Annotated in this window: 51 protein-coding genes and 2 pseudogenes (1 of these 53 cut by a window edge); 12 read left to right on the top strand and 41 right to left on the bottom strand. The window is 68.3% G+C overall.

Annotated features, from left to right (window positions below):
* Positions 1-679: the 3' portion of a haloacid dehalogenase type II gene (locus RT97_RS22630; protein ID WP_042581077.1), read on the top strand. Its footprint begins 50 nt before the window's first position; 679 of the gene's 729 nt are visible here — the last part of the coding sequence; its start codon lies beyond the left edge, outside the window; its stop codon occupies positions 677-679.
* Between the two features lie 21 nt (positions 680-700).
* Here RT97_RS22630 and RT97_RS22635 read toward each other — a convergent pair whose 3' ends face one another.
* The 8 genes from RT97_RS22635 to RT97_RS22670 form a co-directional block, all read right to left on the bottom strand.
* Complete coding sequence (locus tag RT97_RS22635) at positions 701-2,893, bottom strand: gamma-glutamyltransferase family protein (protein WP_080898388.1); 2,193 nt, start codon at positions 2,891-2,893, stop codon at positions 701-703.
* Between the two features lie 114 nt (positions 2,894-3,007).
* Positions 3,008-3,565 carry a DUF1697 domain-containing protein gene (locus RT97_RS22640; protein ID WP_042581079.1) on the bottom strand — a complete coding sequence of 186 codons (558 nt, stop codon included), beginning with the start codon at positions 3,563-3,565 and terminating at the stop codon, positions 3,008-3,010.
* A gap of 18 nt (positions 3,566-3,583) precedes the next feature.
* On the bottom strand, positions 3,584-3,997 hold the full coding sequence (gene gloA, locus RT97_RS22645; RefSeq protein ID WP_042581080.1) for a lactoylglutathione lyase: 414 nt from the start codon (positions 3,995-3,997) through the stop codon (positions 3,584-3,586).
* Between the two features lie 64 nt (positions 3,998-4,061).
* Entirely contained in the window at positions 4,062-4,742 is a 681-nt protein-coding gene (locus tag RT97_RS22650; RefSeq protein WP_042581081.1) for a glutathione S-transferase family protein, read from the bottom strand.
* A 100-nt stretch (positions 4,743-4,842) separates the two neighbouring features.
* Positions 4,843-5,526, bottom strand: a complete 684-nt coding sequence (locus tag RT97_RS22655; RefSeq protein WP_042581082.1) for an ABC transporter ATP-binding protein — start codon at positions 5,524-5,526, stop codon at positions 4,843-4,845.
* Positions 5,523-7,205, bottom strand: coding sequence for an ABC transporter permease (locus RT97_RS22660; RefSeq protein ID WP_042581083.1), 1,683 nt, complete (start codon positions 7,203-7,205; stop codon positions 5,523-5,525). The genes RT97_RS22655 and RT97_RS22660 overlap by 4 nt, the downstream gene beginning before the upstream one ends.
* A 37-nt stretch (positions 7,206-7,242) precedes the next feature.
* Positions 7,243-8,301, bottom strand: a complete 1,059-nt coding sequence (locus tag RT97_RS22665) for a Fe(3+) ABC transporter substrate-binding protein (protein ID WP_042581084.1) — start codon at positions 8,299-8,301, stop codon at positions 7,243-7,245.
* A gap of 131 nt (positions 8,302-8,432) precedes the next feature.
* On the bottom strand, positions 8,433-8,981 hold the full coding sequence (locus tag RT97_RS22670) for a PaaI family thioesterase (RefSeq protein WP_042581085.1): 549 nt from the start codon (positions 8,979-8,981) through the stop codon (positions 8,433-8,435).
* Between the two features lie 75 nt (positions 8,982-9,056).
* On the opposite strand from RT97_RS22670, the gene RT97_RS22675 reads away from it, so the two are divergent.
* The 4 genes from RT97_RS22675 to RT97_RS22690 all read left to right on the top strand — a co-directional run bounded on the left by RT97_RS22675 (position 9,057) and on the right by RT97_RS22690 (position 13,118).
* The gene (locus RT97_RS22675) at positions 9,057-9,512 is read left to right on the top strand and encodes a MarR family winged helix-turn-helix transcriptional regulator (RefSeq protein WP_042581086.1); all 456 of its coding nucleotides are present in this window, start codon (positions 9,057-9,059) and stop codon (positions 9,510-9,512) included.
* 105 nt (positions 9,513-9,617) lie between these two features.
* Positions 9,618-10,934 carry an MFS transporter gene (locus tag RT97_RS22680; RefSeq protein WP_042581087.1) on the top strand — a complete coding sequence of 439 codons (1,317 nt, stop codon included), beginning with the start codon at positions 9,618-9,620 and terminating at the stop codon, positions 10,932-10,934.
* Positions 10,935-10,953: 19 nt separating this feature from the next.
* Positions 10,954-12,372, top strand: a complete 1,419-nt coding sequence (locus RT97_RS22685; protein WP_042581088.1) for an MATE family efflux transporter — start codon at positions 10,954-10,956, stop codon at positions 12,370-12,372.
* A 29-nt stretch (positions 12,373-12,401) separates the two neighbouring features.
* Positions 12,402-13,118: an SDR family oxidoreductase gene (locus RT97_RS22690; protein ID WP_042581089.1), complete on the top strand. Its 717-nt coding sequence runs from the start codon at positions 12,402-12,404 to the stop codon at positions 13,116-13,118.
* 57 nt (positions 13,119-13,175) lie between these two features.
* Here the strand turns inward: RT97_RS22690 and RT97_RS22695 are convergent, their stop codons facing one another.
* The 5 genes and pseudogenes from RT97_RS22695 to RT97_RS22715 all read right to left on the bottom strand — a co-directional run bounded on the left by RT97_RS22695 (position 13,176) and on the right by RT97_RS22715 (position 17,791).
* Positions 13,176-13,496 carry a hypothetical protein gene (locus RT97_RS22695; RefSeq protein WP_042581090.1) on the bottom strand — a complete coding sequence of 107 codons (321 nt, stop codon included), beginning with the start codon at positions 13,494-13,496 and terminating at the stop codon, positions 13,176-13,178.
* 212 nt (positions 13,497-13,708) lie between these two features.
* A pseudogene (locus tag RT97_RS22700) lies at positions 13,709-14,458 on the bottom strand (aldolase); the annotation flags it as partial.
* Positions 14,459-14,494: 36 nt separating this feature from the next.
* A complete protein-coding gene (locus tag RT97_RS22705; RefSeq protein WP_042581092.1) occupies positions 14,495-15,136 on the bottom strand; it encodes a 2-dehydro-3-deoxy-6-phosphogalactonate aldolase in 642 nt (213 codons plus the stop codon).
* Positions 15,133-16,053, bottom strand: coding sequence for a 2-dehydro-3-deoxygalactonokinase (locus RT97_RS22710; RefSeq protein ID WP_042581093.1), 921 nt, complete (start codon positions 16,051-16,053; stop codon positions 15,133-15,135). Before RT97_RS22710 ends, RT97_RS22705 begins: the two co-directional genes overlap by 4 nt.
* 1 nt (position 16,054) lies before the next feature.
* Positions 16,055-17,791 carry an IlvD/Edd family dehydratase gene (locus tag RT97_RS22715; RefSeq protein WP_042581094.1) on the bottom strand — a complete coding sequence of 579 codons (1,737 nt, stop codon included), beginning with the start codon at positions 17,789-17,791 and terminating at the stop codon, positions 16,055-16,057.
* Positions 17,792-17,940: 149 nt separating this feature from the next.
* Here RT97_RS22715 and RT97_RS22720 point away from each other — a divergent pair, with 149 nt between their 5' ends.
* Positions 17,941-18,684 (top strand): FadR/GntR family transcriptional regulator, encoded by a 744-nt coding sequence (locus tag RT97_RS22720; RefSeq protein WP_042581095.1) that lies wholly within the window; start codon positions 17,941-17,943, stop codon positions 18,682-18,684.
* An 18-nt stretch (positions 18,685-18,702) separates the two neighbouring features.
* Here the strand turns inward: RT97_RS22720 and RT97_RS22725 are convergent, their stop codons facing one another.
* Both RT97_RS22725 and RT97_RS22730 read right to left on the bottom strand, forming a co-directional pair.
* The gene (locus tag RT97_RS22725) at positions 18,703-19,743 is read right to left on the bottom strand and encodes an endonuclease/exonuclease/phosphatase family protein (protein WP_042581096.1); all 1,041 of its coding nucleotides are present in this window, start codon (positions 19,741-19,743) and stop codon (positions 18,703-18,705) included.
* 111 nt (positions 19,744-19,854) lie between these two features.
* Complete coding sequence (locus RT97_RS22730; protein ID WP_042581097.1) at positions 19,855-21,675, bottom strand: DEAD/DEAH box helicase; 1,821 nt, start codon at positions 21,673-21,675, stop codon at positions 19,855-19,857.
* Between the two features lie 289 nt (positions 21,676-21,964).
* Between RT97_RS22730 and ettA the strand changes: the two genes are divergently transcribed.
* Positions 21,965-23,626 carry an energy-dependent translational throttle protein EttA gene (gene ettA, locus RT97_RS22735; RefSeq protein WP_042581098.1) on the top strand — a complete coding sequence of 554 codons (1,662 nt, stop codon included), beginning with the start codon at positions 21,965-21,967 and terminating at the stop codon, positions 23,624-23,626.
* Positions 23,627-23,731: 105 nt separating this feature from the next.
* On the opposite strand, the gene RT97_RS22740 is transcribed toward ettA, so the two are convergent.
* The 5 genes and pseudogenes from RT97_RS22740 to RT97_RS22760 all read right to left on the bottom strand — a co-directional run bounded on the left by RT97_RS22740 (position 23,732) and on the right by RT97_RS22760 (position 28,879).
* Positions 23,732-24,184: a carboxymuconolactone decarboxylase family protein gene (locus RT97_RS22740; RefSeq protein ID WP_042581099.1), complete on the bottom strand. Its 453-nt coding sequence runs from the start codon at positions 24,182-24,184 to the stop codon at positions 23,732-23,734.
* Positions 24,102-24,599 (bottom strand): MerR family transcriptional regulator, encoded by a 498-nt coding sequence (locus tag RT97_RS32625; RefSeq protein ID WP_080898389.1) that lies wholly within the window; start codon positions 24,597-24,599, stop codon positions 24,102-24,104. Before RT97_RS32625 ends, RT97_RS22740 begins: the two co-directional genes overlap by 83 nt.
* A 29-nt stretch (positions 24,600-24,628) precedes the next feature.
* Positions 24,629-26,418 (bottom strand): annotated as a pseudogene (pabB, locus tag RT97_RS22750) (aminodeoxychorismate synthase component I).
* A gap of 4 nt (positions 26,419-26,422) precedes the next feature.
* Positions 26,423-27,817 (bottom strand): TAXI family TRAP transporter solute-binding subunit, encoded by a 1,395-nt coding sequence (locus tag RT97_RS22755; RefSeq protein WP_042581101.1) that lies wholly within the window; start codon positions 27,815-27,817, stop codon positions 26,423-26,425.
* A 24-nt stretch (positions 27,818-27,841) separates the two neighbouring features.
* Entirely contained in the window at positions 27,842-28,879 is a 1,038-nt protein-coding gene (locus tag RT97_RS22760; protein WP_042581102.1) for a P1 family peptidase, read from the bottom strand.
* A gap of 48 nt (positions 28,880-28,927) precedes the next feature.
* Between RT97_RS22760 and RT97_RS22765 the strand changes: the two genes are divergently transcribed.
* Positions 28,928-30,259 (top strand): NAD(P)/FAD-dependent oxidoreductase, encoded by a 1,332-nt coding sequence (locus RT97_RS22765; RefSeq protein WP_042581131.1) that lies wholly within the window; start codon positions 28,928-28,930, stop codon positions 30,257-30,259.
* Here the strand turns inward: RT97_RS22765 and RT97_RS22770 are convergent.
* The 19 genes from RT97_RS22770 to RT97_RS22860 form a co-directional block, all read right to left on the bottom strand.
* Positions 30,222-30,518 carry a copper-binding protein gene (locus tag RT97_RS22770; RefSeq protein WP_042581103.1) on the bottom strand — a complete coding sequence of 99 codons (297 nt, stop codon included), beginning with the start codon at positions 30,516-30,518 and terminating at the stop codon, positions 30,222-30,224. The genes RT97_RS22765 and RT97_RS22770 overlap by 38 nt on opposite strands.
* Before the next feature lie 12 nt (positions 30,519-30,530).
* Positions 30,531-30,992: a DUF411 domain-containing protein gene (locus RT97_RS22775; protein WP_042581132.1), complete on the bottom strand. Its 462-nt coding sequence runs from the start codon at positions 30,990-30,992 to the stop codon at positions 30,531-30,533.
* Positions 30,993-31,019: 27 nt separating this feature from the next.
* The gene (locus RT97_RS22780; protein WP_042581104.1) at positions 31,020-31,535 is read right to left on the bottom strand and encodes a cupredoxin domain-containing protein; all 516 of its coding nucleotides are present in this window, start codon (positions 31,533-31,535) and stop codon (positions 31,020-31,022) included.
* Between the two features lie 33 nt (positions 31,536-31,568).
* Positions 31,569-32,942: a multicopper oxidase family protein gene (locus tag RT97_RS22785; protein WP_042581105.1), complete on the bottom strand. Its 1,374-nt coding sequence runs from the start codon at positions 32,940-32,942 to the stop codon at positions 31,569-31,571.
* A gap of 1 nt (position 32,943) precedes the next feature.
* Positions 32,944-34,419 carry a TolC family protein gene (locus RT97_RS22790; protein ID WP_052810724.1) on the bottom strand — a complete coding sequence of 492 codons (1,476 nt, stop codon included), beginning with the start codon at positions 34,417-34,419 and terminating at the stop codon, positions 32,944-32,946.
* Between the two features lie 77 nt (positions 34,420-34,496).
* Entirely contained in the window at positions 34,497-34,919 is a 423-nt protein-coding gene (locus RT97_RS22795; RefSeq protein ID WP_042581106.1) for a hypothetical protein, read from the bottom strand.
* Positions 34,920-34,943: 24 nt separating this feature from the next.
* Entirely contained in the window at positions 34,944-35,222 is a 279-nt protein-coding gene (locus RT97_RS22800) for a hypothetical protein (protein ID WP_042581107.1), read from the bottom strand.
* Positions 35,219-36,211, bottom strand: a complete 993-nt coding sequence (locus RT97_RS22805; protein WP_042581108.1) for a glycerophosphodiester phosphodiesterase — start codon at positions 36,209-36,211, stop codon at positions 35,219-35,221. The genes RT97_RS22800 and RT97_RS22805 overlap by 4 nt, the downstream gene beginning before the upstream one ends.
* Positions 36,208-36,789 (bottom strand): DUF1439 domain-containing protein, encoded by a 582-nt coding sequence (locus RT97_RS22810; protein ID WP_042581109.1) that lies wholly within the window; start codon positions 36,787-36,789, stop codon positions 36,208-36,210. Before RT97_RS22810 ends, RT97_RS22805 begins: the two co-directional genes overlap by 4 nt.
* 72 nt (positions 36,790-36,861) lie before the next feature.
* A complete protein-coding gene (locus tag RT97_RS22815) occupies positions 36,862-37,350 on the bottom strand; it encodes a GNAT family N-acetyltransferase (protein ID WP_042581110.1) in 489 nt (162 codons plus the stop codon).
* 15 nt (positions 37,351-37,365) lie between these two features.
* A complete protein-coding gene (locus RT97_RS22820; protein WP_042581111.1) occupies positions 37,366-37,851 on the bottom strand; it encodes an AAA family ATPase in 486 nt (161 codons plus the stop codon).
* 195 nt (positions 37,852-38,046) lie between these two features.
* Entirely contained in the window at positions 38,047-38,832 is a 786-nt protein-coding gene (locus RT97_RS22825; protein ID WP_042581112.1) for an amino acid ABC transporter ATP-binding protein, read from the bottom strand.
* Positions 38,816-39,469: an amino acid ABC transporter permease gene (locus tag RT97_RS22830; protein ID WP_042581113.1), complete on the bottom strand. Its 654-nt coding sequence runs from the start codon at positions 39,467-39,469 to the stop codon at positions 38,816-38,818. Before RT97_RS22830 ends, RT97_RS22825 begins: the two co-directional genes overlap by 17 nt.
* Positions 39,470-39,487: 18 nt before the next feature.
* Positions 39,488-40,150, bottom strand: coding sequence for an amino acid ABC transporter permease (locus RT97_RS22835; RefSeq protein WP_042581114.1), 663 nt, complete (start codon positions 40,148-40,150; stop codon positions 39,488-39,490).
* Between the two features lie 15 nt (positions 40,151-40,165).
* Complete coding sequence (locus RT97_RS22840; RefSeq protein ID WP_042581115.1) at positions 40,166-40,966, bottom strand: transporter substrate-binding domain-containing protein; 801 nt, start codon at positions 40,964-40,966, stop codon at positions 40,166-40,168.
* Positions 40,963-41,736 (bottom strand): GntR family transcriptional regulator, encoded by a 774-nt coding sequence (locus tag RT97_RS22845; protein ID WP_042581116.1) that lies wholly within the window; start codon positions 41,734-41,736, stop codon positions 40,963-40,965. The genes RT97_RS22840 and RT97_RS22845 overlap by 4 nt, the downstream gene beginning before the upstream one ends.
* 171 nt (positions 41,737-41,907) lie before the next feature.
* Positions 41,908-42,885 (bottom strand): Bug family tripartite tricarboxylate transporter substrate binding protein, encoded by a 978-nt coding sequence (locus tag RT97_RS22850; RefSeq protein ID WP_042581117.1) that lies wholly within the window; start codon positions 42,883-42,885, stop codon positions 41,908-41,910.
* Between the two features lie 41 nt (positions 42,886-42,926).
* Positions 42,927-43,367, bottom strand: coding sequence for an OsmC family protein (locus RT97_RS22855; RefSeq protein ID WP_013542608.1), 441 nt, complete (start codon positions 43,365-43,367; stop codon positions 42,927-42,929).
* Positions 43,368-43,499: 132 nt separating this feature from the next.
* Positions 43,500-44,048: a CHRD domain-containing protein gene (locus RT97_RS22860; protein ID WP_080898390.1), complete on the bottom strand. Its 549-nt coding sequence runs from the start codon at positions 44,046-44,048 to the stop codon at positions 43,500-43,502.
* A 201-nt stretch (positions 44,049-44,249) separates the two neighbouring features.
* On the opposite strand from RT97_RS22860, the gene RT97_RS22865 reads away from it, so the two are divergent.
* Both RT97_RS22865 and RT97_RS22870 read left to right on the top strand, forming a co-directional pair.
* On the top strand, positions 44,250-45,941 hold the full coding sequence (locus RT97_RS22865) for a long-chain fatty acid--CoA ligase (RefSeq protein ID WP_042581118.1): 1,692 nt from the start codon (positions 44,250-44,252) through the stop codon (positions 45,939-45,941).
* 84 nt (positions 45,942-46,025) lie between these two features.
* The gene (locus RT97_RS22870; protein WP_042581119.1) at positions 46,026-46,553 is read left to right on the top strand and encodes a thermonuclease family protein; all 528 of its coding nucleotides are present in this window, start codon (positions 46,026-46,028) and stop codon (positions 46,551-46,553) included.
* A 36-nt stretch (positions 46,554-46,589) separates the two neighbouring features.
* Here the strand turns inward: RT97_RS22870 and RT97_RS22875 are convergent, their stop codons facing one another.
* Positions 46,590-46,838, bottom strand: a complete 249-nt coding sequence (locus tag RT97_RS22875) for a hypothetical protein (protein ID WP_042581120.1) — start codon at positions 46,836-46,838, stop codon at positions 46,590-46,592.
* 16 nt (positions 46,839-46,854) lie between these two features.
* Positions 46,855-48,201, bottom strand: coding sequence for an NAD(P)/FAD-dependent oxidoreductase (locus RT97_RS22880; protein WP_042581121.1), 1,347 nt, complete (start codon positions 48,199-48,201; stop codon positions 46,855-46,857).
* A 155-nt stretch (positions 48,202-48,356) separates the two neighbouring features.
* Between RT97_RS22880 and egtB the strand changes: the two genes are divergently transcribed.
* Positions 48,357-49,625, top strand: a complete 1,269-nt coding sequence (gene egtB / locus RT97_RS22885) for an ergothioneine biosynthesis protein EgtB (RefSeq protein ID WP_042581122.1) — start codon at positions 48,357-48,359, stop codon at positions 49,623-49,625.
* 2 nt (positions 49,626-49,627) lie between these two features.
* Positions 49,628-50,635: an L-histidine N(alpha)-methyltransferase gene (gene egtD, locus RT97_RS22890; RefSeq protein WP_042581123.1), complete on the top strand. Its 1,008-nt coding sequence runs from the start codon at positions 49,628-49,630 to the stop codon at positions 50,633-50,635.
* Positions 50,636-51,078: the final 443 nt, after the last annotated feature.

Raw genomic sequence — 51,078 nt, forward strand, 5'->3', positions numbered from 1 at the left:
CTTCGGCACGGTGGTCGACTGGCACAGCGGCATCGCCGCCGAAGTCGAGCGCGCGCTGCCGGGCGTGGAAGGCGCGACCTTCGCGCTCGCCTGGCGCGCCGGCTACCAGCCCGCGATGAAGGCGGTGATGGAGCGCATCGCGGCCGGCGAGGGCGGCTTCACGCTGCTCGACGAGCTTCACTTGAGCATGCTCGAGCGGGTGCTGCGCGACTTCGACCTGGCCGACCGGCTCGACTCGGCCGCCAAGCGCGACCTGAGCCGCGCATGGCACCGGCTGCCGGCGTGGCCCGATTCGGTGGCGGGGCTCACGCGGCTCAAGAAGAAGTTCACCATCTGCACGCTCTCGAACGGCAACATCGGCCTCCTGACCGAGATGGCCAAGCGCGCGGGCCTGCCCTGGGACTGCGTGCTGTCGGCCGAGGTGTTCAAGGCGTACAAGCCTGATCCGCGCACCTACCTGGGCGTGGCCGGGGTGTTCGATGCGACGCCGGGGCAGGTGATGCTCGCCGCCGCGCACCACGACGACCTCGCGGCAGCGCGCGTGTGCGGCCTGAAGACCGCCTACATCGAGCGCCCCCACGAGTTCGGCCGCGCGCAGCCGAAGGATGTTTCGCCGCAGGCCGAGAACAGCCTGCATGCGCGCGACATCGACCAGTTGGCCGACCTGCTGGGCTGCTGAGCGGCAGCCCGGCCTTCGCGGTCAATATCCATTCGCGGCGCCCGAGCGGCGGTTGTCCGCAGCGCCGCTGTAGGTGGCGCTGCCATTCGGGTTCTGCGTCACCGCGATTCCGCTGATGCCGCTCAGGAGGCCCGTCACCAGCAGGTTGTCCGTCGTGTAGCCGAAGCGCGTGCGCATGTCGGCCGCGAGCGGCGCCAGCGCCGAGCCGGCCTCCAGTTCCGCATTGCCGTTCTGACCCGTGAAGTTGGGCGCGTTGACGGCCGCCTGCAGGTCCAGCCCGTAGACGACGTTGCCCATGAAGGTCTTCACGATGTAGTCGGGAATCGGCCCGCCGCCCGCCGAGCCCCACACCAGCCGCGGATTGCCGTTGCCGTCGAAGGCGATGGCTGGTGCGATCGAGGTGCGGGGCCGCTTGGTGCCCGCGTAGCCGTTCACGTCCGAGCCGCTGAGCGGCGTGCCGGCCGAGAAGTTCGACATCACGTTGTTCAGCATGATCCCGGCCGCCTCGATGTGCGCACCCCAGTGCGTGTTGATGGTGGTGGTCATCGAGAGCGCGTTGCCGTAGCCGTCGACGATGGCGACGTTGCTCGTGGTGTTCCAGTCTTCGTCGTGCGCGGCGCCGCTCGACGCCTTGGCGAGCATCGTCCTGCGGGGCTTGGCGAGCGCGGCCATCGTGTCGTAGCCGGCCGGGTCCGTCGCCACGAAGCTGCCGATGTTGCCCGCGGGCGCGGTGGCGAACGCGGTCTCGCCGATCTGCGCGGCGCGCTTGTCGAGTTCGATGTCGCTCAGGAGCACCGAGGCGCGTGCGTTGCTGTTCGAATAGGCCGGATCGCCAATGACGGCGCGCCGGTCGACGTTCGCGAGCCGGCTCGCCTCGGCCGCGAGGTAGACGAAGCGCGGCGTGTCGAGCGCCTTCTCGTCCTGCACGTGCTTGCGCTCCAGGATGCCGAGCGAATACAGCGTGACGAAGCCGCCGAACGACGGCGCGGGCTGCGTGTAGATGGTCGTGCCGAAGCGCGTGCCGGCCAGCGGCTTGCGCTCCACCGCCTTGTAGGCCGGGAAGTCGGCGTGCACCATCAGGCTCGGAATCGACGCGATGGTCGTCGCGGTGCTCGGGTTGCCCGCCGGTCCCGAGTTCGGGAGGATCGACCTGCACGGCAGGCTGCCGAGCGTGGTGCGCTGCACGATGGCTTTCACCGTGTCCCGCGCCGGGTCGTAGAAGGCGCTGGCGCCGCCGTCGCGCACGAGCTTCATGGTCTGCGCGAGCTCGGGATTCTTGATGAGCGTGCCGATGGCCAGCGGCTTCTGCCCCGAGGCATCGGCCGGGTCGCAGTAGCGCTTGGCGATGTCGGGGTACTTGCAGCGGGGTGCGCCCCTGACTGTGTTGGCCGAGTTCACCCAGGCGGCCACGCCGGTGCCTGCGGAGACCGGGTTGCCGTCGTCGTCGAACTCGGCGCTGTCGGCGTAGAGCGTGGCGTACATGTACTTCGTCATCGGGAAGCCGTTTTCGGCCAGGCCGATGGCGTCGTCCCAGAGCGTGTTCCAGGCCTTCCTGCCGTAGCTGCGGTGCACCAGGTCGAGCACCGCCACCGTGCCCGGAATGCCCACGGCGCGAGCGGAGATGTTGGTGTTGCCCTGCTGCGAGGAGACGCTTGCGCCCACCGTGAGGCCCGACTTGCAGAGGTTGTACGGCGGCGTGGTGGACACGTCCTGTGCGACGGCCTGGTAGACCGTTGTCGCTCCCCCGGTGCTCGATGGGGCGGCGGAGAGGCCGTCGAAGGTGCGCACCTTCTTGCTCGCCGCGTCGTAGTAGGTGATGAGCGTGCCGCCGCCCAGACCCGAGGCGAACGGCTCGGCCGTGCCCAGCACGGCCTGCACGGCAACCGCTGCATCGATGGCGCTGCCGCCAGTCGCCAGGATCTTGCAGCCGGCCTTCGACGCTTCGTAGTGCGCGGAGGTCACCATCAGGTTGGTGCCGGTGATGCCGGCCGTCTGGCCGTGGGGCGCCCCCGCCTGCTGCATGCACACGGCGGGATCGAAGCGCACGACCGGTGGCGCGTCGGTGCCGGGCGGGCCGGCCGGAGGCTGTGGCGGAGGCGGTGCGTTGGTGATCGGCAGCGGGCTGAAGCTGAACGAGCCGCCGGAGCCACCGCCGCAGGCGGTGAGCATGGCCGCAGCGAGGGCCGCGACAGGAAGGAATCGGGAGGTGTGCATCGTGGAAGAAATGAAAATGCCGACGCTGTACCGGTCGGTCGGCTTTTCAATTTATTGCAACTCGCGTGCCACCAGGTTCACGCTTTCCCGGTGTGCGGGCCACTTTACAGAAGCTCAGTCAGCGAGCAGCTTCTCCACGGTGCGCAGGTTGCGCGCGGTCGTGCTCGACTTGTAGCGCGTCTTCGCCAGCAGCTTGGCCACCGGCGTGTCGGTGCTCTGGCCGCGCGGGCATTGCCAATAGAGCACGCCCTTGCCTTGCTTCAGGCGCTCGACCTCGGGATCGACGGTGCCGGCTTTCTCCATCACCTCGTCGAGCATCGCAGGGTCGGAGCCGAACACGAGGTACGGGTGGCGCTCTTCGTCGATGCGCTCGAAGGGGTACGCCTCGGCCATGCCGGCCACCTGCTTCTGCGTGAGCAGCACGATCCACGCGTCGTAGCCGAAGCGCTCGCGCAGGGCGTGCTCGATGCGCTTGCGCAGCGCGCCGGCATCGCTCGCGTCGGTGTCGAAGAGCACGTTGCCGCTCGCGAGCACCGTGCGCACATCATCGAAGCCGAGCTCGACGAAGAGCGCCTTCAGGTCCGCGCTCTTGATCGTGATGCCGTTGACGTTCACGCCACGCAGCAGCGCGACGTGGCGTGTCGTCTTCTTCTCTTTTTTCGGGCTTGCCATGGCGTTACCCGAAGCGCTTCAGCGAAGGCCTGCGCCCTCGGCGGATTCAGCGCGCTGGATGAGTTCGATCTTGTAGCCGTCCGGATCGGTCACGAAGGCGATCACTGTCGTGCCGCCCTTGACCGGACCTGCCTCGCGCGTCACGTTGCCGCCCGCGGCCTTGATCTTTTCGCAGGCCGCATACGCATCGGGCACGCCGAGCGCGATGTGGCCGTAGGCGGTGCCCAGCTCGTAGCTCTCGGTACCCCAGTTGTAGGTGAGCTCGATCTCGGCCTGGTCGGGGTTGCCCTTGTCGAAGCCGATGAACGCGAGGCTGTACTTGTACTCGGGGTTCTCGGACGTGCGCAGCAGGTTCATGCCGAGCACCTTGGTATAGAAATCGATGGAGCGCTGGAGGTTGCCAACGCGCAGCATGGTGTGAAGAAGTCGCATCTCGTGGTGCCGTGTGGTTTTATGGAAGGGGGAAGCCGCTATTGTCGGCCTCCCGCCGCGGCGATCAAGCTGCCGCCGTCAGCAGATGGGACTCGTGGCGCTTGAGGAATTCCATCAGGTGCTGCGGGTACTCGGGCACCACCGCATCGCGAACGCTCGGGCGGGCGGCCAGCGCCGTGCGCCAGGCATCGACCTTGGGGAGCGCCGCGAAGATGCGCGAATCGATGAGCGTGTCGAACACCTCGAAGTAGCGGAACACCGGTGCGAACACCGCATCGACCAGGCTGAAGCTCTTGCCCGCGAAGTAGGGGCCGGCGCCGAGCGCTGCCTCGACGCGCTCGAACTTGCCGACCAGCGCGAGGCGCTTCTGCTCGAAGATGGCCGCGTCCTGCGTGGTCTCGTAACCCCAGAGGTCGGCCAGGATGGCCGAGCCGAACTCCATCCATGCGCGGTGCTCGGCGCGGGCGAGCGGTTCTTCGGGGTGCAGGCGCGCGCCGGGCTGCGTTTCTTCGAGGTACTCGCAGATCACGTTGCTCTCGAACAGCACGGCCTCGGTGCCGTCCGCGCGATGCACCTTCAGGAGCGGCACCTTGCCCAGCGGCGAGATGTCGAGAAACCATTGCGGCTTGTTCGCCAGGTCGATCACGACGCGCTCGAAGGGCACGCCTTTTTCACCGAGCGCAATGGCGGCGCGCTGCACGTAGGGGCACAGCAGGTGGCTGACGAGGGTGAGGGGTTGGGACATGGGGCTCTCCGTCTTCGGTTGTTTGCTTGGATCGCCGCGATTCTTGCGATCCCGAACAACCTTTTCCCGAAAAGCCCATTCGCTGTCGAGGCGCCTTGTGCTAGGCCGCGGTGTCGAGCCAGTGCGTGATGCGGCCGTTGTGCATCACGCCGATGCGGTCGGCCATCGCCTGCGCCTCGGCCTCGTTATGCGTGACCAGGATGGCGGTCTGGCCGGCCTGCTTCAGGATGCCGCGCACCTCGGCGGTCAGGCGTTCGCGCGTGGCGCCGTCGAGGTTGGAGAAGGGCTCGTCGAGCAGCAGCAGCGCAGGCGAGGGCGCGAGCGCGCGGGCCAGCGCGATGCGTTGCTGCTGGCCGCCCGAGAGCTCGTGCGGATAGCGTTCGCCCGCATCGGCCAGGCCCACCAGCGCAAGCATCTCGGCCACACGCGATTGCTGCGCCGCGTGGCCGAGGCGGCGCAGTCCGAAGGCGACGTTCTTCGCGGCCGAGAGGTGCGGGAACAGTGCGTACTCCTGGAACATCATGCCCACGCGCCGCTGCTCGGGTGGCAGGTGCGAGCGGGCGGAAGACAGCACGGTGTCGTCCAGCCGGATCGAGCCCGCGCGCAGCGGTTCGAATCCCGCGATGGCGCGCAGCACCGTGGTCTTGCCGCAGCCCGAGGGGCCGAAGAGGCAGGCGATGTGGCCGGCTGCGAGCAATAGCGAGAAATCGTCGACGACCGTGTGCAGGCCACGCGGCGTGTCGTACGCGAGCTGGATCGATTCGAGGTACAGCGCGGAGCTCATGTGTTTTCCGGAACGGGTGCAACCGGCGTCGTGCCCAGTTGGTTGCGCGCCAGCAGCACCACCGGCAGCAGGCCGGCAAGCACGATGGCGAGCGCCGCGATCGCGCCTTCTTCATAGGTGCCGCGCGCGGCCTCGGCGTAGAGCCAGGTAGCCAGGGTGTCGAAGTTGGCGGGGCGCAGCAGCAGCGTTGCGGGCAGCTCCTTCATCGCATCGACGAAGACCAGCAGCGCGCCCGCGGCGATGGCCGGCTGCAGCAGCGGCAGGTGCACGCGGCGCAGCGTGCCCGCGGTGGTTTCGCCGAGCAGGCGCGAGGCCTGCTCGATGGCAGGCGGAATGCGCGCGAGGCCGGCCTCGATGCCGCCCACCGGCATCGCGAGAAAGCGGATCGCGCAAGCCACGACCAGCACGATGCCAGCGCCCATCAGCGGCAGGCCCTGCCAGCCGAACGCGGTGGCGAGCGCGGCGTCGAAGGCCAGCGCCGGCGTGAGCAAGCCGATGGCCAGCACCGTGCCCGGCACCGCATAGCCCAGCGTGGCGGCGCGCGCCTGCCAGCGCGCGCGGTTCGCGATGCCCGATCCCTGGCTGCGTGCCGCCCAGGCGACGACCAGTCCCGCCGCCACGGCCACCACGGTGACGCCCGCTGCCATGGCGAGCGTGTTGCCGAGGCTCGCGATGAGCCCGTGCGAAACGCCGCCGCCCTGGCGCAGCCGCTTGGCGCTTTCCCAGACGAGATACAGCGCTGGCGCCGCGAAGCCGATCAGCACCGGTAGCGAGGTGACCGTCGTCGCCGCCCAGCCGGCACCGCCATGCAGGCGCCGCGGCTGCACCGCGCGCATGCGCTGCGCCGAGCCGAAGCGCTGGTGCCGGCGGCCGTTGCGTTCAAGCCAGACCAGCGCGACCACCACGAAAAGCATCGCGCAGGCGATCTGCGCCGCGCCGGCCAGGTCCGAGCGCGTGATCCACGTCGTGTAGACCGCCACGGTGAGCGTGTTGACGCCGAGGAATTCCGACGCGCCGATGTCGTTGAGCGTTTCGAGCAATGCGAGGCTCAGGCCCACCGCAAGGGCAGGGCGCGCGAGCGGCAGCGCCACGCGAAAGAATGCGCCGCGCCGGCTTTCGCCCAGCGTGCGCGCGGCTTCGAGCAGGTGCGCCGGCTGCGTCATGAACATCGCGCGTGCCGTCATGTAGACGTAGGGGTAGAGCACGAAGCCGAGCACGAAGATCGCGCCCGGCATCGAGCGCAAGTCGGGCAGGCGGAACTGGCGCGGGCTGTCGAAGCCCAGCACCCAGCGGATCGCGCCCTGCACCGGGCCGATCGGGTGCAGCAGGTCCAGGTACGCGAAGGCGACGATGTAGGTCGGCATCGCCAGCGGCAGCAGCAGGGCCCAGTGCAGCACGCCGCGTCCCGGAAAGTCGTGCGCAGTGACGAGCCACGCGCAGCCGGTGCCGATCACCAGCACCAGCGCGCCGACACCGGCCAGCAGCAGCGCCGTGTTGAGCGCCGCCTGCGGCAGCACATGCGCGAACAGCGGCCCCCAATGCCCGACGCCCGAGCCGAATGCGAGCCACAGGAGCGTGAGCACCGGCGCGAGCACGCCGACGGCGATCGAGAACGAGGCAAGGCGCCAGACCGGCCCTGCGGCCTGCAGGGCTGGTGGCTGGCGCCGTGTCATTCGCATGCTTCAGGCACCGACAGGGCGGGCCCGATCGATACCGTCACTGGTCGAAGCCGACCTTGTCGACCAGCGCGCTGGCCTGCTTGCGGTATTTGGCGATCTCGGTGAGCGGCAGCGGATCGACCTTCAGCTCGCCGATGCTCTGGCCGATGATCGGATCGAGCGCCACGCCCTTGCGCACCGGGTATTCGTAGTTGGTCTGCGCATAGAGCGCCTGCGCCGGCTCGGACACCAGGAACTCGAGCAGCCTGACCGCGTTGGCACGCTGCGGTGCGTTCTTTGCCACAGCCGCGCCGCTGATGTTGACGTGCGTGCCGCCGCTCTTCGCGTTGGCGAAGGTCGGGCGCACGACCTTGATCGCATCGCCCCACTTGCGCGCGTCGGTGCCTTCCTTCGAACTCTTCATCTGGCCGACGTAGTACGAGTTGGCCAGGCCGATGTCGCAGATGCCGCCGAGGATGTCGCGCGCCACGTCGCGGTCGCCGCCCGTGGCCTTGCGCGCGAGGTTGGCCTTCACGCCGCGCAGCCACTGCTCGGCCTTGGCTTCGCCGTCGTGCGCGATCAGCGCCGAGACGAGGGCCGTGTTGTAGGGGTGCTGGCCTGCGCGGATGCAGACCTTGCCCTTGTATTTCGGGTTGGCCAGGTCTTCGTAGCGGAAGCTTGTGAGCGGCTGCGCCTTGTCGGCGTAGAGAACGCGGGCGCGCAGCGAGAGCGCGAACCACTGGCCGTCGGCGCCGCGCAGGTTGGCCGGGATGGCCGATTCGAGCGCCGGCGATTTCACGGGCTGCGTCACGCCGCCGTCGACCAGGTCGATGAGGTTGCCGATGTCCACGGTCATCAGCACGTCGGCCGGCGAGCGCGCGCCCTCGGCCTTGACGCGCTCCAGGAGCCCGTCCTTCACGAACACGGTGTTGACCTTGATGTTGCTTTGCGCGCTGAAGGCGGAGATCAGCGGCTGGATCAGCGCCGGCTCGCGCGTCGTGTAGAGCGTGAGTTCTTCGGCGGCATGCGCGGGCAGGGCGGTGAGGGCGAGCCAGGCGGTGGTGACGCCGATCAGTGCGTGCGCAGCGCGGGTGGGAGCGCCGGAGCGTTGGGTCATGTCAGATCCTCCAGGTCGATAACGTGTTCTTGGGATACACCGGCGGCCGGCATGCGGCTCCGATGCGAACGATTATCAACAGGCAGGAGGAGGGGGCGCCTTTTGGACTTACAAGCCGAAGGCCTACTGCGTCAGCGGGCCTGGGGGATCTCGAACACCAGGCACGTGGTCGTGGCGTGCGCATACAGCGTGCCGTCGGCCCCGACCAGCCGCGCCTCGGCGGTCGCGAGCTGCTTGCCGCAGTGGATCACCTTGCCTTCGGCGCGCACCCGCTGCACCTTGGGCGTGAGGCCCTTCACGTAGTTCACGCTCAGTTCGGCGGTCGTGTAGGCGCGGCCGGGCGGCATCATCGTGTGGACCGAGCAGCCAAGGGCCGAATCGAGCATCGTGGCGACCCAGCCGCCGTGGATGGTGCCCAGCGGGTTCAGGTGCTGCGCGAGCGGCGTGCCCTGGAACACGGCCACGCCCTTGCTCACCGAGACGATCGTGAAGTCCAGCGTCTTGGCGATGGCCGCATAAGGAATGTCGCCGTTCAGCATGGCCTGCATCACCTCGAGCCCGGTCTTGCCGGCGATCTGCTCGGGGCGAGCGAGGCCCGGTCCGGGGCCTTGTTCCAGGCGGTCGATGATCACGCGCTCCTCGGCGATCCATGCGTCGAGCTGGCTGGTGGGTTGCGTCATGCCTGTGTTCCTCCTGGGGGCTTTGGCGGGATGATGAAGTTGCATATGCAACAGTTGCATCTACAATAATACCCCATGGACATCCAGACCAAGCCGCGCAGCTGCACCAGTTTCAAGGTTCGACAACTCATGCGTCGCCTGTCGACGCACTACGACGCCGAGGTGTCCAAGAGCGGCCTGAAGACCACGCAGTACTCGCTGCTGTCGCACCTCAAGCGGCTGGGCTCTTCCCGCCCGGTCGATCTCGCGAGCGAGCTCAAGATGACCGCTTCCACCTTGAGCCGCAACCTGCAGCCGCTGATTGCCGCGGGCTGGATTGCACAAAGCGCCGGCGCCGATGCGCGCAGCCTCCTCGTGGCGCTCACGCCAGAGGGCGAGGCCAAGTGGCGCGAAGCCCAGCACCACTGGAAGACCGCGCAGCAGAAGCTCAACGCGCTGCTGGGCGTGGAGCGCGTGCTGGCGCTGCATCAGCTCATCGACGAGTCGCTCGAACTGCTCGGCGCAGACGACGCCGCAGACCTCCACGACTGAGGCGCACCCACATCTTCCACACCCTCCAAACCGCGCAGCCGAGCCGATCGCCGCGCGGACCGGATTCCTTTTTCCTCCACACCCCATTCCAACAACAGAGGCCCCATGTTCGCCACCCAAGTTTCCGCATGGCTGCAGCGCCGCGGCATCCACTACGGATGGATCGTCGCCGCCATCACCTTCCTGACCATGCTGACGATGTCGGCTGCGCTCGGCCTGCCGGGCGCCATGCTGCAGCCGCTCACCAAGGAGTTCGGCTGGAGCACCGAGCAGATCTCCTCGGCGCTCGCGCTGCGGTTTGCGCTCTTCGGCCTCATGGGCCCGTTCGCCGCGGTGCTGATGGAGCGCTACGGCCTGCGTGCGGTGGTCTGCACCGGCCTTGCGCTGGTGGGGCTGGGCATGGCGCTGGTCACGATGGCCTCGCAGCTGTGGCAGCTCTTCGTGCTCTGGAGCCTGATGCTGGGCCTGGGCACCGGCATGACGGCGCTGGTGCTCGGCGCCGTGGTGGCCAACCGCTGGTTCGTCGCGCGGCGCGGGCTGGTCATCGGCATGCTCACGGCAAGTTCGGCGACGGGGCAGCTGGCCTTCCTGCCGTTCGCGGCCTGGATGATCGAGCACTGGGGCTGGCGCTCGGCCATCGTGCCGATCGTGATCGGCAGCGTGCTGATCGCGGTGCTCGCGCTGTGCCTCATGCGCAACCGCCCGTCCGACGTCGGACTGCTGCCCTACGGCGAGAAGCCCGGCACGCAGCCCGCCGCACCGGCCGCGCCCGCGGCGATGATGAACTTCGCCACGCCGTTCCGCGTGCTCAAGGAAGTGGCGACCAACCGCACTTTCCTGATCCTGGCCGGCACCTTCTTCATCTGCGGCCTGAGCACCAACGGCCTGGTGCAGACGCACTTCATCTCGCTGTGCGGCGACAACGGCCTGGGCGCCGTGCCCGCCGCGTCGGTGCTCGCGATGATGGGCGCCTTCGACTTCGTGGGCACCATTCTTTCGGGCTGGCTCTCGGACCGCTACGACAACCGCAAGCTGCTCTTCTGGTACTACGGCCTGCGCGGGTTGTCGCTCTTCTGGCTGCCGCATTCGGAGTTCACGATCTACGGCCTGGGCCTCTTCGCGATGTTCTACGGCCTGGACTGGATCGCCACCGTGCCGCCGACCGTCAAGCTCGCGGGCGCCACCTTCGGCCCGGCCAAGGTCGGCCTGGTGTTCGGCTGGATCTTTGCGGCGCACCAGCTGGGCGCCGCCACGGCCGCCTACGGCGCGGGCTTTGCGCGCACGCTGCTGTTGACCTACACGCCGGCGCTTTATGCCGCCGGTGCGGCCTGCCTCGTCGCGGCCGTGATCGTCCTGATGATCCGCCGGCCGGCAGCCAAGACCGGCACGCCGGTCACGCCCGCGACGCCAGCGCGCGCCTGACCCATTCGGAGGCCTCGCCATGACCACCGCCGCCAACACCGAACTCGACCCACGCACGCGCCTGCTGCTCGAGGCGCCCATCGTGCCCACGCTGCTGCGCCTTGCAGCCCCCAACGTGCTCGTGATGGTGGCGCAGGCCTCCGTCGGGCTCATCGAGACCTACTTCGTCGGCAAGCTCGGCACCGACGCGCTCGCCGGCATGGCGCTCGTGTTCCCGATCGTCATGCTGATGCAGATGACCTCCAGCGGCGCGGTGGGCGGCGGCATCGCCTCGTCGATCGCGCGTGCGCTCGGCGCGCGCCGCCGCGACGATGCCAATGCCCTTGTGTGGCACGCGGTGGTCATCGCGCTGGGCTTCGGGCTGTGCTTCACGCTGGCCCTCCTTCTTGGCGGGCGCTGGCTCTACGGAATCATGGGCGGCGCGGGCGCCTCGCTCGACGCGGCGCTCACGTACTCGAACTGGGTGTTCGCGGGCGCGGTGCTGGTGTGGCTCTTCAATTCGCTCGCCGCGATCATCCGCGGCACCGGCAACATGTCGGTGCCGGCCAACGTGACGGTGGTGGGCGTGGTGTTCCTCATCCCGGCGTCGCCGCTCCTCATCTTCGGCTGGGGACCGATTCCTGGCATGGGCATTGCCGGCGGCGCGATGGCGCTGTTGCTGTACTACCTGCTTGGTTCTATTGCGCTCATCGTCTATCTGCGATCGCCGCGCAGCCTGCTCAAGCCGGCGCTCTCGGCGCTCAAGCTGCGCTGGCCGCTGTTCCGCGACATCCTGCGCATCGGGCTCGTGGGGGCGGTCTCGACGGTGGCGACCAATCTCTCGATCGGCATCGCCACTGCGCTCACCGGCCACTTCGGCCCGGGCGCGCTGGCCGGCTACGGCACGGCCTCGCGGCTCGAATACCTTCTGGTGCCGCTGGTGTTCGGCCTGGGCGCGCCGCTGGTCGCAATGGTCGGCACCTGCATGGGCGCGGGGCAGCGTGAGCGTGCGCTGCGCGCCACCTGGGCCGGCGCGGCGCTGGCGTTCGCGCTGACCGAGACCATTGGCCTGGCGGCCGCGCTATTCCCGCGGCCGTGGCTGCTGCTGTTCGGCAACGACCCGGCCATGCTCGAGACCGGCGCGCACTACCTGCGCGTGGTGGGGCCGCTCTACGGCTTCTTCGGCGTGGGGCTGGTTCTGTACTTCGCCTCGCAGGGCGCGGGCCGCCTGCTGTGGCCGGTGCTAGGCAACATCGCGCGGCTCGCAGTGGCGGGCACGGGCGGCTGGCTTGCGCTGCGCTGGGGCGGCGGGCTCACCGGCGTGTTCGCGGCGCAGGGCGTGGCGCTGGTGGTGTACGGCATCGTGATCGCCTCGGCGATCGCGGGAGGCGCCTGGTTCGGCCGCGTGGGCTGGCCGCGCACGCCCACCGGATTGCTGCGCCGGGTGTCGCAGGCCTGAACAGTTATCTACCTACCGAAAGGCTCCCCATGAAAATCAAGGATTCCGTCGTCTTCATCACCGGCGCCAACCGCGGTCTCGGGCTGGCCTTTGCCAAGGCTGCGCTCGCGGCGGGTGCGAGCAAGGTCTACGGCGCCGCGCGCGATCCGAAGAGCATCACGCTGGCCGGGGTGACGCCGGTGCCGCTCGATGTCACGCAGCCCGCGCAGATCGCCGCGGCGGTGGCCGCCTGCGGCGACGTGACGCTGCTCGTCAACAACGCGGGCATCTCGCGCGGATCGAGCCTGCTCGGCGCCGATGCGGTCGATGCGGCGCGGGCCGAGTTCGAGACCAACTTCTTCGGCCCTTGGGCGCTCACGCAAGCCTTTGCGCCGGTGCTCGCGGCCCACGGCGGCGGCGCGGTCATCAACGTGCTGTCGGCGCTGAGCTGGGTGAGCTTTCCGAGCGTGGCGACCTACAGCGCGACGAAGTCGGCCGCATGGTCGTTGAGCAACGGCCTGCGTAACGAGTTGGCCGGGCAGGGCACGCAGGTGACGAGCGTGCACGTGGCCTACATGGACACCGACATGGCGGCCCACGTGCCGGGCGCCAAGGCATCGCCCGACGACGTGGCGCGGCAGGCGTTCGCGGGCGTGGAGGCGGGCAAGCCCGAGGTGCTTGCCGACGAGGTTTCGCGGCAGCTCAAGCAGAGCTTGTCGAGCGAGACGCCGGCCTATGCGGCGGCGCCGAAGCCTGCGGCAGCCTGAGCGGCATCCCCAAGAAAAAACCCGGGCACGCGGCCCGGGTTTTTTCGTTCTGGTCGATCAATAGCGGTAGGGGTTGTTCGGGCGGCGGTCGTAGCGGTTGGGCACGCCGTCACGGTCGTTGTCCCGGCGGCCGCCGTAGTGGCGGCGGTCGTCCCAGCGGCGGCCATGGTCGTAGTGACGGCCATCGCGGTAGTAGCCCGGGTGGTAGTGGCGCGGCGGAGGCGGCGGCGCGTAGTAGCGGCGCGGGGGCGGCGGTGCGGGCACCACGTACACCTGGGCCTGGATGAAGCGGCCACCGGACTGGGCTTGGGCCGGTGCGCTGATTGCAGCCAGCGACATCAGGGCGGCTGCGGCGAATGCGAAAGTGAGCTTTTTCATGGCAACTCCAGTGGAGTGGTTGGAAGCCTCATCGTCGCCGCCTTGTGTGAACCTTGTGTAAGGCTGAGGCGAAATCGGATGAAGAGCTGTAAGCAGCCCGTAGAGGTGTGACGTCAAATGGGCATGCCCTGATCCTAAGGGCTGGGCCATGCGCCGGGCACCGCCGCGGCTGTGCCGTTCGTTGTAGGCCTGGAGGCCGTGCCGCTGTGCGTTCAGGCGCGCGGGGCAGGCAGCAGGCGGCGCAGCGCCTCGAAGAAGAGGTCCGATTGCTCGCGCTCGCCCTGGATCTGCGCTGCCACGTGCGCAGCCAGCTTCGCATCGACCGGCGCGAGCGGCCGCCCGGTCGATTGCGCGATCACCTGGTGCAGGCTCGCGCGTTCGAGGTAATACAAATCGTCGTAAGCATGCGCGATGGTGGCGCCCGCCACGATCACGCCATGGTTCGCGAGAAAGGCGACGTCCTTGCCGGCCATCGCGCGGGCGATGCGCTCGCCCTCGGCATCGTCGAGCGCGAGGCCGTTGTAGACCGCGTCGATCGCGATGCGGTTCATGTAGCGCATCGCGTTCTGGCTCGCGGTCGGGTCGAGCGCGCGATCGACCGTGAGCGTGAGCGCGGTGGCATAGGGCATGTGGCAGTGCAGCACGACCGCGTGCCCGGTAAGCCGGTGCACCGCGCCGTGGATGAAGAGCGCGGTGGGCTCCACGCGGTGGCGGCCGGCGAGCACCTCGCCGTGCACGTCGATCAGCACGATGTCGTCGGGGCCGATCTCGCTCCAGTGCAGGCCGCGCGGGTTGATGAGGTAGCGGTCTTGCGCGCCCGGCAGCATCACGCTGAAGTGGTTGCACACGCCTTCCGACAATCCGTGGTGGGCTGCGGCGCGCAAGGCCAGCGCGAGGTCTTCGCGGAGCTTGCGGACGGCGGGGCTGGCGTAGTCGGAATCTGCGGACATCGGGTGGGGCTCCTTTTTCTTTTCAACGTGGCTTCGTCGCTGCGTGGATCACGCGCGAATGGTGCCGGTCCAGGCCGCGATGAACTGCCTGGCGTCGTCGCGCACGGCCGATGCCTGCTTGCCGGGCTTGTACAGCGCCGAGCCGATGCCGAAGCCGGCCGCTCCGGCCGCGCGCCATTCGGTCATGTTCGTAGGGCTGATGCCGCCCACCGGCATCACCGGCGTGCCCGAAGGCAGCACCGCGAGCAGCGCCTTCACCACCGCGGGCGAGGCCAGTTCAGCAGGAAAGAGCTTGAGCCCCGTGGCGCCGGCCGCGAGCGCGCCGAAGGCCTCGGTCGGCGTCATCACGCCCGGCAGGCACACCATGCCGAGCTTCACCGCTTCGGCGATGACCGCGGCGTTGAAGTTGGGCGACACGATCAGCTCGCCGCCGGCCGCATGCACGTCGCGCACCTGCTGCGCCTCGAGCACCGTGCCCGCACCAACCAGCGCTTGCGGAAAGCGCTTGCGCATGAGCGCGATGCTCTCAAGCGGCTGCGGCGAATTGAGCGGCACTTCGAGCAGCCGGAAGCCGGGTTCCACGATGGCATCGCCGACATCCGCGGCCTCGGCGGGGGAGAGCCCGCGCAGGATGGCCACGAGCGGGAGGTCGCGCATCGCGGCGCTGAATTTTTCGAGGGGCGTGGTCATGGTTGGATTCGGTTGCTGTCTCTGTCTGCTGCAAGAAAGCCGGACAGCGCATGCAGTCCAGCCCAGGTGGCTTCGGCGCCGAGCGTGCGCGTGGCAACGCCGGCGGCGCGCAGGGCCAGGGTGTAGCGCTCGGTGAGCACGGGCGAGCCGATCAGCACCACCTCGCCGGCCGCCTGCAGCGATTGGGTGCGCAGTTCTTCGCCGATGAGCAAGCCCGAGAGGTAGCTCGACAGCTCCTCTTTCGGCATCCGATCGAACAGCGAGAGGGTGCGCGCGCCGAAGGCGTTGTGCAGCAGGCCGTGGCCGTTCTCGGATTGGGTCACGCCCTGGAGGAATGCCGCTTCGTCGAGTGGCGCGGCGGCGTCGAGCGTGCGCGCGAGGATCGAATGCTGGCTCAGTAGCGCATAGAACTCGCCCGTCATGCAGGTGCGGAACCCGGCGACGCGGCCCTTGCGCACCGTGGCCCACTTGTTGTGCGTGCCGGGCAGCACGAAGAGACCGTCGCTCGCGCCGGTGAGCGCCATGGCCCCGAAGATCTGCACTTCCTCGCCGCGCATCACGTCGGGCACGCCGTCGTGCTCGTCGTGCAGGCCCGGCACGATGGCGATGCGCGCACCGGGAACGGCGTCGATGTGAATGATCTTGCGGCCCACCTCGACGCGTCCCGCCGGGCAGGCGCAGTACGGCGCCTCGACCCAGCCCTGCTTGCTGCCCGCCATGCCGGAGATGAGGCAGTGCGCGCCTTCGAGGCGCATCCAGTCGCCGAAGAGCGCCTCGAAGACGGCGGGGAAGCCGCCTTCGGGCACCTTGAGGATGCCGCGCGCGTCGCTGCGCTCTTCGAGCACCTTGCCGTCTGCATCCAGCAGTGCGCCGCGGAGGGAACTCGTGCCCCAGTCGATTGCTACCAGTCTTGTCATCTCAGTGATTGTCGCGCGGGACGAATGCCCCCCGCCGTCCGCGCAGGAAAGCCAGGTCCGCGCCCTGGTCGGCCTGCAGCACCGTGTCGACGTAGAGCTTCCAGTAGCCCGAGTCGAGCGGCGCCTTCGGCGCGACCCATTGCGCGCGGCGCCTGGCCAGTTCTTCGTCGCTCACATGCAGGTGCAGCTTGCGGTTCGGCACATCGAGCTCGACGATGTCGCCGTCCTGCACCAGCGCGAGCGGTCCGCCCGCGGCCGCCTCGGGTGCCGTGTGCAGCACCACCGTGCCGTAGGCCGTGCCGCTCATGCGCGCATCGCTGATGCGGACCATGTCGGTGATGCCCTTTCGCAGAACCTTCGGCGGCAGCGGCATGTTGCCGGCCTCGGCCATGCCGGGGTAGCCCTTGGGGCCGCAGTTCTTGAGCACCATGATGCAGTGCTCGTCGATGTCGAGGTCTTCGTCGTCGATGCGTTGGTGCAGGTCGTCGGCGCTTTCGAAGACCACCGCGCGACCCTTGTGCACCAGCAGCTCGGGCGTGGCCGCGCTGGGCTTGATGATCGCGCCGTTGGTCGCGAGGTTGCCGCGCAGCACGCAGATGCCGGCCTTGTCCTTGAAGGGCTCGGCCAGCGGTCGGATGACCTCCGGGCCGTAGTTCTCGGCGTCCTTCACGTTGTCCCAGAGGCTCTGGCCAGTGACGGTGAGGATGTCCTTGTGCAGGTGCCGGGCGATTTCCTTGATGACCACCGGCAGGCCGCCCGCGTAGCAGAAGTCTTCCATCAGGAACTGGCCCGACGGCTGAAGGTTCACCAGGCAGGGCAGCTCCGAGGCGAGGCGGTCGAAATCGTCGAGCGCGAGCTCCACGCCGATGCGGCCCGCAATGGCCAGGAGGTGGATCACGAGATTGGTCGAGCCGCCCACGGCCGCGTTGACCTTGATCGCGTTCTCGATGGCCTCGCGCGTGAGGATCTTCGACATGTTCATGTCTTCATGCACCATGTCCACGATGCGCCGGCCGGCCTGCCGCGCGAGCACGTTGCGGCGCCCGTCGACGGCAGGGTAGGCCGCGTTGCCCGGCAGCCCGATGCCCAGCGCCTCGACCATGCAGGCCATGGTGCTTGCGGTGCCCATCGTCATGCAGTGGCCGTGGCTTCGGTGCATGCAGCTCTCGGCCTCGAAGAAATCCTGCAGCTTCAGCGTGCCGGCGCGCACCTGCTCGCTCATCTGCCACACGCCGGTGCCCGAGCCCAGCTCCTGCCCGCGCCACTTGCCCGAGAGCATGGGGCCGCCGGAGACGCCGATGGTCGGCAGGTCCACGCTGGCCGCGCCCATCATCAGCGCGGGCGTGGTCTTGTCGCAGCCCATGAGCAGCACCACGCCATCGAGCGGGTTGCCGCGAATGCTTTCTTCCACGTCCATGCTCGCGAGGTTGCGGTACAGCATGGCGGTGGGGCGCAGGAGCGTCTCGCCCAGCGACATCACCGGGAACTCGAGCGGGAAGCCGCCCGCTTCGTACACGCCGATCTTCACCTGCTCGGCGAGCGTGCGGAAGTGCGAGTTGCAGGGCGTGAGTTCGCTGAAGGTGTTGCAGATGCCGATGACCGGGCGGCCATCGAACTGGTCGTGCGGCACGCCCTTGCCTTTCATCCAGCTGCGGTAGATGAAGCCGTCGCGGTCGTGGCGGCCGAACCATTGCTGGCTGCGCAGTTCGCTGGCTTTTTTTCGGGGGGGAGTGCTCATCGGTTGTCTCTCTCGATTGCCGGCTTCGGCGCGAACCTCGAGGGTCTGCCCTGCCGGATGGCGTTTCAATCATCATATGATAGGGCTGGTGAGCGAGCCGGAGCCTTGATGTTTTCGGCCGCAGGGATAGCAAATTTCGCATCGCACGCATGATCAAGAACATCCACGGCCGCACGCTCGAACTGCTCGGTGAAGCCATCGTTGCCGGTCGTTACGCGGTCGGGGCGTCGATACCGCCCGAGCCGCTCCTCGGCGAGGAACTCGGTGTGAGCCGCACCGTGGTGCGCGAGGCCATCAAGTCGCTGGCGGCCAAGGGCCTGGTCACGACGGGCCCCAAGGTCGGCACGCGCGTGCTGCCGCAGGACCGGTGGAACTGGTTCGATCCCGACGTGATCACCTGGCAGTCGCGCGCCGGTCTCACGCCCGGGTTCCTGCGCGACCTGCGGGACCTGCGGCGCGTGGTCGAGCCCGCGGCCGTGCGGCTGGCCGCCGAGCGGGCCGAAGCGAACGACATCGAGGAGATCGAGCGCGCCTTCGCCGGCATGAAGGAGGCGGTCGAACACGGCGGCGACTACATCACCTTCGACCTGCGCTTCCACAACGGCCTGCTGGCCGCCGCGCGCAACCGCATGCTCGCGCAGATGAGCAAGGCGCTCAACGCGCTGCTGCGCACCAGCTTCGAGATCTCGGCCGCCAAACCCGACGGCCCCGCGCGCTCGCTGCCGCTGCACCGCGCCGTGCTCGACGCGGTGATCGCGCGCAACCCCGACAAGGCCGAGCGCGCGGTCATCCGCCTGATCGACGGCGCGCGCCAGGACATCGAGGACGTGCTCGCCTCGCGCCGCCGCCTGCCGAAGCTCAGCAGGCCGCCTCCGAAGCTCAGGGCCGGCTGAGCAGTCGGCCCATGGGGTTCAGTCCGTGCGCAGCCGCAGCAGCGCGCGCACGAAGCCGTGGTCCGAGCGCGAGCGGTCGCGCCCTTCGTGCAGGTGGTCGTTGAAGTAGTCCACGCGCCGCACGTCGCCCAGGCTGTGGCGGCTGTTCGCGATGAATTCCTCGCTCACCAGAATCTGGTCGAGCACGTCCGGAAAGCCCTGGTGGATGTGCGAATAGGCCACGTCCTTCTTCAGCGCCGACTCGCCCTGCATCTCGTAGGCGTTGAACAGCGCCACGTCGCGCGCGGCCTTGTCGTAGGCCACTTCGGACGTGGCGGCCACGAGCTGCGTGGTCACGCTGTGCGGGTTGTCGTTGAAGTCGCCCATCACCACCAGCGGCACGTTCGTGCCCTGCAGCAGGTCGATGACGATGCAGCGCAGGGCCGCAGCTTCGGCGCCGCGCATCAGGAGCGAACGGAGCGACGCCATCACGCCGACCTTGCGGTCGTCGCGGTCCTCCAGGTGGTTGCCTTGCGCGTCCTGCAGGAACTTGGGGCGCTTGGACTTCAGGTGCACCGTGAGCACGTGCACCTGCTGGCCGTGCTTCATGCGCAGCGTGGCCAGGAGGGGCGGGCGCTCGAAGCGCGTGTGGGGGCCGAGGCCCGGCACGTCCACGCCGAAACCGGGCGGAAAGTCGACGAAGGACTGGACGTTGTCCACCTGCAGCCGCGTGGCGATGCCCACGCGCGGCGTGCCTTGCGCACCCGGCCTGGCCGGCGTGCCCGGCGGGCTTCCGGGCGGCGGCGTGTTCTCGGCGCCCGGCACGGAAACGAAGTCGTAGCGCAGGCCGCTGCGCGCAATGGCCGCCTTCAGCGCCGCTTCGTCCCACACCTCCTGCACCGCGAGCACGTCGGCATTGAGCGCATGGAAACGCTCGCCGATCCAGTCGATCTTTCGCTCGTACTCGCGCTCGTTGTACGCGTCCTGGTTCTCGTAATAGAGGCGGTCGGGGTTCGCGAGGTTGAGCAGGTTGCAGGTGGCTACGAAGAGGGTGGCGTAGTTTGGGGGGATGTATTGCATGGCGGCACGATTGTGTCCTGCCCGCAAAACAGGAAAAAGCCGCCCAAAAGAAAAGGGCACCGAAGTGCCCTTTCATGGGGAACGGACAGGTTGCCCTGTCCGCAGGCGCTGTCAGCGCCCGAACGAACGGCCACCGCCGCCACCGCCGGAGCGATTGCCACCGCCACCGCCGTAACCACCGCCACCACCCGAACGGCCACCGCCGCCCGACCGGTTGCCGCCGTAGCCGCCACCACCGCCACCCGGGCGGCCGCGACCGCGACCGCCACCCATGTGGTCGACGCTCGTGCGCAACGGATCCGGCTGGCCGTCGCCACCGGCAACCGCTTCGGCGCGCAGGTGCGCGACCTGGTTGGCCTGCGTCGGGCTGTGGCTGTTGCCGTGATGGCGCGGCTGGCGCTCGTCGTGCGGCAAGTGATTCTGTTGTTGGTGCTGGGGCGCATGGTGCGGCGCGCGCGCCGGACCTTGCGGGCCGCGGCCTTGCGCCGGGCGTGCACCCTGGCCGCGCGGGCCCTGGCCCTGGTGACCCTGGCCGCCGCCGTTGGCGTTGCGGCCTTGACCGCCGCCGCCACCACCGCCCTGGCCGCCACGGCGTTGACCGCCGCCACCACCACCGCCGCCAGCGCGTTCACCGCCGCCTTGACCAGCCTTGTTCTCGCGGATGCGCGACAGCATCTCGGTGCGAGCGGCCTTGGCGGCTGCCTGCATCACGTCGCGGCTCGGCGGGCGGCCGGCGCCGCCCCAGATCGTCTGGCGACCCATGGCGATCGGCTCGGCGCGTTCGCCGTCTTCAGGGCCGAAGCCTTCGACCAGCTGCACGGGAATCGTCTGCTTGGTGAAGCGTTCGATTTCCTGCATGAAGCCTTCCTCGTCCAGGCACACGAAGCTCACGGCCTCGCCGCTCGAACCGGCTCGGCCGGTGCGGCCGATGCGGTGGACGTAGTCTTCGCTGACGTTCGGGATCTCGTAGTTCACGACGTGCGGCAGCTCGTCGATGTCGATGCCGCGGGCCGCGATGTCGGTGGCCACCAGCGCGCGGATGTCGCCGCTCTTGAAGCCGGCCAGCGCCTGCGTGCGGGCGCTCTGGCTCTTGTTGCCGTGCAGCGCCATCGCCTCGATGCCGTTCTTGGTGAGGAACTCGGCCACGCTGTTGGCGCCGAACTTGGTGCGCGTGAACACGAGCACCTGGCTCCACTTGTTCTCGTTGATGATGTGCGCGAGCAGCGCCTTCTTCTTGCCGCGGCCCACGGGGTGGATCACCTGGGTGATGCGCTGCACGGTGGTGTTGCGCGGCGTGACCTGGATGCTCTGCGGGTTCTTGAGCAGCGTGGCGGCCAGGTCGCGGATTTCGTCGCTGAAGGTGGCCGAGAACAGCAGGCTCTGCTTTTCCTTGGGCACGAGCGCCAGTATCTTCTTCACGTCGTGGATGAAGCCCATGTCCAGCATGCGGTCGGCTTCGTCGAGGATCAGCATCTGGACCTGGCTCAGGTCGAGCATGCCTTGCTGCTGCAGGTCGAGCAGGCGGCCGGGGGTGGCCACGAGGATGTCGACGCCCTTCTTGAGCTTGCTGATCTGCGGGTTCATGCCGACGCCGCCGAAGATCACGGTGGAGTCGAGCTGCAGGTACTTGCCGTAGGTACGGACGGATTCTTCGACCTGGGCCGCGAGTTCGCGGGTGGGGGTCAGCACGAGGGCGCGGATGCCGACGCCGCCGAACTTGTTGGTGGCGCTGCGGCTCATGGTGAGCTTGTGCAGCATGGGCAGCGTGAAGGCGGCCGTCTTGCCGGTGCCGGTCTGGGCGCCGCCGAGCAGGTCGTGGCCCTCGAGAACGGCGGGGATGGCTTGCGCCTGGATGGGGGTGGGGGTGTCGTAACCGTGCTCGTGCACAGCCTTCAAGATGGCGGGAGCCAGCTTCAGTTCATCAAAATTCATTGGAAACAATAAGCGCCATACACGGCGCAGTGGCATCGGCCCGCTTGGCGTCTTAGTGTTGACGCCGAGCCAGTCAAGGCAGATGAAGGTCAGGGGTGGGAGCCTGAAAACCCGTTGTGAGAAGGGTCTTCTTCGTCCCCGGCAGAGAGCCGGTGTTGCGGGCAACTGGACCCGGCAACGGTCGCTATTGTCGCATGAGTCGATAATCGGTGGTTTGCCGCGCCCGGATGCGTTGTTCTGGCGCCCGCGCTTTTCCCCAATTTCCGCTACCCAAGGTAAGTATCAACAGATGGCTCAATACGTCTATTCGATGAACCGCGTCAGCAAGACGGTGCCGCCCAAGCGGCAGCTCTTGAAAGACATTTCGCTCTCCTTCTTCCCCGGCGCCAAGATCGGCGTGCTCGGCCTGAACGGCTCGGGCAAGTCCACGCTGCTCAAGATCATGGCGGGTGTGGACAAGGAATTCGAGGGCGAGGCGCTGCCCATGCCGGGCATGACGATCGGCTACCTGGAGCAGGAACCCAAGCTCAATACCGAGCACACGGTGCGCGAATCGGTCGAGGAGTCCATGGGCGCGGTGTTCGCGGCCAAGGCGCGCCTCGAAGAGGTGTACATCGCCTACGGTGCCGAAGACGCCGACTTCGACGCGCTGGCCGCCGAGCAGGCCCAGCTCGAAGCCATCATCGCCACCGCCGGCACCGATTCCGAGCACCAACTGGAAATCGCTGCCGATGCGCTGCGCCTGCCGCCGTGGGACGCCAAGATCGGCCTCTTGTCAGGCGGCGAGAAGCGGCGCGTGGCGCTGTGCCGCCTCCTGCTGTCCAAGCCCGACATGCTGCTGCTCGACGAGCCGACCAACCACCTGGACGCCGAATCGGTGGAGTGGCTCGAAGTGTTCCTGCAGCGCTTCACGGGCACCGTCGTGGCCATCACCCACGATCGCTACTTCCTGGACAACGCGGCCGAGTGGATCCTCGAAATGGACCGCGGTCGCGGCATTCCATGGAAGGGCAACTACAGCACCTGGCTCGAGCAGAAGGGCGAGCGCCTGGCGCAGGAGCAGAAGAGCGAAGAAGCCCATGCCAAGGCGCTGAAGAAGGAACTGGAATGGTCGCGCCAGAACCCGAAGGCACGCCAGGCCAAGAGCAAGTCGCGCCTGGCCCGCTTCGAAGAGCTGAGCGACATGGAATACCAGAAGCGCAACGAAACGCAGGAAATCTTCATTCCCGTGGCGGAGCGGCTGGGCCAGCAGGTGTTCGAGTTCCACGGCGTGAGCAAGTCCTTCGGCGACCGCATGCTGATCGACAACCTGAGCTTCACCGTGCCGCCGGGCGCGATCGTCGGCATCATCGGCCCGAACGGCGCCGGCAAGTCGACGCTCTTCAAGCTGCTCGCGGGCAAGGAACAGCCCGACACCGGCGAGGTCGTCATCGGCTCGACCGTCAAGATGGCCTTCGTCGACCAGCACCGCGACGAACTCGCCAACAACAAGACCGTGTGGGAAGACATCTCGAACGGCCTGGACATCATCAACGTCGGCAAGTTCCAGATGGCCAGCCGTGCGTACGCGGGCCGCTTCAACTTCAACGGCGCGGACCAGCAGAAGAAGGTCGGCACGCTGTCGGGCGGTGAACGCGGCCGTCTGCACCTGGCCAAGACGCTGATCGCGGGCGGCAACGTGCTGCTGCTGGACGAACCCTCGAACGACCTGGACGTCGAAACCCTGCGTGCGCTCGAAGACGCGCTGCTCGAGTTCGCCGGTACCGTCATGGTGATCAGCCATGACCGCTGGTTCCTCGACCGCATCGCCACGCACATCCTCGCGGCCGAAGGCGACAGCCAGTGGACCTTCTTCGACGGCAACTACCAGGAGTACGAAGCCGACAAGAAGAAGCGCCTCGGCGAAGAAGGCGCCAAGCCCAAGCGCATGCGCTACAAGGCGCTCAAATAGGCTCGCCCCCAGGCTGCGCGCACTTCGTGTCGCAACGCCAACCCCCTACCGGGGCAACACCGGAGGCCCGGCAAAGCCGGTTCCTCGGTGTTTCTGGAAGATGCCTTAGATCGCTTCGGCAAGAGCGCGCGGTTCCGCAAGGGGCTGCGCGCTTTTTTCATCGTCGGCCGCAAACACCTCGCGTGCGGCGAAGAGGCCGTTCAGTGCCGCCGGGAAGCCCGCGTACACCGCCATCTGCATGACGACCTCGACCACCTCGGAGCGCGTCACGCAGACGTTCAGCGCCGCCTGGATGTGCACCTTCAACTGCGGCGCGGCATTGCCCATGGCCGTGAGCGCGGCGACCGTTGCGATTTCGCGGGCGCGCAGGTCGAGGCCGGGGCGCGAGTAGATGTCACCGAACGGAAACTCGATCACCAGGCGGCCGAAGTCCGGCGCGATGTCGGCCAGGCTTTCGACCACCTTGACGCCGCCTTCACCGTCGATCTCGTGGAGCCTGGCCAGGCCACGCGTGTAGCGCAGGTTGTCGTCGTGGCCCTGGTTCTGTGTGTTCGTCATTGCTCGTCTTTCCTTCTGGGGCGCTGCCCGATGAAGGAGGACGCTTCTTCGTCTTCTCGGCCGCTCGGTAGTGGTCGATCTTGAGCGACAGCGCCTGCATGGATTGCTGCAGCGCCGCCACCCGGGCCTGAACTTCGGCAAGGTGCTCCTCGAGCATCTCGCGCCGTTCGCCGACGCTGGCGTCCCCCCGGTTTCGAAGCCTGACGAAGGCCTGCATGCCCTGGATGGACATGCCGGTCTCGCGCAGGCGCAACAGGAAATCCAGCAAGTCCATGTCGGCGCTCGCATAGCGCCGCTGACCGCCCGGTGCACGCGGCACAGCGGCAATCAGCCAGATGCGTTTGTAGTAGCGCAGGGTGTAGGCCGTGAGGCCGGTTCGCTCTGCGACTTCCGCAATGGTCAGACTGGTTTCCATGGCGTCGATTCTCGAAATTAGAGCGCGCTCTAAGTCAAGCGCTTTGCCGAACTATTTTGCGAAGGCAGAAGATCGGCGTCGAGCCAGCCACGCAGGCTGTTGACGAAGGCGAACGCCTGCACGAAGGGCAGATCGTCCACCTGCACCACGGCTTCGGCAAGCTGGCCGTCATGAAGGCGCCCGGCGCGGCCGATGCCATCGAGGAGCCCGCAGCGCAACGGCGGCGTGACCCAGCGGCCGTCCAGCAGCACGCCGATGTTGCCGCGCGTGCATTCGGTGATCTCGCCGCGGTGGTTCCACAGCAAGGTGTCGAACACGCCCGGCGCGGTGGGCGCGAAGGCCTCGTAGTGCGCGCGGCGCGTGGTCTTGAAGCGGGAGAACTCGCTGTCGGCCTCGTCGAATGCGCAGGAGGCCAATTGCAGTTGGACGCGTGATGGCGGGGCGTCCATCGCAAAGGCTTCCGCGCGGGGCTGTCCCTGCGCATCGAGCAAGAGGCGAATGCGCCATGCACCCCCTGGATGCGAGTCGATCAGCCGATCAAGGCACGCGGCCACGGTCGCTTCGTTCCACGGAAAGCCGAAGTGCGCAGCCGCCTTCCGCATGCGCGCGAGGTGCAAAGGCGCATCGCGCAGCGCACCGTCGGCCAGCGCAAGGGTTTCGAGCAGTTCGAAAGGCGTCATGGGGCGGACGATACATGCGTACGACCCTGCCCCAGAAAGGCCCGCTTGTGCCGCCACTCGTCCCACTCCGCATCGGCCTGCGCATCGGCCGTGATGCCGCTGCCGATGCCGCAGCGCGCCCGGGTGCCGCGCAGCGTCACGGTGCGGATCGGCACGTTGAAGGTCGCATGTCCGCCGGGCCGCACCACGCCGACGGCGCCGCAGTACACGCCGCGCGCCTCGGGCTCCAGGTCGCGGATCATGCGCATCGCGCCGACCTTGGGTGCGCCCGTGATCGAGCCGCATGGGAACAATGCCGAGAACACATCCACCAGCGAAACGCCGTCGCGCACTTTCGCCTCGACGTCGGAGGTCATCTGCCACACGGTGGGCAGCGCCTCGGTGTGAAAGAGCCGCGGCACGCGCACCGAGAAGGGCTGCGCGATGCGCGAGAGGTCGTTGCGGATCAGGTCCACGATCATCACGTTCTCGGCTCGCTCCTTGGGCAGGGTGCGAAGTCGCAGCGCCATCGCCTCGTCTTCGGCGGCGGTCGCGCCGCGCGGGGCGGTGCCTTTCATGGGGCGCGCGAGGATCCGTTCGCCTTGCCAGTCGAAGAAGAGCTCGGGCGACACTGACAGCACCTGCTCGTCGCCGGTGTCGATGAAGGCGGCGTAGCCTTTGGGCTGCGCTTCTTGCAAGGCGATGAACCAGTCGCGTGCATCGCCGCGGTACTCGGCCCGCAGCGGCGCGGTGTAGTTGAGCTGGTACAGCTCGCCATTCGCGATGGCGCGATGAATGGCCTTCATGTTGCGGTCGAAGCCGGCGCGCGAAAGGCCGGCCTGCCAATCGACGGCGGGCGCATGGCCGGCCTCTTCAACGGGCCATGGCAAGGGGGTGTCATGCACACCGAACCACGCCAGCGGCCCTTCGCCCGCGTGCACCGCGAACGCCGGATCGAACGCCGCTGCCGCCTCGTAGCGCAGATAGCCTGCGCACCAGCGCCCCTCGCGCGACAGCGCCTCGACGGCCGCCAGCACCGGCTTCACTTCTTCAGGCGTGCGCGCAACGAGCACGCGCGAAGGCACGCCGAAAGCCACGCGCAGCCGCGTCGCCCCATCGCCGCGCGGATCGGCGAAATCGATCAGCGTCTGCAAGACCAAATCGTCAGGCCGATTCCGCTGGCTTCGGCGCCACGGGCGCCGGCGTCGATGCCGCGTCGACCTTCGTGGTTCCGGCCAGCACGCGCTTTCTCACTGCGTAGATGTTGTTGCGCAGCGCATAGAGCTCGTCCGCATACGACAGCGGCACGGCCACCTTGTTGACGACGCGATCGAGGTCGTCGAGCTCCTTGAGCAGCGTGTCGCGATCGCCCGTCCTGGCATCGACCTTGCCCTCGATGTCGCGCAGCCGCGCATACCAGCGGAACACGCGCCGCCGCACGCGGAACTGGTAGAGCGGCGGGATCACGCGGCTCAGCGGCAGCATCAGCACCAGCAGGCCGCCGAGCACCAGCCACATGCGCTCGACCAGGTTGCTGGCCCAGAAGGGCAGGTAGCGCTGCCAGAAGGGCGGCGTGCCGTTGATCGCGCGGTCACCTTCCGGGCTCACCGGCAGTTCGCTGGTGCGCGTATTCGGAAAATCGCGCGCCCGGTTGAACCAGCCCGCGCCGCTGTGCACCGTTTGCGCCGATTGCGCGAACAGCTGGCGCAGGGCCGGGTGGGTTTCCTCGCGCGAGAGCAGCGAGGTGGTGGCCGCGAGCAGCGCCACGTCCGAGGGCGGCAGGTCTTTCGAGAGGTCGACCACGCCGCGCGGCAGCGTCACCGCCGAGAGGAACGGAAAGCGCCGCGAGTAGGCATCGGCCTGGCCGAAGTCCATCAGCTTGATGTCGCCCGCGCGTAGCAGCCGCTGCACCTGCGGCGACTGCGGCGCGGAAGACAGCACGATCGCATCGAGCAGCCCCGCCTGCAGCGCCTCGGCCGCGGCGGCCTGTTCGAGGTTGGACAGCAGCACGTCGTCGGGCCCGAGCCGGTTGGCCTTGAAGAGCCGCTCCATGATCTCGGGCAGCCCGCTGCCGGGCATGTCGACGTTCACGCGCAGGCCGCGCAGTTGCGTGAGCGAGGTGAGCGTGCCGGTCTTCTTGTCGACCTTCAGCGCGCTGTCGGCGCGGTAGAACAGCCAGATCGGCTCATAGAACAGGCTGCCGAGCGAATTGAGCCCGGCCTCCTCGTCGGCCACCGGGTCGGCGCTGCCGCCGCGCACGAAGCCCACGTCGGCACCGCCCTTGCGCAGCAGTTCCAGGTTTTCGGAGGAGCCCGAGGTGGGCTTGAGTTCGACCGTGATGCCGTTGGCCTTGAGCGCCTCCGCATAGCGCTTGCCGAACTGCGCATAGGCGCTGCCCGTGGGGCCGGTGGCCAGCGTCACATGCTTGGGCGGCTGCGGCTGCAGGTACCAGTAGGCGGCGATCAGCAGGCCGATCAAGAGAAAGATGATGGGCCCGGCCGAGGCGATCAGGTCGCGGATCGACAGCAGGATCAGCTTCAGGGTTCTGGGGAACGCCATGGTGGTCCTTTCTTTGGGTGTGCGTCAGGGGCGCGCTGCGGCGAAGTCCGTCGCGCACGGGATGTGCAGCTCGCCCACCGTCACCGACCGCGCCGCATGCACCGCGCGCAGCGTGGCGATGGCCACGGCCTCCGCCGCCATGGTGCCCAGCACCGTCATGCCGGGGGCATCGCCTTCGAGCGGCACGCGGCCGGTGGCCAGCGCGAACAGCGTGTCGCCGTCGCTCATCGTGTGCACCGGGTTGATGGCGCGCGCAAGGCCGTCGTGCGCCACGTTCGCGAGGCGATTGGCCTGCACCTTGGTCAGCACCGCGTCGGTCGCCACCACGCCCAGCGTGGTGTTGGTGCCCGCGAGCAGGGGCTTGGGCAGGTCGCCGCGCAGCAGGGCGCGGCGCGTGTCGAGCAATGCGGTGCCGTCTTCGGTGCGCGCACCGGCCACGGGCTGCGCGGTGTTGTGGTCGATCACGTCGCCCAGCGAATTGACCGCGATCAGCGCGCCGACGGTCACGCCGCCGACGGTGACCGATGCGGTGCCGATGCCGCCCTTCATCGCGCGATGCACGCCGAAGAGCTTGCCCACCAGCGCGCCGCTGCCGGCGCCCACGTTGCCTTCGGCCGGCGCCGCGCTCGATGCCGCATCGCAGGCCGCGTAGCCGGATGCCGCATCGGGGCGAAAGCGCGCATCTCCCATCGGCAGGTCGAACAGCACCGCGGCGGGCACGATGGGCAGGGTGCCGAAGCGCACGTCCATGCCGATGTTGCGCTCCTCGAGCCAGCGCATCGCGCCCTCTGCCGCCGCGAGGCCCCAGGCGCTGCCGCCCGCGAGCATGACCGCATGCACCTGCTGCACCAGGTTGCCGGGCGAGAGCAGGTCGGTCTCGCGCGTGCCGGGCGCGGCGCCGCGCACGTCGACACCGGCCACGGCGCCTTCGCGCGCCATGACGACGGTGCAGCCGGTGGGGCGGCGGGTGTCGGAGAAATGGCCTACTTCGATACCGGCGACGTCGGTGATGGCGCCGGCTGGATGGGAGGAGGGGGAAGAGAAAGAAGACGGGGCTGGCATGGCGGCCGATTATGGGACCGTGTCTCCATGGCCTCTACGATGGGCGCCATGACAGTTGCAAGAAGTAGTTTCTCTCCCGAGGGCGATGCAAGGCGCCACGTGGTGGTCATCGGCGCGGGCGCGGTCGGCTGCGCCACGGCCATCGAGGCATTGCGCGCGGGCCTGCGCGTGACGCTCCTGGAGCCCGAAGAACCCGGCGGCCCGCAGGCGACCAGCTACGGCAACGCCGGCTGGCTCTCGTCGCACTCGGTGGTGCCTCCCGCGCTTCCCGGGGCCTGGCGCAAGGTGCCGGGCTGGCTGGCCGATCCGCTGGGGCCGCTCGCGGTGCGCTGGCGCCATCTGCCGCGCGCGTTGCCTTGGCTCGTGCGCTACCTGGCTTCGGGCTGGACCGAGGCGCGCGTGCAACGCACCGCCGACGCGCTGCGCACCTTGCTCGTGGATGCGCCCGCACTGCATGCGCGGCTCGCGGCCGAGGCTGGCGTGCCGCAGCTCATCGAACAGCGCGGGCTGCTGCACGCCTACCGCTCGCGCGCCGAGTTCGAAGACGACGCGCTGGGCTGGCGCGTGCGCGAGCGCGTGGGCGTCCGATGGGAAGCGTGGCCGGCCGACGAGCTGCGCCTCCGCGAACCCGACCTCGATGCGCGCTACACGCTCGGCATCTTCGTGCCCGAGGCCGGCCATTGCCGCAACCCGGGCGCCTACGTGGCCGCGCTGGCGCAGCACGCGGTGGCGGCCGGGGCCGAGCGGCTCGTCGGGCGTGCCACGGGTTTTCGCATCGAAGGTGGCCGGTTGCGCGCGGTGCGCACCGGCGACGGAGAGATCGCCTGCGATGCCGCCGCCATCTGCGCCGGCGCCTACTCAGGCCCGCTGGCCGCGGCCGCGGGTTCGCCGGTGCCGCTGGACACCGAGCGCGGCTACCACGTGGTGATCGAAGGTGCGGCCGTCGGTCCGCGCACGCCGGTGATGGTGGCCGACGGCAAGCTCATCGCGCACTGGATGGACGGCGGCTTGCGCGCAGCCGGCCAGGTCGAGATCGGCGGACTCGACGCAGCGCCCGACTGGCGCCGCGCGGAGATCCTGCATCGGCATCTGCAATCGATGTTTCCCGCGCTTGCAGACACGGGCGGCGCCAAGGCCTTCAAGCAGTGGCTCGGTCGCCGCCCCAGCATGCCCGACGGGTTGCCGTGCATCGGGCCATCGGCCGCGAGCGCGGACGTCGTGCTTGCATTCGGCCATGGGCACGTGGGCCTGTGCGGCTCGGCGCGTACCGGGCGGCTCGCGGCGCAACTGCTCGCGGGCATCGAACCGGAGACGCCGCTGGCGCCGTTCGACGCGGGGCGTTTCAGCTGGCGGGCTCCGGCTCGATCGACAGCACCGTGAGCGCCCCATCGACCTTGTCCGCCGTGAAGCGCACCTTGTCGCCGGGCTTCACCTTGCCGAGCAGTTCGGGGTCCTTCACGCGAAAGACCATCGTCATGCCGGTCATCTCCAGGTTCGGGATGTCGCCGTGCCGCAGGGTGATCTTCTTCGCATCGGTGTCGATCTTGCGCACCTCGCCCTCGACGGCGGGCAGCGCGGCCTGCGCGAAGGCGGCAGCGGCGAGGAGGGCGGCAGAGAGGGCTGTGAGAAGTTTCTTCATGGTCATGTTCCTTCAGCGATAGCTTTGATAGACGCGCGTGCTGCCATCGGCCAGCACGAGCAGCACGTCGTACGGATCGCGCTGGTCGCCATAGGCCGGGCCGTCCATGCCCGGCGAGCCGACCGGCATGCCCGGCACCGCGAGGCCGACAGCCTTGGGCTTTTCCTTCAGGAGGCGCTGCACTTCACGTGCGGGCACATGGCCCTCGATGGCGTAGCCGCCGATCTGGCCGGTGTGGCACGAGCCCAGCTTGGCCGGCACGCCCAGGCGGGTCCGCGCGGCGGTGTTGCCTTCGTCGTGCACCTTCGTGGCGAAGCCGTTCCTGTTCAGGTGCTTGACCCAGTCCTGGCAGCAGCCGCAGTTCGGGTCTTTCCAGATCTCGACCATCGGCGCCGCAGCGAAGGCAGTCAGCGGCAAGGTGGAAGCGAGCGCCAGCAGCGGGGCGGCGCGCTTCAAGAGGGTTCGTCTTTGCATGGTGAGCTCCTTGGTTCGTTCGTTCATTCAGGACTTCCGGGGTGAAGCGGCCAGCACGCGGACGCGGCCGGCCATGCCGAGTTCGAAGTGGTCTTTCACGAGGCACGCGAAGTCGAAGTCGCCGGCGCGGTTGAAGGTCCAGACCATCTCGCCGGTCTTGCCCGCGGGTACATGCACCATCCACGGATCGTCGTGTTCCATGTCCGGGTACTTCTTCATCATGGCCGCGTGATTCGCGATTTCCGCCTCGGTGCCGAGCACGAGCTCGTGCAGTTCCTTGCCCTTGTTCTTTAGGCGGAGGCGAACGGTATCGCCCTCGCGCACTTCGATCACCGACGGCGTGAAGGTCATGTCGTCGGCCATCGCGATGTCGATCGTGCGGCGCACGGCACCTGCCTTGCCCTCGATGCCCCAGGGCTTCTGCTCGGGCGCGAGCGTGGCCGCGCCCCTAGGTTTCGGCGCGTGCTTTTCATGGGCCTGCGATGCGGTCGCGGCGGCCGCGAGCGCGACGCAGAGGGCGATGCACTTGAAGGTCTTTTTCATGAGATGAGCTCCAAAAAACTGAAGTGAATGAGGTCAGTGGTTGTGCGCGCCCGAAGGCTTGCGCACGGTGGCGTCGGTGTTGCTGATCGGCGGGGGCGCATTGCGCGCGGCCGGTGGCACGGCGGCGCCGGGCACTTCGCGCGCCACCGTGCCGGCCGGGTGTTTGAACCAGCCCGGGTCCTTGTAGTCGCCCGGCTTCTGGTCGCGCCGCACCTTCAGCAGCGTGAACATGCCACCCATCTCGGCCGAGCCGAAGGGCCCGGCGCCGGTCATCATCGGCATCGTGTTGTCGGGAAGGGGCATCTCCATCCCGCCCATGTCGGCCATGCCCTTGTCGCCCATCACCATGTAGTCGGGCACGAGCTTCTTTATCTTCTCGGCCACGCCCTTGTGGTCCACGCCGATCATGGTCGGCACCTCGTGGCCCATGGGGCCCATGGTGTGGTGCGCCTTGTGGCAGTGCAGCGACCAGTCGCCTTCCTCGTCGGCGATGAATTCCATCTGCCGCATCTGGCCCACCGCCACGTCCACCGACACCTCGGGCCAGCGCGCGGTGCGCGGCACGGGGCCGCCATCGGTGCCGGTCACCTCGAACTCGTGGCCGTGGATGTGGATGGGGTGGTTGGTCATCGTGAGGTTGCCCACGCGGATGCGCACGCGGTCTCCCTTGCGCACATTGAGCGTGTCGATGCCCGGGAACACGCGGCTGTTGAAGCTCCAGATGTTGAAGTCCGTCATCGTGTTGACCTTGGGCGTCGCGCTGCCGGGCTCCACGTCGAAGCTGCCGAGCAGGAAGCAGAAGTCGCGCTGCACCGGCTCGATGAGCGGATGGCTTTCCTTCGGGTGCGTGACCCAGAAGCCCATCATTCCCATCGCCATCTGCACCATCTCGTCGGCGTGCGGGTGGTACATGAAGGTGCCGGGGCGGCGCGCGGTGAACTCGTAGACGAAGGTCTTGCCCGGCGGAATGTGCGGCTGCGTGATGCCGCCCACGCCGTCCATGCCGTTGGGCAGCCGCTGGCCGTGCCAGTGCACGGTCGTGTGCTCGGGCAGCTTGTTGGTCACGTAGATGCGCACGCGGTCGCCCTCGACCGCCTCGATGGTCGGGCCCGGCGACTGGCCGTTGTAGCCCCACATGTTGACCTTGAAGCCGGGCGCCATCTCGCGCACGACGGGTTCGGCGACGAGGTGGAATTCCTTGACGCCGGCGTTCATGCGCCAGGGAAGCGTCCAGCCGTTGAGCGTGACGACGGGGTTGTAGGGGCGTCCGTTCGGCGGCGCAAGCGGCGGCGCGGTGGCGGTCGAGCCCTGCGTCACCGGCTCGGGCAGCGCGGCCATCGAGACGCGGCTGACCGTGGTCGCGGCGACGGCGGTGGCAGCGCCTGCGAAGAAGTTGCGGCGGTTCATGTCAGTGCCCTCCCGCTGCGGGTGCATCGCCGGCTGCAGCAGTCTGCAGCGCCGTCATGCCGCCGGGCGAGCTGCCCGTGAGCACGAGCTGCAGGTCGGTGTCGGCCAGCCAGAAGTCGCGCTGCGCCTCGATGCCGGCATTAACGACGAGCATGCTCGCGCGGGTCTCGGCGAGCAGCTCCCACACGCTCGCGAGCATGCCGTTGTAGCGCAGCACCATTTCCTCGTTGACCTTCTTGCGCAGCGGCAGCACCTCGTCGCGGTAGCGGCGCGCCAATGCGTAGGCCGTGTTCCAGCCCCGCCAGGCTTCGCGCGCCTCGCTCGCGGCCAGTACGCCCACGTCGCGCACGCGCGCGGCTGACTGCATGTACTGCGCTTCGGCGCGGCCCGTGCGGGCCTGGCCCCAATCGAACAGCGGCAGCGGCAGGTCGAGCTCGAAGCCGCGCTGCGTCGAACGCGAGCGGTCGGCGTCGTTCTCGAAGGTGGTGTTGCGCACCGCGCCGATCTCCATGGCGTTGATGACACGGGTGGCGCGCGTGAGGCCGAGCGAGTCGGCCACCGCTGCGTTCCGCGCCTGCGCCGAACGCACGTCGAGCCGGTCGCGCAGCGCCAGCGCCTGCACGTCGCCGAGGTCGGGCGCGGACTTCGGCAGGGGCGGCAGTCGATCGGGCAGCGTGTAGCCGGCGCGCTCGCCGCCGAGGCCGAGCAGGCGGGTGAGTTGTTCGCGCGTGGCGACAGCCGTCTGCTCGGCGCGCGCGAGCTGCGCCGCGGCATCGGCCAGCAGCAGCTGCTCGCGCGTGCGCTGCAATGCGCTCCAGTTGCCGGCTTGTGCCATGCGGTGCGCAAGCTCGGCGCCGGCCTCCGCAGCGTCCTTCGCATCGCGCAGGTACGCCACGCTTTGCTGCGCCGACACCGCGCGCACCCACGCGCGGCGCGTGTCGGCGGCCAGCATCAGAACGCCCTGCGCGGCCTGCAGCTTCGCCGCCTCGTGCCGCTGGCCGGCCCAGCGGGCCTGCCACGGCAGCGTGACGAGCCCGATCACGTTGAAGCTCAGCATCCGCTCGAACTCGCGCCCGCGGCCTTGCGCGAGGCGGCTGAACGAGAGCACCGGGTTCGGCAGGCTCGCGGCCTGCACGCGGTCGGCGTCGCTCAGTTGCAGCGTGGCAAAGGCGTCCTGCACGCGCGGGCTGTTGACGAGCGCGATGCGTACGGCCGCCTCGGCATCGAGCGGCTTCGCAAGCCATGCATCGATGCTTTTTTGCGAGGCTTCGTCGGGCACGCGTTGCGCGGCGCTGCCCGCCATCAGCGGGTTGCCCGCGACCAGCGCCTGCACGTCGGCAGCGCCGCCGTCGGGCGAAAGGCTGGCACACCCGGCCAGTACCAGGGCGCTGGCGAGTGCAGCGGCGCGCTTGAACTGCGCGCTACGCCTTCGATAGCGAGGGGGGCCGGCAGGCTGCCGGCGAACAATGGGGTTCACGCTCGATCTCCATGAGCAATACGACCAACGCCGAGAGCCGGAAAAGGCTCACTGCGGACGGACTACGGGCAGGGAGATCAGGAAATGGGCGGCTTCAGGCCCAGCACGGGCTCTGCGCTCGCGAAGCGGGCCGCATGGGCCGCCGGTGGCGCTTGAGGCGCGCCGTGCACGATGTCGACGAGGGGTGTGCCACCAAGGGCCACGGTATGGCAGGCCTGGCAGACGGTGCAGGTGCCGCAGCCCTGGTGGTCGGTGCCATGGTCGCTGCTGCTGCCTTGGTCATGGTGCGCCATGGTTTCCATGCCGCTGTCGGCTGCTTCCATGGCTTCATGGCAATGCGCGTCTGCCGCTGCAAGAGCGGGGGAGGCCGGCGAGGCCTCCTGTGCGGCCATCGAAGAGGCCGGCAGCGCGTGCCGCACCATCTCCACCGCCATCGCATCGCCCAGCCAGCCGCGGATGGGCAGCAGGGCGATCATGAGGGCGAGCAGCAGGGTGCGCATGGGGCGGGATGATAAACCGGTGCCCTAAGACACCAGCTGGCCGCGGGCCTTGTCGACCCACACCTGCAGGTTGTCGAGCAGGTCCTTCTGGCTGAAGGAGCAGCTCTCTTCGCTGAAGAGCGCGCTCGATTCGAGCCGGTCGAGCAGGCTGAGCAAGACCTCGCCGTAGCGCGGCGGCAGGGCGCCCAGCAACTCGGTGCTGGCGCGGGCTTCGCTCGACAGCGTCGTGACCGATCCGCCGCCGCCGCGCAGCGCCTCGATGCGTGCGGCGACGGTGTCCAGCTGCCGTGCGGCGGTGCTCACGACGATGCCTTTGCGGAGGGAGGCGTGGACAGGCCGCGCTCGCGCATCAGGTCGCGCAGGACGTCGGGGTAGTCGGTGATGATGCCGTCCGCGCCCCAGTCCATCAGCCGCAGCATGTCGGCGCGCTGGTTCACGGTCCAGGGCAGCACCTTCATGCCGAGCTTCTGCGCTTCCTTGATGACGGCCGGCGTGAGGTCGGCGTAGGCCGGCGACCAGATCACCGGGCCGGCGCCCTGGCCCGCCGCGGCCTTCACCAGTTGCGGCACCGAGGCAAAGCCGGAGGCATCGAGCCCGGCGGTCCAGCGGCTGTCCTTCAGCGTGCGCGGCGTGCTGAGGTAGGCGCGCGGCAGCTGCGGCGCGAGCTGGCCGACGAGCGTCAGCGTGCGCCAGTCGAAGCTCTGGATGGTCACGCGGTCGGCCATCTTCGCCTTGTCGATCTCGGCGAGCAGCGCGCGCACCATGGGCTCGGGCGCGGCGGTTTCGTCGGGCTTGTTCGGATCGATCTTGGTTTCGATGTTGAAGTGCACCGTGGCCGCGGCCGCACCGCGCGCCTGCACCAGCGCGAACAGGGCGGCGAGCGTCGGAATGCGCTCCCCGTCGCGCGGCTGCTGCAGCGCGAACTGCTTGCCGTAGTTGCTCGTGGGGTTCAGGCGACCCACGTCGTAGGTCTGCAATTGCGCCAAGGTGAGCGAGCGCACGGCCGCGCCGCTCTTCGCCGGGAGCCAGTTACCGCCGGCATCGCGGGTGTGGTCGGGGTTGAGCGCGGTGTCGTGCGAGATCACGACCACGTTGTCGGCGGTGAGGCCGATGTCCAGCTCCAGCGTGTTCACGCCGAGGTCCATGGCGTTCGAGAACGCGGCCAGCGTGTTCTCCGGCGCGAGGCCGCGTCCGCCGCGGTGGGCCTGCAGGTCGAAGTGCTGCTTGGCGGTGGGAGCGATGGCGGCGCAGCCCGCGATGAGCAACGCGGCGACGAGCAGGGGGTATTTCATTTGAGCTGCACCTTGATGCCGTTGTCCTGCACGGTGATGTCACCGATCTCGTAGGTCTTGCGGCCCACGGTGAGCTCGTCGGCGGTAAAGCTGCGCAGCACCTGGCCCTGCAGCAGTTCCTGCGCGACCACCGCGCCGACCTTCTGCAGCCGCTCGGCATCGCGGCCCTCCACGCCCTGCAATTCGAGGCGTTCGGACCTGGGCTGGTCGAGCCGCAGCGTGCGCGTGGCCGCGTCGTAGCGCAGCGCGCTGCTCATCGACACGACCCCCTGCACCGGCGAGGCCGCCAGCAGCGGGCTCGCAATGGTCAGCGTGGCGGTGAGGGCCGCGCGGTTGGTGCCGGCATTCAGGCCCAGTTGCGGATCGCGCAGCCCGACCATGAAGATCTCGGCATACCGTTCGGCCACCGGAAAGCGCTTGGCGATCATCGTCTGCAGCTCGTCGCGGCTCGCGGTGTATTCGCTGGTGAAGAAGTTGAAACCGGCCAGCGCCGCGAACGGGGCCTGCAGGGCGGCCGTGCCGAGCAGGGCCTGCAGCATCCGGCGACGGGAGGTGAGGGACGGAGGGCGGAGGTTCATAGGGGTGCCGAGCTTGCCACAGGCCGATGCGTTCCCGCCAGCGCCGCTGTGGCGCCAGCGCCTGTCGGACAGTCAGCCGTCGATGCGCAATTCATAGCGGGCAAACGATCTGGCTTCCTTCTGGATGACGCTGTGCAGCACGAAGCCGAAGCCCTCGTACAGCGTGCGCAGCGCCTGCCGGTCCGCCACGCAGTCGAGCCGCAGGTACGGGCGGCCCAGGCTGCGGGTGCGTTCGCGCGCGAAGGCCAGGAGGGCAGTAGACACGCCCCTGCCGCCCCACGACCTGCGCACCGCCAGCTTGTGCACGAACGCGGAGCTTCCGGGTTCGATCTCCGGCCAGAAGAAGGGATCCTCCATGTCGATCCGCACCACGCCGGCCACGTCCCCGTCCTCGCGCGCGATGAAATAGCGGCCGGCATCGGTGTCGCGCTGCACCCGTTCGAGGCCGACATCGGTGGCCGACCACAGCGGCCGCCCCTCGGTGGAGAGCCATTGGGCGGCTTCGTTCAGGACGGCGGCGACCGTGGCCGCTTCGGTGGGGAGGGCTTGCTCGATGTGCATCGCAGGCGATCTTAATCAGGCCTGCGCGGCGCGGACCACGTGAAAGCCTTCCGCCTCCGCGGGCGCGACGAAGTGGCGCGTGATCAGGTCGAACTGCGCATCCGTCGTCTCGAAGGGATGCTCGCCGCTTGCATTGCGTGCGCGAAGCCGGGCCTTGCAGATGGCGTCCGGCACATCCAGGAAATGGAGCCGGTGCGCCACGCCCGCCTTCTCGAAGATGCCGCGCGCCCAGGCCCGGCTGCTCACCGTGTTGGCGGGGAAGTCGAGCACCACCGACACGCCGGCCTCCAGCAGCGCGACGACGTGATCCGCCATGGCCTGCTTGAGCCGGGTCGAGGCCCGCACGTAATCGGGCAGCGCGACGATCTCCCCGGGGTACAGCGCGGCGAGCCACGCGTCCTCGCTGATGAGCACCGTGGCCGGCGCCTCTGCCAGGCGCCGGGTGAGCGTCGACTTGCCGGCGCCGATCTTGCCGCAGACCATGTGGAGCATGGGATTCATTGCTTTTCTCCTGTGACTTGGAACAAAAAACCCAGGAGGCAAAAAAGAAACCCGCCTCGTGGGGCGGGTTGCATGGCGTGAAACTCGTCTGGATCGCGCGCTAACCCACCATCTTTTCGATGGTGCGAATAATCGACACGTTCCGCAGGCTGGCCATGGGCAGAGGATAGCCGAGGGCAGCCGGGGGCGAAACCCTCAATCGTGCAGCGATGAAAGAAACTGCTTCAGCTCCGCCGTCTGCGGATTCCCGAACAGCTCCGCCGGCGGCCCCATCTCGTGCACGCGCCCCTGGTGCATGAAGATCACCCGGTCGCTCACCTTGCGCGCGAAGCTCATCTCGTGCGTCACCATGAGAAGCGTCATGCCCTCGTCGGCCAGCGACTCCACCACGCGCAGCACCTCGCCCACCAGTTCGGGGTCGAGCGCCGAGGTGATCTCGTCGCACAGCAGCACGGCCGGCTCCATTGCCAGCGCACGGGCGATCGCCACGCGCTGCTGCTGGCCGCCCGAAAGCTGGTCGGGCATGGCATCGAACTTCTCGGCGAGGCCCACGCGCTCCAGGAGCCTGCGCGCCTGCGATGCGGCTTCCAGCGAGGCACGCTTCTTCACCAGCGTGGGCGCGAGCATCACGTTCTTGCCCACGGTGAGATGCGGAAAAAGATTGAAGCTCTGGAAGATCATTCCCACGCGCTGGCGCAGCTCGCGCATCGCCATCGCGCTCTCGTGCAGCAGCGGCTTGCCGTCGACGGTGAGCGAGCCTTCCTGGAACACCTCCAGCCCGTTGATGCAGCGCAGGAGCGTGCTCTTGCCCGAGCCGCTCTTGCCGATGATGGCGATCACCTCGCCGCGCTTGACGTCCAGGTCGATGCCCTTCAACACCTCGTTGGTGCCGTAGGACTTGCGCAGCGCCGTGATGCGCACGATAGGCGCGGCGAATGTGTTGGCGGATTCGGGTTTGGCTGAATCAAGCACGGCGGCCATGGGTCTTCCTCTCGAGGTTCTTGGCGTACAGGCTCACAGGAAAGCACAGCACGAAGTAAAGCAGCGCCACGCAGCTGAACACCACGAAGGGCTGGAAGGTGGCGTTCGAAATCATGCTGCCGGCCTTGGTGAGTTCGACGAAGCCGATCACCGAGGCGAGCGCCGTGCCCTTGATCACCTGCACCAGGAAGCCGACCGTCGGCGCGATCGCGATCTTCACGGCCTGCGGCAGGATCACATGGCGCATCTGCTCGCCGAAGCTCAGGGCAAGGCTGCCCGAGGCTTCCCACTGGCCCTTGGGAATGGAGGCCACGCAGCCGCGCCAGATCTCGGTGAGAAAGGCGCTGGTGTAGAGCGTGAGCGCCACGCTCGCGGCGGTCCATGCCGACACGTCGATGCCGAACAGCGCGATGCCGAAGTACGCGAGAAACAGCTGCATCAGCAGCGGCGTACCCTGGAAAAGCTGCACGTAGAGGCCGACCGCTTTGCCCGCGATCTTGCCGCCGCGCAGCCGCAGGAACAGCAGCAACCCGCCCACGATGCCGCCGCCGATGAAGGCGATCAGCGAGAGCACCACGGTCCAGCGCAGCGCCATCAGCAGGTTGCGCAGGATGTCCCACAGGGAAAAATCACTCATGGCGAGGGGCTCCTGTTTTCATCGGCCGAAGAAGAACTTCGGCCCCGCCCAGTTGAGCAGCCGCCGCAGCGCCACCGACAGCGCCAGGTAGATGAGCGTGGCGATGATGAAGGCCTCGAACGCGCGGAAGTTGCGGCTCTGGATCAGGTTGGCCGCGTAGCTAAGTTCCTCGGTCGAGATCTGGCCGCACACCGCCGAGCCCAGCATCACGATGATGATCTGGCTCACCATCGAGGGCCACACCTTCTTGAGCGCGGGCGGCAGCACCACGCGCAGGAAGACCTGCGCGCGGCTGAGTGCCAGGCTCACGGCCGCTTCGATCTGCCCCTTGGGCGTGGCCTCGATGCCCGCACGGATGATCTCGGTGGAGTAAGCGCCCAGGTTCATCACCATCGCGATCACCGATGCCACCTCGGGCGAGAGCTTCACGCCCGCGGCCGGCAGCCCGAAGAAGATGAAGAACAGCTGCACGATGAAAGGCGTGTTGCGGATCAGCTCCACATACGTGCCCACGATGGCGCGCAGCCATGCAGGGCCGCCCGAGCGCGCCCAGGCGCACAGCGTGCCCACGATCATGCCGAGCACGGTGCCGATGGCGGTGAGGCCCACGGTCCACGCCACGCCGCGCAGCAGCAGCGGCCATTCGGCGAGCACCGCGCCAAAGTCAAACTCGATGTTCATGGCCGCGTGATTCGTTCAAACCGGCAGGTCGCCGGCTGCCTTGCCCAGCCACTTTTTCGACATGGCGTCCAGCGTGCCGTCCTTCTTGGCCGCGGAGATGATCTCGTTGACCTTGGTCTTCAGTGCGGTTTCGCCCTTGGCGATGCCGACGAAGCAGGGGCTGTCTTTCAGCAGCAGCTTGAACTCGGCGCTCACCTTCGGGTTCTTGGCGAGCATGTCGCCGGCGACCGCCGCGCTGGTCGCGAGGGTCTGCGTCTGGCCGGCCACGAAGGCCGCGATGGTGGCGTTGTTGTCCTCGAAGCGGCGGTAGTCGACATTCGCCGGGGCCACCTTGTTCAGCTCCTGGTCTTCCATGGCGCCGCGCGTCACGGCAACGGTCTTGCCGGCCATGTCGGCGAAGTTGGTGAGCTTCATGCTCTTGGCGGCGTACACCGCCTGGAAGAAGGGTGCGTAGGCCGAGGAGAAGTCGATCACCTTCTCGCGCTCGGGGTTCTTGCCGAGCGTGGAGATCACCAGGTCGGCCTTGCGCGTCTGCAGGTACGGAATGCGGTTGGCGCTGGTCACGGGCACCAGCTCCACCTTCACGCCCAGCTTGGCGGCGATGAGCTCGGCCATCTCCACGTCGAGGCCCTGCGGCTTCATGTTCTTGTCGACCGAGCCGTACGGCGGGTAGTCGGTCGGCACGGCGATCTTGATGGTCTTGGCCTTGAGCACGTTGTCCAGTGCATTCTGGGCGTGGGCGCCGCCGGCCGTGGCCAGCAGGGCGGCGGAGGCGAATGCGAGGGCGAGGTGGCGTTTCGATGCAGAGAAAGTCATAGCAGGGCTCCTAGGTAAGTCGATGAATCGGTGTCGTCTGGGGAAGGCGCGGCCTTGCGGCGCCTGGGTTTGGCTGACGCGGCCGCCGTGTTCTGCAGCGGCGCGAGTGCATCGCGCAGTTGCGCGAGCGGATCGGTGGGCACCTGCACGCGCAGCGCCGACTGCACGGTGCCGATGTGCGCGGCCATGAGCGCTTCGGCGCCGGCGTGGTCGCCGCGCTCCAGCGCCGCGACGATCTGCACGTGGTCTTCGCACGACTGCACCGCGTCGTGCGTGCTCTGGTAGAGCATGGCGATGAGCGTGGTGCGCGCGGTGAAATCGCGCAGCGTGTCGGCCAGCAGCGTGTTGCCCAGGCATTCGGCCAGGCACACGTGGAAATCGCCGAGCAGGAAGCTGCGGTTGCCGACGTCGCTCTCTTTCAGTGCCGCCTTTTCACGCTGAAGGTGCGCCTTCAATTGGCGCAGCGCACTCTTGTCGAGCTTGCCGCTGCTGCCCGCGCTGCGGATGAGGCCCAGCTCGATGACGCGGCGCGCCTCGAAGGCCTCGCGCGCTTCTTCCTGCGAAGGCTCGATCACGAACCAGCCGCGCCGCGCGCTCACGGTGACGATGCCGCGCGCCGCCAGCCGGGTGAGGGCCTCGCGCACGATGGTGCGGCTGCAGTCGAAGAGCATGGCCAGTTGTTGCTCGCCCAGGCGCGCGCCCGGCGCGAGCTTCTGCGCCATCACCGCCTCGACGATGCGTGCACTGATTTCGGATGCGGATGTAGACATTCGCCTGCATACCAGCAGCTTTTGTGCCAACTGGTATGCAAGCGATGTGCACCGAATTGGATCGGTGCATTGCCCTGCCGGTGCGCGCCAGGGTCGCCGATCGTGCGTGGCCAGGGCCCACGCACCGAATGCCGTCGCGGCGTGCGGCCACGCCGCGCCGAGCCCGCGCGCTCAGTCCATCCGCGCGCCCGACGCCTTCACCGCCTTGTCCCAGCGCGGCGTTTCCGTCGCGAGGAAGCGCGCGAAGTCCTCGTTGCCGAGGTAGGCCGGGTCTGCGCCCTGGCTCACCATGCGCTCGCGCACCTCGGGGCTGGTGAGCACCTGCCTGAAGGCATCGCTGAGTTTGGCGACCACGTCTTTCGGCGTGTCCTTGGGCGCGAGGAAGCCGTAGAAGCCCACCACCTCGAAGCCCTTGACGCCCGACTCGATGACCGTCGGCACATCGGGCAGCGCGGGGTTGCGCTCGCGGCTGGTCACGGCCAGTGCGCGCACCTTGCCCTGCTTGTGATAGTTGGCCGCCTGCGGAATCGATTCCGCCATGAACTGCACCTGCCCGCCCATGAGATCGGTGAAGGCCGGCGCGCTGCCGCGGTAGGGGATGTGGACCATGAAGATGCCGGTGGCGGTCTTGAACATCTCGGGCACGAGGTGGCTGATGCCGCCGTTGCCCGCCGAGCCGTAGTTGACCTGGCCGGGCCGAGCCTTGGCGTAGTCGATGAACTGCTTGAGGTTCTGCACCGGCAGCTTCGGCGTGATCAGCAGCGCGAGCGGCTGCATGGCCGTGCGCGCGATCGGCACGAAGTCGCGCTGCGTGTCGTAGGGCAGCTTGCTGTAGAGCGCACCGTTGATCACCGCCACGCCGGTGTTGGCCAGCATCAGCGTGTAGCCGTCGGCCGGGCTCTTGGCCACCGCGTCGGCACCGACCGAGCCGCCCGCGCCGGGCTTGTAGTCGACGATCAGCGGCTGGCCGAGCACGGCCTGCAGCTTGTCGGTCAAGAGGCGCGCATGCTGGTCGAGCGGGCCGCCGGCCGGAAAGCCGATGACGACCTTGATCGGCTTGTCGGGGTAGGCCGCCATGGCGGCCGTGGTGCCGAACGCGCCGAGCGCGAAAGAAAGGACCGCCAGCGCGGTCCGGGTGGGCTTGTTCATGATCCGTCTCCTTGTTGTGGAGACGATCATAAGCAGCGCGCTCAGCTGGCCAGCGTGGCCTTCAGCGTGATCTCGGGCACGCTCGCGAGCGCCTTGGACAGCGGGCAGCCGGCCTTGGCGGCGGCCGCGATTTCCTGGAACTTCGCTTCGTCCAGGTTGGGCACTGCAGCATCGAGTTCGAGCTGGATGCGGTCGATCTTGAAACCCGCGCCGTCCTTGGCCAGCCGCACGGCCGCCTTGGTGTCGATGCGCGTGGCCGTCAGGCCCGCTGCTTCCAGCGCGAAGGCGAAGGCCATCGTGAAGCAGGCCGCATGGGCCGCGCCGACGATCTCCTCGGGGTTGGTGCCGCGCTTGTCGTCCTCGAAGCGGCTCGCGAAGCCGTAGGGGTAGTCCTTGAGGGCGCCGGTCTCGGTGCTGATCTGGCCTTTGCCGGTCTTGCCGGCGCCTTCCCAGTGAACGCTTGCGTGCTTGTCTGCTGCCATGGAAATTCCTTCGGTTGGGGTGGGTGGATGGGGTGGTTCGAGAGAGAACTGGAGGTATCGCCGCTAAAGCCCCGCCTGTCTGTAGTCGCAGGCCGCATCGCGCATCCCCCATCGGCAGGGCGGCGCGCGGTGTCAGCCGCCGTGCGCGCCCGCGGTGCTGAGCTTCAACTGCCCCCGCACTTCGCCTGCGGGCCAGGCCGACGTCGATACGCTCACGTACCAGAGGCCGGCCAGGAGATCGGCCACCTGCGCCTGCGTGAGCTTGCTGGTGCCGGTGAGCTCGTAGCCGGCGTCGGGGCCCGTGCCGTGCTGTACGCCTTGGCTCTGCGGCGGCAGCTCGATGGCCAACGGGCCGTTGCTGCCCCTGGCGGCAGGGCCGTAGAAGCCTGCGAGCGTGGCCGGCCCGCTCAGGCGCGCGTAATTCACGCGCCATTTGAAGACGCCGGTGGCCAGCGTCAGCGTTCCGAACATGGAGCCGCCGGCCTTGCCGGCGTGGCGCGGCACCACGTCCTCGGTACCGAGCCAGCAGTCGATGGGCACCCACTCCGGCGGCGTGCGCGGCACGGTCGTCGGGTTGTCCTGGGGTCCGAACCTGGAGACCAGCGCGCAGCCAGAGGCGGACAGCGCGGCGCCCAGGAGGAGGAATCGTCGTCGGCGTGTTTTTCGTGCGGATTCGGGCATGCCAGTCAGGACCGGGCAGCGGGCACCTGGCCCGGGGCCCGCACGATAGCCGATGCCGCTGCATACGAAAAAAGGGCGTCGCCAAGGTGACGCTCCGGGGGCTTCCCCGATGGGAGGCGCGGGCCGGGCCGCTTAGGCTGGCGTGCCGTTGCCTTTTCCCGGCTCCCCCGTTTCTGTTTCCTTTCCCCGCCTGTTCTCACCATGCAACAACGCCCGCATTACAAGTTCTGGCCCAAGCGCCTGCCGCATTCGCTCACCGTTCCCGCCACCTCGCTCTGGCACAACCTGGCGACCTCGGCCGCCCGCTATCCCGACAAGGCCGCACTCGTGTTCTTCGGCCGCGTGATGAGCTACCGCGAGCTGGCCGACCAGGTCGAGCGGCTGGCCGGCACGCTGCATGCGCTGGGCGTGCAGCGCGGTGACCGCGTGGTGCTGAACATGCAGAACTGCCCGCAGCTTGTGGTCGCGCACTTCGCGATCCTGAGGGCCAATGCGGTGGTGGTGCCGGTCAACCCGATGAACCGGGCCGAGGAGCTCAAGCACTACATCGTCGACCCCGACGCCAAGGTGGCGCTCACCACGGGCGACCTGGCCGCCGAACTGGTCAAGGCCAGCGATGCGCTGCCGGCCGAGCAGCGGCTCGCGCACATCATCGTGACCCAGTTCACCGACGCCTTCGACGCCGACGTTTCCGGCGACGATGCCCCGGCCCCCGCATGGAGCGCCTGGCTCGGCACCCGCCACCCGCTGCCCGCGCTCGCCGGCGGCCAGGTATTGGCATGGACCGACGCGCTCGAAGCCGGCCACCCGGCCCCCGCGCACGTGGTGGGTGCCAACGACATGGCGCTGCTGCCCTACACCAGCGGCACCACCGGCTTGCCCAAGGGCTGCGTGCACCACCATTCGAGCCTGATGCACAACGCCTTCTCGGGCCAGCTCTGGGGCCACGCGACATCGGAGGCGGTGGTGCTGGCCGTGGTCCCCATGTTCCACATCACGGGCGTGGTGAGCATGCTGCACACCTCGATCCTCGCCGCGGCCACGCTGGTCATCATGCCGCGCTGGGACCGCGACGTGGCCGGCCGGCTCATCTCGCGCTGGAAGGTCACGAGCTGGACCAACATCCCGACCATGGTGATCGACCTCATGGCCAGCCCCAACTTCGCAAGCTACGACCTCTCGAGCATGACCCACATCGGCGGCGGCGGCGCCGCGATGCCGCAGGCCGTGGCGCAGCGCCTCTTCGAGCAGTACGGCCTGAAGTACCAGGAGGGCTACGGCCTCACCGAGACGGCCGCGCCCTCGCACACCAACCCTTCGGAAAACCCCAAGCAACAGTGCCTGGGCATCCCGTTCATGAGCACCGACGCGCGCGTGGTCGATCCCGACACGCTGGTGGAAATGCCCATCGGCGAATCGGGCGAGATCATCATCCACGGCCCCGAGGTGTTCCAGGGCTACTGGAAGCGCCCCGACGCCACCCGGGCCGCCTTCGTCGAGTTCGAGGGCAAGCGCTTCTTCCGCTCGGGCGACATGGGCCGCATGGACGAGGACGGCTACTTCTTCATGACCGACCGCCTGAAACGCATGATCAACGCGAGCGGCTTCAAGGTGTGGCCCGCCGAGGTCGAGCTGCTGATGTTCCGCCACCCCGCGATCCAGGAGGCGTGCGTCATCTCGACCAAGGACGACTACCGCGGCGAATCGGTCAAGGCGGTGGTGGTGCTGCGCCCGACGCACAAGGACACGACCGAGCAGGAAATCATCGACTGGTGCCGCGAGAACATGGCGGTCTACAAGATCCCGCGCAAGGTGCAGTTCGTGGATGCGCTGCCCAAGAGCGGGAGCGGCAAGGTGATGTGGCGGCTGTTGCAGGAAGACGAAAACAAATGATTCGGCCGGCTGGCGCGGGCGCTTCGCATCGAGAATCCTGCCTCTCCGGTTTTTCTCTTCGCAACGCGTCCGTTCCATTCCTGCATGCGCTTTCGCCCGTCTCTTCTCTTCGTTCCCCTCGTTCTCTTTTCCTTTCCACTGCTCGCCCAGGCCGAACCCCGCACCTGCCTCATCGTCGGCGTGACCGACGGCGACACGCTCACCGCGCGCTGCGGCCACATCGGGTCTTACGAACAGGTCAAGGTGCGCATCGCCGCCATCGACGCGCCTGAAAAAAAGCAGCCCTACGGCCAGCGAAGCCGGCAGGCGCTGAGCCGCCTCTGCTACGCCGAGAAGGCCGTCATCACCGAGCGCGACACCGACCGCTATGGCCGCACCGTGGCCGATGTGTCATGCCACGGCGAGGACGCCGGCAGCCGCATGGTGTCGGGCGGCTGGGCGTGGGTCTACGACTACCACAAGATCGCGACCAAACGCGGCGGCGGGCTCTTCAGGCTGCAGGACAGCGCCCGCGCGCAGCGCCTGGGACTGTGGGCCGATGCAGAGCCGGTGCCGCCCTGGGACTGGCGCAAGAGCCAGCGCGAATCGCATTGGAGCGACCACCTTTTCTGATCCGCCGGGACCTGACGCGCAAGACGAGGGCGGTACTCAGCAGGCGCCGCCGCTCCAGCAGCGCAGCGAGGGCATGAACAGCCCCGCGACGAAGGTGATCGCGCAGAACACCAGCAGGATCAGCGCCGCCATCCGCAGCCCCTCTGCGTTCCAGCGCGGCGCGAAACCGCTGATGAAGCCCGAGGCCCACGTGCCTTCGATCCGCTCCGCGCCGCCCCAGCGCAGCACCCAGACGAGGAAGAGCGCTTCGACGGCATGAATGGCGATCCACCAGATCAGCGACATGGCCTTGGCGCCTGTTTCAGGATTCGCTCTTGCCCTGGACGTCGGCCACCACGCGCGCATTGCGCTGGAAGCTCCAGTACGCGCCCGCCCAGTCCATCATGACGACGATGCGGTTGCGAAAACCGATGAGGAAATACGCGTGCGCGAATAGCCAGAACAGCCACGCGAGCCGGCCGCTGAAGCGCAGCGGGCCGAAGGGGGTGCCCAGGTCCACCACCGCCGAGTTGCGGCCGATGGTCGCGAGGTTGCCGTAGTCCGCATAGCGGAACGGCACGGTCGGCTGGCCCGCGATGCGGCGCAGGATGTTCGAGGCCGCGGCGCGGCCCATCTGCTTGGCGCCGGGCGACACACCGGGCACGGGCTTGGGCGGCTTGCCGGGCGCGTGGCTCATGGCGGCCGCGAGGTCGCCCACTACGCTGATTTCGGGGTGGCCCGCCAGGCTCAGGTCGGGCTCGACCTTGATGCGGCCCGCGCGGTCGCATTCGACGCCGGTGGCCGTGCCCAGCATGCGGCCCAGCGGCGAGGCCGCGACGCCCGCGGCCCAGACCACGCAGCTGCTATCGATTCGGTAGCTCGCGACCGAGGCGCCATCCGCACCGCCGCCGGTCTGCACTTCGAGCCCGCTGGCGTCGATGGCGGTGACGCGCGCATTCAGCCGCACTTCGACGCCGAGCTTTTCAAGTTGCTCGAGCGCCTTCTGGCTCAGCGATTCAGGCATGGCCTGCAACACGCGCGGGCCGCCTTCCACGAGCAGCACCTGGGAGCTGCCGGGGTCGATGTGGCGGAACTCGCCCGAGAGCGTGTGCTTGGCGATTTCGGCCAGTGTGCCGGCCATCTCGACGCCGGTCGGGCCCGCGCCGATCACCACGAAGGTGAGCAGGGCGCGGCGGCGGGCGGGGTCTGTGGTGGTCTCTGCGGTCTCGAACGACAGCAGCACGCGGCGGCGGATCTCGAAGGCATCGGCCAGCGTCTTCAGGCCCGGCGCGACCGGCGCCCATTCGTCATGCCCGAAATAGCTGTGCGTGGCGCCTGCGGCGACGATCAGGTGGTCGTAGGGCACGCTGGCGCCGCTGGCCAGCTGCACGGTGCGGCCGACGGGGTCGATGGCGCTCACTTCGCCCAGCAGCGTGGTGATGTTGGGTTGCTTTCGAAACAGCGCACGCACCGGCGCCGCGATGGAGGGCGCTGCGAGCCCGGCGGTCGCCACCTGGTAGAGCAGTGGCTGGAACAGGTGGTGGTTGGTCTTGTCGATGACGGTGACATCGACGTCGGCGCGCTGCAGCTTGCGTGCGGCCTCGAGTCCGCCGAATCCGCAGCCGACGATGACGACTCTGGGCCTGGCCGGAGGGTTGTTCGTTTGCATCGAACGGATGATACGCAGCCGTCCTGCACACCCCGCCGTCTTGTGCCACAGTGGCTGCCCGTCGAACTTCCGGCGGCGGCCCTGCGGCGTTTTGTCCTACGGACGGCGCCGACCCGCATGGGCTAAAACTTGTTGCTGACCCGACTGGAGACCCCATGACGCTTTCCCGGCCGATCACACAGGCGGCGAGCACACTGCGCGACAGATTCCGCGACGTGCGCGCCACGACCCTGGCCCTGGCCGCCCCTCTTTCCGCCGAAGACCAGTGCATCCAGTCGATGCCCGATGCGAGCCCGACCAAGTGGCATCTGGCGCACACGACCTGGTTCTTCGAGACGGTGCTCCTGCAACCGCATGCCCAGGGTTACCAGCCCTTCGATCCGCGATTCCATTACCTCTTCAATTCGTACTACGAGGCGCTCGGGCCGCGGCATCCGCGCCCGCATCGCGGCCTGCTCACGCGGCCCTCGGTGGACGAAGTGCATGCGTACCGGCGGCATGTGGACGAGGCGGTGCTGGCGCTGCTGGAAGGTGGTGTCGATGAAAAGGACTGGGTGGCGATCGAGCCCATCGTCACGCTCGGCCTGCACCACGAGCAGCAGCACCAGGAACTGCTGCTCACCGACATCCTGCACGCCCTCTCGTGCAACCCGCTGCTGCCGGCGTACAAGCTGGCGAGCGGTCCCGCGTTGCGGCTTGCCGCCGTGCCTTCTGCGGTGCGCTGGCTCCCGCAGCACGGCGGGATCGCCGAGGTGGGGCATGCGGGGCAGGACTTTTCCTTCGACAACGAAACGCCGCGCCACAAGGCGCTGCTGCAGCCGTATGCGATTGCCGACCGGCTGGTGAATTGCGGCGACTATGCGCAATTCATTGCCGACGGCGGCTACCAGCGGGCCGAGCTCTGGCTGTCCGACGGATGGGCCGCTGTGCAGGCGAACGGCTGGCGCCATCCGGCGTACTGGCTCGCAGCCGACGATCCGCGCCTGGGCCTCGGAACGCATCAGCAGCCGCAGCAAGGCGCTGCCGGATGGCATGTGTTCGGCCTGCATGGCGTGCGGCCGATGGAAGCCGATGCGCCCGTGTCGCAACTGAGTTTCTATGAAGCCGCCGCGTACGCCGAATGGGCAGGCGCGCGGTTGCCGACCGAGTTCGAATGGGAAGCCGCGTTCGATGCACCCGGCATCACCCAGATGACCGGCCATGTCTGGCAATGGACGCGTTCGTCGTACGACCCGTACCCGGGCTTTCGCCCAATGCCCGGCATCGCAGCCGAATACAACGGCAAGTTCATGGTGGGGCAACTGGTGCTGCGAGGCGGCAGCGTGGCCACGCCGGCCGGGCATGCGCGGCCGAGCTATCGCAATTTCTTTCCGCCGGCAGCGCGCTGGCAATTCTCGGGGCTGCGGCTCGCGAAAGACCTTTGATCATGCGCAATCCAACTTCCTCTTCGTCACTATCTTCCTTCGTTGCCTCGAAGGCGGAGAAGACACCGCGCTCGCCGGCACCCGTCGTGCCGCTGTCCGAATTCGGACGCGAGATGCAGGCAGGTCTTGCGCGCACGCCGCGCAGCATTTCGCCCAAGTTCTTCTACGACGTGGCGGGTTCGCAGCTGTTCGACCGCATCTGCGATTTGCCCGAGTACTACCCGACGCGCACGGAGCTTCGCATCCTGGGCGAATGTGCGGGCGAGATCGCCGAGCAGATCGGCCCGAACGCGGAGATCGTGGAGTTCGGCGCGGGGTCGCTCACGAAGGTGCGCCTCCTGCTCGATGCGCTCGAGACGCCCAAGCGCTACTTGCCGATCGACATTTCGGGGGAGCACCTGGAGGCAGCTGCGGAGCGGTTGAAGGCGGACTATCCGGCGCTCGTGGTGCAGCCCATTGCCGCCGACTACACGATGCCCCTGGTGCTGCCTGCGCCGATGGCGGGGTCAGGTCGCCGTGTCGGATTCTTTCCGGGCTCGACGATCGGCAATTTCGAGCCCGAAGAGGCGCTGGCTTTCCTGCAGCTCGCGGCGCGGATGCTGCGTGGGGGCGGGCTGCTGATCGGGGTCGATCTGGTGAAGGCGCCGGAGCGGTTGCATGCGGCTTACAACGATGCGCAAGGGGTGACTGCGGACTTCAACCTGAACCTGCTGCGTCGTGCGAATACCGAGCTGGATGCGGACTTCGATCTGGACGGGTTTGCGCATGCGGCGTTCTATAACGCGCCTCGGCAGCGGATCGAGATGCACCTCGTGAGCCGCCGGGCTCAGAGCGTGTCTCTGAACGGGGAACGGTTCGGGTTCGAGGAGGGCGAGACCATTCATACCGAGTACTCGCACAAGTTCACGGTGGATGGGCTTCGGGCGCTGGCTGTGCGGGCCGGGTTTCGGCCTGGGGCTGTTTGGACGGATCCTGAGAGGCTCTTCAGCGTTCATTGGTTGGCTGCTTAGTTTTGGGTCCGGGGCCGGGTCTCGCCCCGGCGGGCGACTTACTTTCTTTTGCTTCGCCAAAAGAAAGTAAGCAAAGAAAAGGCGACCCCGCTGTCTGCGACCCTCCGCTTCGCTGCGGGCAACCTGCGGTGCTCGCGTTTCGCGGGGTCTCGCAGAACTCGCTTCGCTCAGACAGCTGCGAGCCCTTGTCCGCGAAACGCTGCGCTCCTCGGCGCAGCCAGAGGGGATTAGGAAACCTACAGGCCATTGCTGCGCTCGGCTCGAGCTCGGGCCATTGCTTCGCTCGGCCACTGTGCCCCCACCCCAACCCTCCCCCGGAAGGGGAGGGAGAAAGACGGGACATGCGACACGGGTTTGATGCATTGCTCCTTCCCCTCCCGGGGGAAGGCTGGGATGGGGGCATGACGGCGCTCGCTACACGGCAGCGCCCAAAAAGAGCGCCG

The sequence above is a fragment of the Variovorax paradoxus genome (genome assembly GCF_000834655.1).
GTDB classification, from domain to species: Bacteria; Pseudomonadota; Gammaproteobacteria; order Burkholderiales; family Burkholderiaceae_C; genus Variovorax; species Variovorax paradoxus_F.

What these genes read in the sequence shown, in the direction of transcription:
- RT97_RS22635 (WP_080898388.1), bottom strand. Translation starts at nt 2,893, where the DNA reads ATGCACACCTCCCGATTCCTTCCTGTCGCGGCCCTCGCTGCGGCCATG.
- RT97_RS22640 (WP_042581079.1), bottom strand. Translation starts at nt 3,565, where the DNA reads ATGGCAAGCCCGAAAAAAGAGAAGAAGACGACACGCCACGTCGCGCTG.
- gloA (WP_042581080.1), bottom strand. Translation starts at nt 3,997, where the DNA reads ATGCGACTTCTTCACACCATGCTGCGCGTTGGCAACCTCCAGCGCTCC.
- RT97_RS22650 (WP_042581081.1), bottom strand. Translation starts at nt 4,742, where the DNA reads ATGTCCCAACCCCTCACCCTCGTCAGCCACCTGCTGTGCCCCTACGTG.
- RT97_RS22655 (WP_042581082.1), bottom strand. Translation starts at nt 5,526, where the DNA reads ATGAGCTCCGCGCTGTACCTCGAATCGATCCAGCTCGCGTACGACACG.
- RT97_RS22660 (WP_042581083.1), bottom strand. Translation starts at nt 7,205, where the DNA reads ATGCGAATGACACGGCGCCAGCCACCAGCCCTGCAGGCCGCAGGGCCG.
- RT97_RS22665 (WP_042581084.1), bottom strand. Translation starts at nt 8,301, where the DNA reads ATGACCCAACGCTCCGGCGCTCCCACCCGCGCTGCGCACGCACTGATC.
- RT97_RS22670 (WP_042581085.1), bottom strand. Translation starts at nt 8,981, where the DNA reads ATGACGCAACCCACCAGCCAGCTCGACGCATGGATCGCCGAGGAGCGC.
- RT97_RS22675 (WP_042581086.1), top strand. Translation starts at nt 9,057, where the DNA reads ATGGACATCCAGACCAAGCCGCGCAGCTGCACCAGTTTCAAGGTTCGA.
- RT97_RS22680 (WP_042581087.1), top strand. Translation starts at nt 9,618, where the DNA reads ATGTTCGCCACCCAAGTTTCCGCATGGCTGCAGCGCCGCGGCATCCAC.
- RT97_RS22685 (WP_042581088.1), top strand. Translation starts at nt 10,954, where the DNA reads ATGACCACCGCCGCCAACACCGAACTCGACCCACGCACGCGCCTGCTG.
- RT97_RS22690 (WP_042581089.1), top strand. Translation starts at nt 12,402, where the DNA reads ATGAAAATCAAGGATTCCGTCGTCTTCATCACCGGCGCCAACCGCGGT.
- RT97_RS22695 (WP_042581090.1), bottom strand. Translation starts at nt 13,496, where the DNA reads ATGAAAAAGCTCACTTTCGCATTCGCCGCAGCCGCCCTGATGTCGCTG.
- RT97_RS22705 (WP_042581092.1), bottom strand. Translation starts at nt 15,136, where the DNA reads ATGACCACGCCCCTCGAAAAATTCAGCGCCGCGATGCGCGACCTCCCG.
- RT97_RS22710 (WP_042581093.1), bottom strand. Translation starts at nt 16,053, where the DNA reads ATGACAAGACTGGTAGCAATCGACTGGGGCACGAGTTCCCTCCGCGGC.
- RT97_RS22715 (WP_042581094.1), bottom strand. Translation starts at nt 17,791, where the DNA reads ATGAGCACTCCCCCCCGAAAAAAAGCCAGCGAACTGCGCAGCCAGCAA.
- RT97_RS22720 (WP_042581095.1), top strand. Translation starts at nt 17,941, where the DNA reads ATGATCAAGAACATCCACGGCCGCACGCTCGAACTGCTCGGTGAAGCC.
- RT97_RS22725 (WP_042581096.1), bottom strand. Translation starts at nt 19,743, where the DNA reads ATGCAATACATCCCCCCAAACTACGCCACCCTCTTCGTAGCCACCTGC.
- RT97_RS22730 (WP_042581097.1), bottom strand. Translation starts at nt 21,675, where the DNA reads ATGAATTTTGATGAACTGAAGCTGGCTCCCGCCATCTTGAAGGCTGTG.
- ettA (WP_042581098.1), top strand. Translation starts at nt 21,965, where the DNA reads ATGGCTCAATACGTCTATTCGATGAACCGCGTCAGCAAGACGGTGCCG.
- RT97_RS22740 (WP_042581099.1), bottom strand. Translation starts at nt 24,184, where the DNA reads ATGACGAACACACAGAACCAGGGCCACGACGACAACCTGCGCTACACG.
- RT97_RS32625 (WP_080898389.1), bottom strand. Translation starts at nt 24,599, where the DNA reads ATGGAAACCAGTCTGACCATTGCGGAAGTCGCAGAGCGAACCGGCCTC.
- RT97_RS22755 (WP_042581101.1), bottom strand. Translation starts at nt 27,817, where the DNA reads ATGGCGTTCCCCAGAACCCTGAAGCTGATCCTGCTGTCGATCCGCGAC.
- RT97_RS22760 (WP_042581102.1), bottom strand. Translation starts at nt 28,879, where the DNA reads ATGCCAGCCCCGTCTTCTTTCTCTTCCCCCTCCTCCCATCCAGCCGGC.
- RT97_RS22765 (WP_042581131.1), top strand. Translation starts at nt 28,928, where the DNA reads ATGACAGTTGCAAGAAGTAGTTTCTCTCCCGAGGGCGATGCAAGGCGC.
- RT97_RS22770 (WP_042581103.1), bottom strand. Translation starts at nt 30,518, where the DNA reads ATGAAGAAACTTCTCACAGCCCTCTCTGCCGCCCTCCTCGCCGCTGCC.
- RT97_RS22775 (WP_042581132.1), bottom strand. Translation starts at nt 30,992, where the DNA reads ATGCAAAGACGAACCCTCTTGAAGCGCGCCGCCCCGCTGCTGGCGCTC.
- RT97_RS22780 (WP_042581104.1), bottom strand. Translation starts at nt 31,535, where the DNA reads ATGAAAAAGACCTTCAAGTGCATCGCCCTCTGCGTCGCGCTCGCGGCC.
- RT97_RS22785 (WP_042581105.1), bottom strand. Translation starts at nt 32,942, where the DNA reads ATGAACCGCCGCAACTTCTTCGCAGGCGCTGCCACCGCCGTCGCCGCG.
- RT97_RS22795 (WP_042581106.1), bottom strand. Translation starts at nt 34,919, where the DNA reads ATGCGCACCCTGCTGCTCGCCCTCATGATCGCCCTGCTGCCCATCCGC.
- RT97_RS22805 (WP_042581108.1), bottom strand. Translation starts at nt 36,211, where the DNA reads ATGAAATACCCCCTGCTCGTCGCCGCGTTGCTCATCGCGGGCTGCGCC.
- RT97_RS22810 (WP_042581109.1), bottom strand. Translation starts at nt 36,789, where the DNA reads ATGAACCTCCGCCCTCCGTCCCTCACCTCCCGTCGCCGGATGCTGCAG.
- RT97_RS22815 (WP_042581110.1), bottom strand. Translation starts at nt 37,350, where the DNA reads ATGCACATCGAGCAAGCCCTCCCCACCGAAGCGGCCACGGTCGCCGCC.
- RT97_RS22820 (WP_042581111.1), bottom strand. Translation starts at nt 37,851, where the DNA reads ATGAATCCCATGCTCCACATGGTCTGCGGCAAGATCGGCGCCGGCAAG.
- RT97_RS22825 (WP_042581112.1), bottom strand. Translation starts at nt 38,832, where the DNA reads ATGGCCGCCGTGCTTGATTCAGCCAAACCCGAATCCGCCAACACATTC.
- RT97_RS22830 (WP_042581113.1), bottom strand. Translation starts at nt 39,469, where the DNA reads ATGAGTGATTTTTCCCTGTGGGACATCCTGCGCAACCTGCTGATGGCG.
- RT97_RS22835 (WP_042581114.1), bottom strand. Translation starts at nt 40,150, where the DNA reads ATGAACATCGAGTTTGACTTTGGCGCGGTGCTCGCCGAATGGCCGCTG.
- RT97_RS22840 (WP_042581115.1), bottom strand. Translation starts at nt 40,966, where the DNA reads ATGACTTTCTCTGCATCGAAACGCCACCTCGCCCTCGCATTCGCCTCC.
- RT97_RS22845 (WP_042581116.1), bottom strand. Translation starts at nt 41,736, where the DNA reads ATGTCTACATCCGCATCCGAAATCAGTGCACGCATCGTCGAGGCGGTG.
- RT97_RS22850 (WP_042581117.1), bottom strand. Translation starts at nt 42,885, where the DNA reads ATGAACAAGCCCACCCGGACCGCGCTGGCGGTCCTTTCTTTCGCGCTC.
- RT97_RS22855 (WP_013542608.1), bottom strand. Translation starts at nt 43,367, where the DNA reads ATGGCAGCAGACAAGCACGCAAGCGTTCACTGGGAAGGCGCCGGCAAG.
- RT97_RS22860 (WP_080898390.1), bottom strand. Translation starts at nt 44,048, where the DNA reads ATGCCCGAATCCGCACGAAAAACACGCCGACGACGATTCCTCCTCCTG.
- RT97_RS22865 (WP_042581118.1), top strand. Translation starts at nt 44,250, where the DNA reads ATGCAACAACGCCCGCATTACAAGTTCTGGCCCAAGCGCCTGCCGCAT.
- RT97_RS22870 (WP_042581119.1), top strand. Translation starts at nt 46,026, where the DNA reads ATGCGCTTTCGCCCGTCTCTTCTCTTCGTTCCCCTCGTTCTCTTTTCC.
- RT97_RS22875 (WP_042581120.1), bottom strand. Translation starts at nt 46,838, where the DNA reads ATGTCGCTGATCTGGTGGATCGCCATTCATGCCGTCGAAGCGCTCTTC.
- RT97_RS22880 (WP_042581121.1), bottom strand. Translation starts at nt 48,201, where the DNA reads ATGCAAACGAACAACCCTCCGGCCAGGCCCAGAGTCGTCATCGTCGGC.
- egtB (WP_042581122.1), top strand. Translation starts at nt 48,357, where the DNA reads ATGACGCTTTCCCGGCCGATCACACAGGCGGCGAGCACACTGCGCGAC.
- egtD (WP_042581123.1), top strand. Translation starts at nt 49,628, where the DNA reads ATGCGCAATCCAACTTCCTCTTCGTCACTATCTTCCTTCGTTGCCTCG.